General features: G+C 70.3%; 56 protein-coding genes and 8 pseudogenes (1 of these 64 running past the window's edge). 28 read left to right on the forward strand and 36 right to left on the reverse strand.

Annotation, left to right across the window (positions count from 1 at the left end; genetic code table 11):
* Positions 1–75 precede the first annotated feature (75 nt).
* A complete protein-coding gene (locus KUM40_RS22060; protein WP_254395494.1) occupies positions 76–366 on the reverse strand; it encodes an SDR family NAD(P)-dependent oxidoreductase in 291 nt (96 codons plus the stop codon).
* Positions 367–634: 268 nt separating this feature from the next.
* Between KUM40_RS22060 and KUM40_RS22065 the strand changes: the two genes are divergently transcribed.
* Entirely contained in the window at positions 635–1,018 is a 384-nt protein-coding gene (locus KUM40_RS22065; RefSeq protein ID WP_217167757.1) for a MerR family transcriptional regulator, read from the forward strand.
* A gap of 36 nt (positions 1,019–1,054) precedes the next feature.
* Here KUM40_RS22065 and KUM40_RS22070 read toward each other — a convergent pair.
* A pseudogene (locus KUM40_RS22070) lies at positions 1,055–1,719 on the reverse strand (transposase family protein).
* A gap of 267 nt (positions 1,720–1,986) precedes the next feature.
* Between KUM40_RS22070 and KUM40_RS22075 the strand changes: the two are divergent.
* The 6 genes and pseudogenes from KUM40_RS22075 (at position 1,987) to KUM40_RS41560 (ending at position 7,790) form a co-directional block, all read left to right on the forward strand.
* A complete protein-coding gene (locus tag KUM40_RS22075; protein ID WP_217167758.1) occupies positions 1,987–2,568 on the forward strand; it encodes a phosphoesterase in 582 nt (193 codons plus the stop codon).
* Positions 2,565–4,130: an alkaline phosphatase gene (locus KUM40_RS22080; protein ID WP_217167759.1), complete on the forward strand. Its 1,566-nt coding sequence runs from the start codon at positions 2,565–2,567 to the stop codon at positions 4,128–4,130. Before KUM40_RS22075 ends, KUM40_RS22080 begins: the two co-directional genes overlap by 4 nt.
* A gap of 109 nt (positions 4,131–4,239) precedes the next feature.
* A complete protein-coding gene (locus KUM40_RS22085; RefSeq protein WP_217167760.1) occupies positions 4,240–4,995 on the forward strand; it encodes a molybdopterin-dependent oxidoreductase in 756 nt (251 codons plus the stop codon).
* Positions 4,979–5,692: a cytochrome b/b6 domain-containing protein gene (locus KUM40_RS22090; RefSeq protein WP_217167761.1), complete on the forward strand. Its 714-nt coding sequence runs from the start codon at positions 4,979–4,981 to the stop codon at positions 5,690–5,692. Before KUM40_RS22085 ends, KUM40_RS22090 begins: the two co-directional genes overlap by 17 nt.
* 52 nt (positions 5,693–5,744) lie before the next feature.
* Positions 5,745–6,614, forward strand: a pseudogene (locus KUM40_RS22095) (FAD-dependent oxidoreductase); the annotation flags it as partial.
* Positions 6,615–6,692: 78 nt separating this feature from the next.
* Complete coding sequence (locus KUM40_RS41560) at positions 6,693–7,790, forward strand: alpha/beta hydrolase (RefSeq protein WP_254395681.1); 1,098 nt, start codon at positions 6,693–6,695, stop codon at positions 7,788–7,790.
* Between the two features lie 360 nt (positions 7,791–8,150).
* Here the strand turns inward: KUM40_RS41560 and KUM40_RS41565 are convergent.
* The 5 genes and pseudogenes from KUM40_RS41565 to KUM40_RS22120 form a co-directional block, all read right to left on the reverse strand.
* Positions 8,151–8,746 (reverse strand): annotated as a pseudogene (locus KUM40_RS41565) (trimeric intracellular cation channel family protein); the annotation flags it as partial.
* 1,309 nt (positions 8,747–10,055) lie between these two features.
* Positions 10,056–10,847, reverse strand: coding sequence for an ABC transporter ATP-binding protein (locus tag KUM40_RS22105; RefSeq protein ID WP_217167762.1), 792 nt, complete (start codon positions 10,845–10,847; stop codon positions 10,056–10,058).
* Positions 10,847–11,947 (reverse strand): iron ABC transporter permease, encoded by a 1,101-nt coding sequence (locus KUM40_RS22110; RefSeq protein WP_254395495.1) that lies wholly within the window; start codon positions 11,945–11,947, stop codon positions 10,847–10,849. Before KUM40_RS22110 ends, KUM40_RS22105 begins: the two co-directional genes overlap by 1 nt.
* Positions 11,948–13,000 carry an ABC transporter substrate-binding protein gene (locus tag KUM40_RS22115; RefSeq protein ID WP_217167763.1) on the reverse strand — a complete coding sequence of 351 codons (1,053 nt, stop codon included), beginning with the start codon at positions 12,998–13,000 and terminating at the stop codon, positions 11,948–11,950.
* A 134-nt stretch (positions 13,001–13,134) separates the two neighbouring features.
* Entirely contained in the window at positions 13,135–13,881 is a 747-nt protein-coding gene (locus KUM40_RS22120) for a sigma-70 family RNA polymerase sigma factor (protein ID WP_254395496.1), read from the reverse strand.
* 483 nt (positions 13,882–14,364) lie between these two features.
* Here KUM40_RS22120 and KUM40_RS22130 point away from each other — a divergent pair, with 483 nt between their 5' ends.
* The 3 genes and pseudogenes from KUM40_RS22130 to KUM40_RS22140 all read left to right on the forward strand — a co-directional run.
* Positions 14,365–15,426, forward strand: coding sequence for an aminotransferase class V-fold PLP-dependent enzyme (locus KUM40_RS22130; RefSeq protein WP_308401232.1), 1,062 nt, complete (start codon positions 14,365–14,367; stop codon positions 15,424–15,426).
* Between the two features lie 200 nt (positions 15,427–15,626).
* Entirely contained in the window at positions 15,627–15,875 is a 249-nt protein-coding gene (locus tag KUM40_RS22135; RefSeq protein WP_217167765.1) for a hypothetical protein, read from the forward strand.
* Between the two features lie 380 nt (positions 15,876–16,255).
* Positions 16,256–16,432 (forward strand): annotated as a pseudogene (locus tag KUM40_RS22140) (site-specific integrase); the annotation flags it as partial.
* 26 nt (positions 16,433–16,458) lie between these two features.
* On the opposite strand, the gene KUM40_RS22145 reads toward KUM40_RS22140, so the two are convergent.
* The 5 genes and pseudogenes from KUM40_RS22145 to KUM40_RS22165 form a co-directional block, all read right to left on the reverse strand.
* Positions 16,459–17,313: an SDR family oxidoreductase gene (locus KUM40_RS22145; RefSeq protein WP_217167766.1), complete on the reverse strand. Its 855-nt coding sequence runs from the start codon at positions 17,311–17,313 to the stop codon at positions 16,459–16,461.
* Positions 17,314–17,424: 111 nt separating this feature from the next.
* The gene (locus tag KUM40_RS22150; protein ID WP_217167767.1) at positions 17,425–18,837 is read right to left on the reverse strand and encodes an MFS transporter; all 1,413 of its coding nucleotides are present in this window, start codon (positions 18,835–18,837) and stop codon (positions 17,425–17,427) included.
* A gap of 3 nt (positions 18,838–18,840) precedes the next feature.
* Complete coding sequence (locus KUM40_RS22155) at positions 18,841–19,404, reverse strand: cysteine hydrolase family protein (RefSeq protein WP_217167768.1); 564 nt, start codon at positions 19,402–19,404, stop codon at positions 18,841–18,843.
* Positions 19,401–19,868, reverse strand: a complete 468-nt coding sequence (locus KUM40_RS22160) for a MarR family winged helix-turn-helix transcriptional regulator (protein WP_217167769.1) — start codon at positions 19,866–19,868, stop codon at positions 19,401–19,403. Before KUM40_RS22160 ends, KUM40_RS22155 begins: the two co-directional genes overlap by 4 nt.
* Before the next feature lie 132 nt (positions 19,869–20,000).
* Positions 20,001–20,254: pseudogene (locus tag KUM40_RS22165) on the reverse strand (Tn3 family transposase); the annotation flags it as partial.
* A 430-nt stretch (positions 20,255–20,684) separates the two neighbouring features.
* Between KUM40_RS22165 and KUM40_RS41570 the strand changes: the two are divergent.
* From KUM40_RS41570 to KUM40_RS22195, 7 genes are all read left to right on the forward strand, one after another.
* A complete protein-coding gene (locus tag KUM40_RS41570) occupies positions 20,685–21,050 on the forward strand; it encodes a hypothetical protein (RefSeq protein ID WP_254395498.1) in 366 nt (121 codons plus the stop codon).
* A 51-nt stretch (positions 21,051–21,101) separates the two neighbouring features.
* Positions 21,102–22,238 (forward strand): sodium:solute symporter, encoded by a 1,137-nt coding sequence (locus tag KUM40_RS22170; protein WP_254395499.1) that lies wholly within the window; start codon positions 21,102–21,104, stop codon positions 22,236–22,238.
* 144 nt (positions 22,239–22,382) lie between these two features.
* Positions 22,383–22,853 carry a SigE family RNA polymerase sigma factor gene (locus KUM40_RS22175; RefSeq protein ID WP_217167770.1) on the forward strand — a complete coding sequence of 157 codons (471 nt, stop codon included), beginning with the start codon at positions 22,383–22,385 and terminating at the stop codon, positions 22,851–22,853.
* Positions 22,850–23,110 (forward strand): hypothetical protein, encoded by a 261-nt coding sequence (locus tag KUM40_RS22180; protein ID WP_254395500.1) that lies wholly within the window; start codon positions 22,850–22,852, stop codon positions 23,108–23,110. Before KUM40_RS22175 ends, KUM40_RS22180 begins: the two co-directional genes overlap by 4 nt.
* A 152-nt stretch (positions 23,111–23,262) precedes the next feature.
* Positions 23,263–23,511, forward strand: a complete 249-nt coding sequence (locus tag KUM40_RS22185) for a hypothetical protein (protein WP_217167771.1) — start codon at positions 23,263–23,265, stop codon at positions 23,509–23,511.
* 10 nt (positions 23,512–23,521) lie between these two features.
* Positions 23,522–25,825 (forward strand): cation-translocating P-type ATPase, encoded by a 2,304-nt coding sequence (locus KUM40_RS22190; protein ID WP_217167772.1) that lies wholly within the window; start codon positions 23,522–23,524, stop codon positions 25,823–25,825.
* Positions 25,822–26,337 (forward strand): copper chaperone PCu(A)C, encoded by a 516-nt coding sequence (locus KUM40_RS22195; RefSeq protein WP_217167773.1) that lies wholly within the window; start codon positions 25,822–25,824, stop codon positions 26,335–26,337. Before KUM40_RS22190 ends, KUM40_RS22195 begins: the two co-directional genes overlap by 4 nt.
* A 31-nt stretch (positions 26,338–26,368) precedes the next feature.
* Here the strand turns inward: KUM40_RS22195 and KUM40_RS22200 are convergent, their stop codons facing one another.
* On the reverse strand, positions 26,369–26,608 hold the full coding sequence (locus KUM40_RS22200) for a hypothetical protein (RefSeq protein ID WP_217167774.1): 240 nt from the start codon (positions 26,606–26,608) through the stop codon (positions 26,369–26,371).
* A gap of 225 nt (positions 26,609–26,833) precedes the next feature.
* Between KUM40_RS22200 and KUM40_RS22205 the strand changes: the two genes are divergently transcribed.
* Entirely contained in the window at positions 26,834–28,087 is a 1,254-nt protein-coding gene (locus tag KUM40_RS22205) for a sensor domain-containing protein (protein WP_308401233.1), read from the forward strand.
* The gene (locus KUM40_RS22210; RefSeq protein WP_217167776.1) at positions 28,075–28,731 is read left to right on the forward strand and encodes a response regulator transcription factor; all 657 of its coding nucleotides are present in this window, start codon (positions 28,075–28,077) and stop codon (positions 28,729–28,731) included. The genes KUM40_RS22205 and KUM40_RS22210 overlap by 13 nt, the downstream gene beginning before the upstream one ends.
* A gap of 22 nt (positions 28,732–28,753) precedes the next feature.
* On the opposite strand, the gene KUM40_RS22215 is transcribed toward KUM40_RS22210, so the two are convergent.
* From KUM40_RS22215 to KUM40_RS22240, 6 genes are all read right to left on the reverse strand, one after another.
* A complete protein-coding gene (locus KUM40_RS22215) occupies positions 28,754–29,218 on the reverse strand; it encodes an ATP-binding protein (RefSeq protein ID WP_217167777.1) in 465 nt (154 codons plus the stop codon).
* A gap of 65 nt (positions 29,219–29,283) precedes the next feature.
* Positions 29,284–30,015: a DUF1775 domain-containing protein gene (locus tag KUM40_RS22220; protein ID WP_217167778.1), complete on the reverse strand. Its 732-nt coding sequence runs from the start codon at positions 30,013–30,015 to the stop codon at positions 29,284–29,286.
* Between the two features lie 53 nt (positions 30,016–30,068).
* Positions 30,069–31,616 carry a YncE family protein gene (locus KUM40_RS22225; protein WP_217167779.1) on the reverse strand — a complete coding sequence of 516 codons (1,548 nt, stop codon included), beginning with the start codon at positions 31,614–31,616 and terminating at the stop codon, positions 30,069–30,071.
* Between the two features lie 128 nt (positions 31,617–31,744).
* A complete protein-coding gene (locus KUM40_RS22230) occupies positions 31,745–32,443 on the reverse strand; it encodes a hypothetical protein (protein WP_217167780.1) in 699 nt (232 codons plus the stop codon).
* Positions 32,428–33,009 carry a sigma-70 family RNA polymerase sigma factor gene (locus tag KUM40_RS22235; protein WP_308401207.1) on the reverse strand — a complete coding sequence of 194 codons (582 nt, stop codon included), beginning with the start codon at positions 33,007–33,009 and terminating at the stop codon, positions 32,428–32,430. The genes KUM40_RS22230 and KUM40_RS22235 overlap by 16 nt, the downstream gene beginning before the upstream one ends.
* 305 nt (positions 33,010–33,314) lie before the next feature.
* On the reverse strand, positions 33,315–34,616 hold the full coding sequence (locus KUM40_RS22240; RefSeq protein ID WP_217167782.1) for a dicarboxylate/amino acid:cation symporter: 1,302 nt from the start codon (positions 34,614–34,616) through the stop codon (positions 33,315–33,317).
* A gap of 186 nt (positions 34,617–34,802) precedes the next feature.
* Here KUM40_RS22240 and KUM40_RS22245 point away from each other — a divergent pair, with 186 nt between their 5' ends.
* Positions 34,803–35,810, forward strand: a complete 1,008-nt coding sequence (locus tag KUM40_RS22245) for a D-cysteine desulfhydrase (protein ID WP_217167783.1) — start codon at positions 34,803–34,805, stop codon at positions 35,808–35,810.
* Positions 35,807–36,544 (forward strand): aspartate/glutamate racemase family protein, encoded by a 738-nt coding sequence (locus tag KUM40_RS22250; RefSeq protein ID WP_217167784.1) that lies wholly within the window; start codon positions 35,807–35,809, stop codon positions 36,542–36,544. Before KUM40_RS22245 ends, KUM40_RS22250 begins: the two co-directional genes overlap by 4 nt.
* 81 nt (positions 36,545–36,625) lie before the next feature.
* Here KUM40_RS22250 and KUM40_RS22255 read toward each other — a convergent pair whose 3' ends face one another.
* Positions 36,626–37,531, reverse strand: coding sequence for a LysR family transcriptional regulator (locus KUM40_RS22255; RefSeq protein ID WP_217167785.1), 906 nt, complete (start codon positions 37,529–37,531; stop codon positions 36,626–36,628).
* Between the two features lie 435 nt (positions 37,532–37,966).
* Between KUM40_RS22255 and KUM40_RS41575 the strand changes: the two genes are divergently transcribed.
* Positions 37,967–38,203 carry a hypothetical protein gene (locus KUM40_RS41575; RefSeq protein WP_254395502.1) on the forward strand — a complete coding sequence of 79 codons (237 nt, stop codon included), beginning with the start codon at positions 37,967–37,969 and terminating at the stop codon, positions 38,201–38,203.
* A 215-nt stretch (positions 38,204–38,418) separates the two neighbouring features.
* Here the strand turns inward: KUM40_RS41575 and KUM40_RS22265 are convergent, their stop codons facing one another.
* Positions 38,419–39,543 carry a YeiH family protein gene (locus tag KUM40_RS22265; RefSeq protein ID WP_254395503.1) on the reverse strand — a complete coding sequence of 375 codons (1,125 nt, stop codon included), beginning with the start codon at positions 39,541–39,543 and terminating at the stop codon, positions 38,419–38,421.
* Between the two features lie 119 nt (positions 39,544–39,662).
* Between KUM40_RS22265 and KUM40_RS22270 the strand changes: the two genes are divergently transcribed.
* Positions 39,663–40,565 (forward strand): LysR family transcriptional regulator, encoded by a 903-nt coding sequence (locus tag KUM40_RS22270; protein WP_217167786.1) that lies wholly within the window; start codon positions 39,663–39,665, stop codon positions 40,563–40,565.
* 143 nt (positions 40,566–40,708) lie between these two features.
* On the opposite strand, the pseudogene KUM40_RS41580 reads toward KUM40_RS22270, so the two are convergent.
* Positions 40,709–41,079: pseudogene (locus KUM40_RS41580) on the reverse strand (DUF6009 family protein).
* A gap of 803 nt (positions 41,080–41,882) precedes the next feature.
* Between KUM40_RS41580 and KUM40_RS22275 the strand changes: the two are divergent.
* Together KUM40_RS22275 and KUM40_RS22280 are read left to right on the forward strand one after the other, a co-directional pair.
* The gene (locus tag KUM40_RS22275; RefSeq protein WP_217167787.1) at positions 41,883–43,763 is read left to right on the forward strand and encodes a dynamin family protein; all 1,881 of its coding nucleotides are present in this window, start codon (positions 41,883–41,885) and stop codon (positions 43,761–43,763) included.
* Between the two features lie 222 nt (positions 43,764–43,985).
* Positions 43,986–44,231, forward strand: coding sequence for a hypothetical protein (locus KUM40_RS22280; protein WP_217167788.1), 246 nt, complete (start codon positions 43,986–43,988; stop codon positions 44,229–44,231).
* Between the two features lie 205 nt (positions 44,232–44,436).
* Here the strand turns inward: KUM40_RS22280 and KUM40_RS22285 are convergent, their stop codons facing one another.
* The 4 genes from KUM40_RS22285 to KUM40_RS22300 form a co-directional block, all read right to left on the reverse strand.
* Entirely contained in the window at positions 44,437–44,892 is a 456-nt protein-coding gene (locus KUM40_RS22285) for a DUF4267 domain-containing protein (protein WP_217167789.1), read from the reverse strand.
* A 78-nt stretch (positions 44,893–44,970) separates the two neighbouring features.
* Positions 44,971–45,261, reverse strand: a complete 291-nt coding sequence (locus KUM40_RS22290) for a VOC family protein (RefSeq protein ID WP_217167790.1) — start codon at positions 45,259–45,261, stop codon at positions 44,971–44,973.
* A 145-nt stretch (positions 45,262–45,406) separates the two neighbouring features.
* Positions 45,407–45,757, reverse strand: a complete 351-nt coding sequence (locus tag KUM40_RS22295) for an antibiotic biosynthesis monooxygenase (RefSeq protein ID WP_217167791.1) — start codon at positions 45,755–45,757, stop codon at positions 45,407–45,409.
* Positions 45,758–45,810: 53 nt separating this feature from the next.
* Positions 45,811–46,257 carry a DUF1772 domain-containing protein gene (locus KUM40_RS22300; RefSeq protein ID WP_217167792.1) on the reverse strand — a complete coding sequence of 149 codons (447 nt, stop codon included), beginning with the start codon at positions 46,255–46,257 and terminating at the stop codon, positions 45,811–45,813.
* 91 nt (positions 46,258–46,348) lie between these two features.
* Here KUM40_RS22300 and KUM40_RS22305 point away from each other — a divergent pair, with 91 nt between their 5' ends.
* Positions 46,349–46,927 carry a TetR/AcrR family transcriptional regulator gene (locus KUM40_RS22305; protein WP_217167793.1) on the forward strand — a complete coding sequence of 193 codons (579 nt, stop codon included), beginning with the start codon at positions 46,349–46,351 and terminating at the stop codon, positions 46,925–46,927.
* A 159-nt stretch (positions 46,928–47,086) separates the two neighbouring features.
* On the opposite strand, the gene KUM40_RS22310 is transcribed toward KUM40_RS22305, so the two are convergent.
* Positions 47,087–47,710, reverse strand: a complete 624-nt coding sequence (locus KUM40_RS22310) for a hypothetical protein (RefSeq protein WP_217167794.1) — start codon at positions 47,708–47,710, stop codon at positions 47,087–47,089.
* Positions 47,711–47,998: 288 nt separating this feature from the next.
* A complete protein-coding gene (locus tag KUM40_RS22315) occupies positions 47,999–48,886 on the reverse strand; it encodes a GNAT family N-acetyltransferase (protein ID WP_217167795.1) in 888 nt (295 codons plus the stop codon).
* Positions 48,887–49,075: 189 nt separating this feature from the next.
* Between KUM40_RS22315 and KUM40_RS22320 the strand changes: the two genes are divergently transcribed.
* On the forward strand, positions 49,076–49,822 hold the full coding sequence (locus tag KUM40_RS22320; protein WP_217167796.1) for a phosphotransferase family protein: 747 nt from the start codon (positions 49,076–49,078) through the stop codon (positions 49,820–49,822).
* Positions 49,823–49,948: 126 nt separating this feature from the next.
* On the opposite strand, the gene KUM40_RS22325 is transcribed toward KUM40_RS22320, so the two are convergent.
* The 8 genes and pseudogenes from KUM40_RS22325 to KUM40_RS22360 all read right to left on the reverse strand — a co-directional run bounded on the left by KUM40_RS22325 (position 49,949) and on the right by KUM40_RS22360 (position 54,556).
* A complete protein-coding gene (locus tag KUM40_RS22325) occupies positions 49,949–50,137 on the reverse strand; it encodes a hypothetical protein (RefSeq protein ID WP_217167797.1) in 189 nt (62 codons plus the stop codon).
* Positions 50,138–50,141: 4 nt separating this feature from the next.
* Entirely contained in the window at positions 50,142–50,843 is a 702-nt protein-coding gene (locus tag KUM40_RS41585) for a hypothetical protein (protein ID WP_254395504.1), read from the reverse strand.
* Between the two features lie 68 nt (positions 50,844–50,911).
* Positions 50,912–51,634, reverse strand: a pseudogene (locus KUM40_RS22335) (beta-ketoacyl synthase N-terminal-like domain-containing protein); the annotation flags it as partial.
* A pseudogene (locus KUM40_RS22340) lies at positions 51,634–51,933 on the reverse strand (beta-ketoacyl synthase N-terminal-like domain-containing protein); the annotation flags it as partial. The pseudogenes KUM40_RS22335 and KUM40_RS22340, both read right to left, overlap by 1 nt.
* A gap of 47 nt (positions 51,934–51,980) precedes the next feature.
* Positions 51,981–52,421, reverse strand: coding sequence for an OsmC family protein (locus KUM40_RS22345; protein ID WP_217167798.1), 441 nt, complete (start codon positions 52,419–52,421; stop codon positions 51,981–51,983).
* Positions 52,422–52,770: 349 nt separating this feature from the next.
* Positions 52,771–53,562 carry a thioredoxin domain-containing protein gene (locus KUM40_RS42470; protein ID WP_308401208.1) on the reverse strand — a complete coding sequence of 264 codons (792 nt, stop codon included), beginning with the start codon at positions 53,560–53,562 and terminating at the stop codon, positions 52,771–52,773.
* A 6-nt stretch (positions 53,563–53,568) separates the two neighbouring features.
* Positions 53,569–53,862: a hypothetical protein gene (locus tag KUM40_RS22355; protein ID WP_217167799.1), complete on the reverse strand. Its 294-nt coding sequence runs from the start codon at positions 53,860–53,862 to the stop codon at positions 53,569–53,571.
* A 121-nt stretch (positions 53,863–53,983) separates the two neighbouring features.
* Positions 53,984–54,556, reverse strand: coding sequence for a TetR/AcrR family transcriptional regulator (locus KUM40_RS22360; protein ID WP_374227409.1), 573 nt, complete (start codon positions 54,554–54,556; stop codon positions 53,984–53,986).
* Between the two features lie 62 nt (positions 54,557–54,618).
* Here KUM40_RS22360 and KUM40_RS22365 point away from each other — a divergent pair, with 62 nt between their 5' ends.
* Positions 54,619–55,262 carry the 5' portion of an SDR family NAD(P)-dependent oxidoreductase gene (locus KUM40_RS22365; RefSeq protein ID WP_217167800.1) on the forward strand. It continues 328 nt past the right edge of the window, so only the first 644 of its 972 coding nucleotides appear in the window; it begins with the start codon at positions 54,619–54,621; the stop codon falls past the right edge of the window.

A 55,262-nucleotide genomic window follows, 5' to 3' on the forward strand; every position in this document is an offset into this window, starting at 1 on the left:
ATCGAGGCTAGCGCCCCGCGCAGCCACGACCACCGTCGACCTTCCCGACAGCAGAGGACAACAACACCACCATGATCAACTTAAGCTAAGTGGCATTGACCCCTGAGGCGTGGCCACCCACGACAGCACGGACAGCACGTTGACGATCGCGCCACCACCGTTGGAGGCGAGACGGGGAGCGAACGCGCGAATGACCCGCAGGGTGCCGAAGAGATGTGTCTCCAAGTCCTGCCTGACCTTGTCCAGGTCGTCTGCCAGAAGCCGCGCGTGCGTTGCGCTGCCGGCGTTGTTCACCAGCAAGGTGACGTCCTCTGCGGTCGCGGCCGCGTCTGCGATCGACTCCTCGTCCAGCAGATCCAGGCGCAAGGGCGTGATCCGCGGGTCGGAGGTGTCGATCAGCTCCGGACGGCGGGCAGCCGCGTAGACCTTGTCGGCCCCCTGGCCAGCAGCTCATCGACGAAGCGTCGACCGATCCCACGATTGGCGCCGGTCACCAGTGCGGTCGTACCGGAAATGTGCATGACCTATCCCTTTGGTAGCGCGGCGAAGCCCTCCCTCACCGACGTCCGTAGGCTAAAACTTCACGTCAGCGTCATAGGCAAATGCAGTCACAAAGAGGTCTGGAATGGTTACGATGCGTATAGGAGAGGTGGCGGCCGCAGCGGGGGTGAGCGCACGTGCTTTGCGTTACTACGAGGAACAGGGGCTACTCCGCCCGGAGCGCACCGCAGGGGGTCAGCGGACCTACCCGCAGTCGGCCGTGGACCGTGTGAAGATCATCCAACAGCTCTACGGAGCCGGCCTGAGCAGCCGTTTGATCGAAACCGTACTGCCCGCCGTCGATGCCCGCCGCATGGATCCCGACCTGCTGCGACGCTTGCTCGCCGAACGGGACCGCATCAAGGAGAAGACCGAAGAACTGCACGAAGCGGGACGCCGACTCGACATCCTGATCGGCCTCGCCACGCAATCAGACCCGTACGCGTGCCCAGCGACGCTCGACCGGACCATGACGTGAGCCCAGTACCGCTGCAGACGAGTCACTGGACCGTTTTCATCCTGAATATGCGCAGGTCATCGGGGTGTGGATGGCTTGGACGGCGGTACCGACGCGGCGGGTGGAGCAGCGGGCTCGCCGCAGCAGCCGCCACGTCTTGAGTCGGGCCGTTCGCCGGGGGTCCGGAGTCGGGCATGGTCGCGGTTGAACTGCTGGTAGTGCTCGGGTTGTTCACTGTGGTGGCAGTACGAGGTGCGGAAGGTCGCGCCGGCGCCCTGGTGGGCGCGGTCAGACGTGGGTGCGGCCCGGTGCCGCGCGGGAGAACCCCAGTGGGGTGCCGTCGGGTCGTGCGACAACGGGGACGAGCGTGCCGTCGACGATGACGAAGTCTCCCTCGTCCAGGCCGACGAGAGCCTCGTGCAGGCCGGGCGCCCAGGAGGCCAGGACCTCAGAGTCTCGTCCACGTACCGCCGGGCGGTCGCGGTGGAGACACCGCACCCCGCCGCGAGCTGAGGCAGCGTCTCGTTCTTGCGCGGATGCACCAGTGCGAGAAGGGCCTGGTGGAAGCAGCCCGGCTTGCGCCATCGCGTACCGCGTTCACACCTTCGGGCATGGATGAGCCACGAGACATGCTCGACCAGCTCACGAGGGACATCGAGCGTGGCACGACACGGGACCAGGCGAGGCTCCTCGGGCGAAGCGCCGTGCGTAGAGAACACCACCGCAACGACCAGGAGCCTCGTCTCGTCACCTCACCCCGCCGACCTGCACCATCACCCCAGCAGGACAGGATGAAGACGGTTCACTGCTCCTCCTGAGGATTCAGGACTGCGCCAATTTGCCGTCCTTTCGAGGAACGGTCCGAGCAGGAGGGCGCTTCATGGCCGCCGGCATGGCCGGATTGCGACGGCATTTGCGTCCGATACTCCCCCGGTTCACCTCCCGCTGTTGTGCTTGTCCAGCCGACTTCCCTAACTCAGGAGGCACTTGTGAATCTGGTCGTCAACGGCGACGCCGAAAGAGGGCCCGGCGGGAATGCCGAGCCCGTCGGCACCGTGGCGGGCTGGCGGATCGCCCAGGGCGCCCCCGCGCTCGTCGGGTACACCGTGGGCGGCGGATATCCGACCGCCGCGGATCCGGGGCCCGCGCGCCGCGGCAGCCGCTTCTTCAGCGGTGGCAACTCGCCGCGTACCGCGCTGGTGCAGGACATCCGGCTGCCGTTCTTCGGACCCGTGGGCAGGGCGGCGGTCGACGCGGGGCGGGTGCGCTACCGGCTGACCGCCTGGCTGGGCGGGTACGCCGGCCAGGAGGACGGCGCCCGGCTGTCGGCCGAGTTCCGCGACCGGGCGGGGACACCGGTGGCGCTGAGTGTGCTCGGCCCGGTCACCGCCGCCGAACGCGGTGCGCGCACCGGGCTCCTGGAGCGGACCGCGTCCGCCGCCGTGCCGCCCGGCGCCCGCACCGTCCGGGTGCTGCTCGTCTTCACCCGCAGCGGCGGCGGCACGTCCAACGACGGCTACGCCGACGGGATGTCGATGCACCTGACCGCCACGAGGGGACACGACAAGTGACCAGGATCGACCGACGCGGACTGCTCAAGGCCGCCGCTGCCGCCGGCGCCCTCAATCTGGCGTGGCCGCTCAGCGCCGGACTGACACCCGCTCAGGCACGGGAGGCCGCGGAGGCGCTCGGTGCCGATTACGACCCGGCGCCGTTCACCCTCGGTGTCGCCTCCGGCGACCCCCGGCCGACCGGTGTCCTGCTGTGGACGCGGCTGGCGCCGGAACCCCTGGCCGCCGAACAGCGGCTGCCCGAGGTGGTCGAGGTGGAGTGGACCGTCGCCCTGGACCGAGGGCTGCGGCGCGTCGTCGCCCACGGCACCGCACCGGCCTCCGCGACGCTCGGGCACAGCGTCCACGTGCCCGTGAACGGCCTGCGGCCCGGCACCCGTTACTGGTACGGATTCAAGGCGCTGGGCCGGACCTCCCGCGTCGGCCGCACCCGGACCGCGCCGGCCCACCACGTCGGCAAGGTCCGCTTCGCCGCCGCCAACTGCCAGGCGTTCCACGACGGCTTCTACGCCGCCCACCGCGCCATCGCCCGGGAGAACGTCGACTTCGTCCTCCACCTCGGCGACTACATCTACGAGCACGGGCAGGTCGGCGGTGTCCCCGCCGACCACGTCCGCGACCACGAGAGCCCCACCGTCTTCACCCTCGCCGACTACCGCCGCCGTCACGCTCTCTACAAGGGCGACGCGTCACTGCGCGAGGCGCACGCCGCTCACCCCTGGTTCCTGACCTGGGACGACCACGAGGCGGCGAACGACTACTCCGGCACCGGCGGCGGTGCCCCCTTCATGCAGCGCCGGGCCGCCGCGTACCAGGCCTGGTACGAGCACATGCCGCACCGCGACGACAGCGACGTCGCCCTGCCCGACCCGGAGATCCACCGGGTCCGCCGCTGGGGCGGGCTGCTGGAGCTGACCATTCTGGACCTGCGGTCCCACCGCTCGGCGCAGAACCTGGCCGACGGCACGATCCTCGGTGCCGGCCAGAAGGACTGGCTCAAGCGTGTCGTCGACCGCGCCCCGGACGCCTGGCATGTCTGGGCCAACTCCATCATGCTCAGCCAGCTCCGCGGCTCGCCCGGCGGCCCGTACATGTTCACCGACCAGTGGGACGGCTTCCTCGAGGAGCGCAAGGAAGTCCTCGGTCATGTGCACGGCAGCGGCCTGGAGGATCTGGTCGTCGTCACGGGCGACTGGCACTCCGCGTTCGTCGACGACATCAGGACCGACTTCGACGAGACGTCCTCACCCGTTGTGGGCACGGAGTTCACCGCCCACTCCGTCACGTCCGGGGCGTACCCGCCGGACTGGAACAAGGCGAACGGTCCGGTGATGGGCGCGGCCAACCCGCACCTGAAGTACTTCGAGGGCAACCGCTACGGCTACGACGTGTACGAGGTCACCCCCGAGCGGTTCAGCGCGCACATGCGAGTGATCGGCGACCGCCGCGACCCGGCCTCCCCCGTCACCACGCTGACCACGTTCCACGTGGACCGCGGGACGGTCGGCTCCTACGAGGACCGGGCGACGAAGGACTCCCCCGCGCAGTACCGCCGGGACTGACGCGTTCGCGCGCCGACCCGCCCCGTCGGCACCGGCCTGCCCGCCGGCCTCCGTCCGCACGTCCGCGGCGTCTGTTCAACACGACGCCGCGGGCGTACGTATACAAGGCATGAGCGACTCTCAATCCAAGGTGCCGTCCCCACTCCCGGACCCCGGAGCCGACCGCCGCGGTGCCCCGGTGGGCCGGCGCGTGCTGCTGGGCATGCTCGGGCTGGGCGCCGTGGGCGTCGCGGCCGGAGGCCCGATTCAGAACGTGGTCGCCAAGGGCATCGACACCGTGGCCCAGAAGGATCCGACGGGCCTGTCGGACCTGCTTCCCGGCAACCGTTTCCGCTACTACACGATCACCTCCTCCACACCCGAGCAGGACGAGACGACCTACCGTCTCAGGATCGGCGGCATGGTGGACAAGCCGATGACCTACCGGCTGTCCGACCTGGCCGCGCTGCCCCAGACCAGGACCGTCCGCGACGTGCAGTGCGTGACCGGCTGGCGGGTGCCGAAGACCCCCTTCGGCGGGGTGCGCCTGTCCACCCTCCTCGACGCCGCGGGCGTGTCGCCCGACGCCAAGGCCATCCGGTTCACCTGCTTCGACGGCGCGTACACCGAGAGCCTCACCCTCGACCAGGCCCGCCGGCCCGACGTGCTGGTCGCCACCAGCATGGAGGACAAGCCGGTCACCCATGCCCACGGCGGTCCGGTCCGGCTCTACGTGGCCCCGATGTACTTCTACAAGTCCGCGAAATGGCTGTCGGGCATCACCGTCACCGACGAGGTGATCCCCGGATACTGGGAGCGCCTGGGCTACGACGTGGACGCGTGGGTGGGGCGCTCGAACGGACGTGACGATGCCCCCACGGTCTGACTCCGCCGCACGCTCCGCCCTCCCCCGCACCGGCAGGCTGCTGCGCTTCACCGCCGCGGCGCGCTGGGCCCATCACACCACCGCGGTCCTGGCCGGGGTGTGCATCTTCACCGCCGCCTGCCTGTACATATCCCCCCTCGCCCAGCTCGTCGGCCGCCGCCCGCTGGTGACCACCGTGCACGAGTGGTCCGGGATCGCGCTTCCCGTGCCGGTGCTGCTGGGCATGGCCTCCCGGGCCCTGCGCTCGGACCTGGGACGGCTCAATCGCTTCGCGCCCCACGACCGCCGCTGGCTGAAGGCCGCGGTCAGGCGCAGCGGGACCTCGGGCATTCCCTCGGGCAAGTTCAACGCGGGCCAGAAGGTCTACGCCTCGTGGACGGCGGGCGCGGGTCTGGTCATGGTGGGGACGGGGCTGCTGCTCTGGTTCCCGGAACTCGTCTCCCTGTCCGTGCGCATGGGGGCGACGTTCGTGCACGACTGGCTCGCCCTGACGATCGGGGTGGTGCTGGCCGGGCACATCTGGAAGGCGGCCGGCGACCCCGGGGCCAGGGAGGGCATGTGGCGGAGGACGGTCTCACGGAGGTGGGCGGACCGGGAACACCGGTTGTGGCGGCAGGAGATGGACGGCCACTCCGATCCGGACACGCTGACGGACCTGCGGACGCTCCCGGAACCGGACCCGGAGTCGCATCTCTGATCTCTGGTGTCCGTTGTCTGGTGTCCGTTGTCTATCGGTTCGGTGATGGGTCGGGACCGTCCTGCGCGACTGGCGACCCGACCCGGACGACCGGGCCAATCCCGAGATCGACCGCGGGCAACTCCGTGACCTGCTGCTCGGCCCTCTCGACGTCCGGTGGGGTCGGGGCGTGACGCAGGTGGTGCCGGGGACCCGGGATGGCGTGCTGGTCCACTTCGCGGACGGGCGGCAGGAGGCGTTCGACCTCGTGGTCGGCGCGGACGGCGCCTGGTCCCGGATCCGCCCGGCGGTCTCCTCGGCGACACCGCAGTACACCGGCGTCACCCATGTCGAGACCTCCCTCGACGACGTCGACACCCGCCACCCCGACCTCGCCCGGCTGATCGGCGACGGTTCCATGGCCGTGTACGGCGTGAACCGGGGTCTCGTCGCCCAGCGCAACAGCGGCGGCCACGTCAAGGTGTACGCCAAGTTCCGCGCGCCGCTGGACTGGCACACGAACCTGGACCTGGCCGACGTCGAGGCCGTGCGCTCGAGCCTGCTGGCTCTGTTCGACGGCTGGGCCGCTCCCGTCCTCGACCTCCTCCGCCACGGCACCGCTTTCGTCCACCGCCCGCTCTACGTACTGCCCGTGTCCCACACCTGGACCCACGTCCCCGGGGTGACGCTACTGGGCGACGCCGCCCATCTGATGCCCCTCTTGGGGGCGGGCGCGAACCTCGCGATGCTGGAAGGCGCCGAACTCGCCGAGTCCATCGCCACCGGCCCCGAGGATCTGGACGAAACCGTCCGCGCCTTCGAGGAACAGATGTGGGCACGGGCCGGCAAGTGGGCGAAGATCACGACGGCCGGCCTGGAACGCCTCGTGAGCCCGGACCCCGCCGAAGCCCTCGCCCTCTTCGACCAGGTCCAGCCGTCCTGACCGCCGAGCTCGAGCGGCAGGCGGAGGCTGGTGCGGCCGTCGGGCAACGCCCGTGACGTCCGCCCACTCTTACCCGGCATGAGAACTCCCGCACGATCCGTGTTCCGTCTGCTGGCAGGACTGTTACTCCTCACCGGCGTCCTGACGGCAGGGGCTCAGGTTCCCGCCACCGCGCAGGAGAACCGGGGCCCGGTCGCCGTCGCCGAGTACGACCTGGGCGACACGGCCTTCCGAGATCCGCAGACCGGCACGGTGAGCGAAGTGCGCGCGGTGGTGCATTACCCGCGGCACCTCACCGGCCGGGCACCCCTGATCGTCATGGCGCACGGCTCGTGGTGGGCCTGCGACCGCATGGACGCCGCCACCTGGCCCTGTCCGTCCGGCTCCCGCCCGTTCCCGAGCTATCGCGGCTACGACTATCTCGGCGCCGCACTGGCCGCCCGCGGCTTCGTGGTCGCGTCGATCAGTGTCGACGGCATCAACCAGACGTCCTTCGACTACGGCGACCGCGCCCGGCTCGTCAACGAACACCTGCGTCTTTGGAAGCAGTTGGCCGCGGGCCGGGGCGGCCCCCTGACCGACCGGCTCGTCGACGGGCCCGGGCAACCGGTCGCACCGCGCTTCGCCGGCCACGTCGACATGACCCGCGTCGGCACCCTGGGCCACTCACGCGGCGGCAAGGGCGTGATGTGGCAGGCGTCCGACAAGCACCGCGCCGAATGGCCGACCGGAGTGCGCGTGCGTGCGGTCCTGGCGCTCGCCCCGGTCAAGTTCGACGACCCCGAGGGGGACAACAGCGACACACTCGTCACCCGGCTCCCGTTCGCCGTGGTCACCAGCGGCTGTGACGGAGCGGTCCGCGAAGCCGGCCAGGAGTACCTGGACGACGTCGCGGGGAAGAACCGGGCGACGGACTACTCCGTGTCGCTCCACAACGCGAACCACAACTTCTTCAACACGACCTGGACGCCGCCCTTCCTGTTCGGCGAGGACGACAGCACCTGCCCGGACCGGCAGGTGACTCCCGGCCGGCAGCAGGACGCGCTCACCGCCTACGCGACCGCGTTCTTCGGCAGCCAACTCCAGGGCGACCGAAGGGGGCTGGCGGTCCTGACCGGCGTACAGCCGCTGCCGGGCGGACCGTCGACGACGCGGGTGGTGCCGGCGGTTCGGTGACGCGCCCACGGGCGGTGCCGTGGCGTGCGGTGTCCCCGCACGCCACCGCACAGGCACACCGCCTCCGCGTCGGCCGGGACTACGCCGGCCGGTTTGGGAGTGCGCCCTTCCGCTCCTGCGATGACCGGGGTGCGGGGCGCCGCGGTACGAGCCGTGGATCCGGTGGCCGTGACGCGTCGCGCCGGGGCGCGGCAGCGGGGCGGCCGTGACGTGTACGCAGGGTGAGCGTCGGCGATTCCAGCAGGGGCAGGACGGCTGTCCTCGCCTCGTCGGTCGTGCCGGTTTCCGGCGGCGCGCGCTGTCGCGTGGCGCGTCCGGTGCCCACTGGAGCCGCAGTCCCGCGAAGGGATCGCGCCAGAAGTGCGACCGCGGCGTCCGCCATCGGCGCCGCAGGGCGAGGATGCGCAGACCGAAGCCGAGGAACGCCGTGGCGAAGGCGGTGAGGGCGTTCAGCAGCCCGGTGGCCTGCAACAGGGTGACCAGTGCACCGCCGGCCAGTGCGGGGACCGCGTAGAGGTCGGTGTTCCAGCGCAGCAGCGGCGGCAGTTCGAGGGCGAGCAGGCTGCTCAGTACGCCACCGCCGACGGCGCTGGCTGCGCCGAGGGCGACCGCGGCGGGAACGTTGAATCCGTGTGACAGCGCCTTGATGGTGCCGGTGACGCTGAAGAGGCCGAGCGCCGCCGCGTCGCCCAGGTCGAAGAGGCGGCCTTCACGGACCGCCCCGCCGTGGTGGAGCCGGTGGCCGAAGTAGACGATGGCCGCCGCCACGCAGGGTGTCAGGAAGTATCCGAGATCGGTGAAGGCGACGGGCCGGACTCCGATCACCAGGTCGCGGAAGAGCCCGCCGCCCAGGCCGGCCGCTTCGCTGAGGATCACGGTGCCGATGATGTCGAAGTCCTTGCGCACCGCGAGGATGCCCCCGGACAGGCGAAGGAGAAGATGCCGATCAGATCCATGGAGTACTGAGCCGCTTGGCTCACATCGTCGATCGGCAACGGAGGGCTCCGCCGGGCGACGGCGACGGACAGTGCGTCAAGGGGAGGGGCCGGTCAAGGGCAGAGGCCCGGCCGGTTCCGGGGCCGTGCCCAGCGGTCCCCTGCTCGGTCGTACGCGTGTCCTCTGCTGGTCTCATCAATCGTCGGCCTTCTTGGTAAGTGGCTGTTGGTAAGTGGCTGTCGACCCTCGGCTGCCGCCGGAGATCCGCACCGAACCCCCCTACCTCACAAGGGCGTTCACACCCTGGGTGCTCGTACGGCACAACGGCCGCAGCGGCTGGCCGGTTCATCAGCGGTCCTCGCCGTGGAGGCGTGGAACTGCTCGTCGATCAGTCATCAACCCAGGCGTCCTGCCGACCCGCCACGATGACGACAGCATGACGGTTGGCGGTACAGGCTGCGCCACCACGCGTGGCTCCTTCGCGTGACGCCCGGCGTCCCGATCCCGGACGTGGGAACGTCGCAGGTCCTCGGGGAGATCACGGCCGGGCACGGCACGAGGATCCGGCCGGCCGACCGACGCAGTGCTGCGGGCTTCGCAGGACGAGCACCTGACCCTGTACGGCCTGTGCACCGGTGTGGTCCTGCTGTAAGAGGCCGGTGATCGACGACCGGCCCGCTACCACGGCCGCCTCGTCCACGTGTACCTCAGGGGGCGAATTCCAGGGGCCGACGTGCGTGTCGAGGGGGGAGCGCTACCTGGAGTTCGAACGCCGGGCGACTGTCCTGGTGGCCTCGTCCAGCCGGCCGGGAGCATGACGTAAACGGCAGCGGCCGCAGGAGATGCTCCGGGGCGTTGCCACCCCCACGCCCTCCTCAACGATCTACGCGTCCACGACGTCGCCGACCGGGACGGTGTGACCTTGCCAGTGGTGCGGTTGCGGCGGATGAGGAAGTGGCGGTGACCGCCGGCGCCGGTGTGGATCCAGGCCCAGCCGTAGTGGCGCGGGCCCTTCGCGCCGTTGCCCGCGCGGACAGGGATGCGGCCGTTGTTGATCCGCACCCGCGTCAGGCACAGCCTGGGCCTCGGCCTTGCGCACCCAGAATCCATGGCCAGGGTGTCCACTCCAAGGGATCAGCCGCATGTTCCCCCCTCACCCACGCCCAACCCCAGCGGACGCAGGGCTCCCACACGGCCTTGACCGCCGTCGTCCGGCGGTCCCCCAGCACGTTCTCCTCGATCTCCCGGCGGGTCCGTTCCTCCAGGAAGGCCCACCAGCCGCTCATCGGACGTCCGGGCTCCATGTCGTGCTGTCGCCCGGGCTCCCGTCTACGGCGGCGGGCCGGAAGCCGCGGTGGCCGTGTGGTCGAACGCGATCAGCGGATCGCCCGTCAGAGGATGCTCGATGACCGCGGCCCGCACCCCGAAGACGTCCGCGATGAGTTGGGGGGTGAGCACTTCCAGTGGTGTGCCCGAGGCGACGACCTCACCGGCGCACAGCACATGAAGCCGGTCGCAGACCGAGGCGGCCGCGTTCAGGTCGTGCAACGACACGAGGGTCGTACGGTGCTGGGCCCGCAGCAGTGCCAGCAGTTCCACCTGGTGGCGTACGTCCAGGTGGTTGGTCGGTTCGTCCAGGACGAGCACGTCCGGGTCCTGGGCCAGGGTGCGGGCCAGCAGCACCCGCTGCCGTTCCCCTCCCGACAGGGCCGAGAACCTGCGCCTGCCGTAGGGCGCCATGTCCACCCGGTCCAGGGCGTCGGCGACGATCGTCCGGTCCCCGTGGTCCTCACCTGCGAAGGCCCGCTTGTACGGGATGCGCCCCATCGCCACCACTTCGCGCACGGTCAGCTCGAAGTCGCCGCCCCGTTCCTGGGGCAGCGCGGCGACATGCCGCGCTGCCCGTGCCGGCGGCAGGCTCGCCAGGTCCGTACCGTCGAGCAGGACCCGGCCGGCCGCGGGACGCAGATGCCGGTAGACGGTGCGCAGCACGGTCGACTTGCCGCTGCCGTTCGGTCCGATCAGCCCGGTGATCTGTCCGGGGGCGGCGGACAGGCGCACCCCGGACACCACTGTGCGGCCGTCGTAGGCGACCCGGAGGCCGTCCACCTCGATCCTCATCAGGTTCGCTCCAGCCGGCGGTCCAGCAGGAAAAGCAGTACGGGAGCACCGATGAAGGCGGTGACGACGCCCACCGGCAGCTCCATCGACGGCAGCGCCGTACGGCAGACGATGTCGACCACGACCAGCAGTACGGCACCGGTCAGCGCGGAGACCGGCAGCAGCCTGCGATGGTCGCCGCCGATGACGAGCCGGCACAGGTGCGGCACCATCAGCCCCACGAAGCCGATGGCCCCGGAGACGGACACCAGTACACCCGTCAGCACACTGGTCACGACGAACAGTTCCCTGCGCAGCGCCGCCACGTCCACGCCGAGTCCGGCCGCCGTCTCATCGCCCAGGAGCAGGGCGTTCAGTGCCCTGGCCCGCGCCTGGAGGGCGAGCAGGCCGAGGACCACCGCCGCGGCGGGGAGGGCGAGGGTGCTCCACTGGGCCCCGCCGAGACTGCCCAGCAGCCAGAACAGCACACCCTGGGTCTGCTGCTCGTCGCCGATCCTGAGGACCAGATAGCTGGTGAATCCGGACAGGAACTGCCCGACCGCCACACCGGCCAGCACGAGTCTCAGCGGGGAGAACCCGCCCCCGCGTCGGGCCACCGCCCAGACCAGGGCGAAGGACAGGAGCGCACCGAGAAAGGCGGCCGAGGAGACCCCGAGCCCGAGCAGTCCTCCGGTGCCGGCGCCGAGCACGATGGCGGCGACGGCCCCGAGCGAGGCTCCGTTGGAGATGCCCAGCAGATAGGGGTCCGCCAGCGGGTTGCGCACCAGCGCCTGGACGGCCGTGCCCACGACGCCGAGTCCGGCCCCGACGAGGGCGGCGAGCAGCGCGCGGGGAACCCGCAACTGCCAGACGATGAGGTCCTGGGTGCCGGGCCGCAGCTGCCCGCCGGTCAGCCGGTGCAGCACCGTGGACCACACGTCGCCGAACGGCACGTTGGAGGAGCCCCACGACACGGCCGCGGTGAGTGCCAGCACCAGAGCCACGGTGAGGCCGGCGAGCAGCAGGCCGACGGGTACGGTCCTGGGCCCCGAGTCGTCGGACTTCGGCACCCGCGACCCCGTCTCGCGTGCCGCGCCGGTGGATGACGACGCCTTCGCCATCTACCGCACGTCCTGGAACTTGTCCGGGTACAGGGTGCGGGCGATCTGCTCGACCGCCTCCGCGTTGGCGACGCCCGGAGTCGTCATCCTCTCCGACCGGATCCGCAGGAACCTGTGCTCCTTGACTGCGGTCAGGCCCCGGGTGGCCGGGAAGGACTCGAGGAACCGCTCCGCCTCGTCGAACGCCTTTCCGTCCGCCTCGGCGCTGCCCCGGTTGCGTACGGTCAGCTGGATCCAGTCGGGGTTCTTGGCGACGATGTCCTCCCAGCCGGTCTTCTCGAAGGCGCCGTCGCAGTCACGGAAGATGTTGCGGGCCCCGGCGAGGGTGATCACGGCGTTGGCCACCTGCTTGCCGCACACCGCGCTGGGCTGCTTGGTGCCCGCGTCGAAGTCGAAGACGAAGTAGGTGGGCCGCTCCGCGTCGGGCACGGCCGCCACCCGCTCCCCCACCGCGTCCGTCTTCTGGCGCATCCCGGCGACGATCTCACCGGCCCGGCCGGACGTACCGGTGAGAGTCCCGAGCCGTTCGATGTCGTCCATGACCGCGGACAGGTCCTTCTGCGGCCCGGGGCCTTCGGCGGCGCACGCGGTGGAGAGCAGCTGAACCACCTTGATGCCGGCCGCGTCGAACTCCTCGGGGCGGGGGAAGGCGGCGGTGCCGCTCGCCGGCCGGAACGTCTGCAGGTAGGCGTCCGCACCCGAACCGAGCAGCTTCTCCTTGGGGATGACCGTCCGGCCGAGGACCGGCACGTCGGACGCCTGGTCGGCCAGGCCCGCGGGCAACGCGCCCTTGCCCGGGGGGAATCCGGTGCCGATCACCTTCGGGCCCGCCCCGAGCCGCAGCAGGATCTCCAGTCCCGACGCGTTGCTCGTGACGATCTCGTCGGGGGGCGACTCGAACATGACTTTCTCACCGTCGCAGTTCTCCACCGACACCGGGGATCCGCCCCGTGCGGCCGGCGATTCGTCCGCGCCGCCGCCCCCGCCGCATGCGGTGGCGAGCAGCCCCGCGGTAAGGACGGCGCCGCTGACCGGGCGCCACAGTCTGAACACGTTCTTCCTCCACAACCCACTGCCGTGTGTATCCGGAGAACCCCGTTCGCCGGGCTCTGCACAACTGGTCGCGGTGGCGGGGTGCCGGGTTCCCGGGCCGTTCCGTATTTCTGGCACCCGGCGAGGGCCGGCCCTCAGCCGCTCTCGGAGTGGGCCGCGTCCGCCTCCCTGACCAGGTCGGCCAGCGCGTAGCGGGCTCGCGCGACGCGGGAACGGACCGTACCGACGGGGCAGCCCAGGACGGTGGCGGCCTCGGCGTAGGGGAAGCCCAGGAGCTGGGTGATCACGAAGGCCTCGCGGCGTTCCGCGTGGATCGTCGTCAGCAGCTCCATGAGGGCCACGCCTTCCTCGAAGCCGGGCAGGTGACGGGGCTGGGCGCCTTCGGCGGCACTGCGCCAGTCGTCCTGGTCGGCGTGCCGGGGCCGGGCGGCGGCGTGGCGGAAGCTGTCGATCACGGTGTGCCGGGCGATGGACAGCAGCCAGGTACGGGCGGACGAACGCCCCTCGAACCGGGGCAGGCTGATCAGCGCCCGCAGAAAGACCTCCTGAGTGAGGTCGTCGGCCTCCTGCGGATCGGCGCTGAGATACGACACGTAGGTCCACACGTCGCGGTGCAGCGCGCGGACGAAGAGGTCGGTGTTGCGGGCGTCACCGTCCCGGGCCGCCAGCGCGAGCCGTGTCGCCGCCGCCTCGGATGCCGCCGTGCGCCGCTTCCGGGTGCGCTCGGCGCAGGGACGCCGGGCAGGGGGTTGCCGGTCCGGATCAGCGCCCCCCGAAACTCCGACGCCGCCCACTCCTCCTCCGCTTCGCCGCGCCGTTCGGCTCCGGCGCCGTCCCCGTTCCTCGGCGGTCATGGCGCTGCGGATGCGTGCCACGGCCATGGCTGGTCCTCCTGCCGTCCAAAAGCCCGACGCCAGTGCGTCATGGGAGGTACGCGAAGCGGCGGGGGAACGTTGAAAGGCTGATCCTCGCCGCACCCCCAAAAGCCGCGCGGTCACCTTCTCGTCGGTTCCCGTAGACCTTTCCGCTCCCGACGCAACCAACATGCACCACGCCGTGCAGGCGTACGTATTGACGAGCGAAGGGAAATCCGTGACGACCCCGCACCACTCCGTTCGCCCCGCCCTGCTCAACAGGGGGGCCGCGCTCTCAGATCCCGGCGGGCGTTGTTCGCCCGGGGCGCGTCCGTAGTCCTTCTCACCGGTGTCGGCGCGACATCCGCCGTCGCGGATCACAGCGGGCGGCACCGGGCCATCACCACGCCGGACGCGCCGGCGGCCATCGGGCCCTATTCGCAAGGCGTCTAGGCCGCGAACCTGGCCTTCGTCTCCGGACAGCTGCCGCTCGATCCGAAGACCGGGGCCATTCCCCCCGGCGCTTCCGTGGCGGAGCAGACGCGCCGGGCACTGCGCAGCGTCGAGGCCGTCCTGAAGGCCGACGGCATGACGCTCGAGCAGGTCGTGAGCACGACGGTCTACCTCGCCGACCTGGACGATTTCACCCGCTTCAACGCCGCGTACGCCGAGTTCCTGCGTTCCTCCGTTCCTCCGCCCCTCCCGCCCGGGCCACCGTCGAGGTGGCGCGTGTGCCGCGGAACGCCAAGATCGAGATCTCCGCAAGCGCTGTGCGTTGAGACACGAGACAGAAATGACATGATCATGGACAAGAAGGCGTCCCCTGACGATGCCGGTGTCTCACGGCGGGGGTTCGTCGGCCTGCTGGGCGCCGGTGCCGCGTCCGTCGGCATCGGAGCGGTCGGCGTCTCCCAGGCTGCGGGCGCGCCCTTGGCCGGCACGACGTCCGCCACGCTGCCGCCCGCCATGTCGCCACGGTACCGGGACGCCGTGGAAAGACTGTTCGTCCTGGACAAGGACGTACTGTTCATGAACGTCGACACGGTCGGGTCGCCCCCGCGCGAGGTGCTCGACACGGTCGCCCGGACCCGGCGGGAAGTGGCCGTCGGGGCGCTCGCCGGCTACAGCGCCTTCGACGACATACGAGCCCTCGTGGCGAGGGGTTACGGATGCGACCCCGACGAAGTCGCCCTCACGCACAACACCAGCGACGCCATGTCGAAGATCATCGCTGGTCTCGCCCTGAAGGAGGGTGACAAGGTCCTCATCACCAACCACGAACACCCCTCCTCGACCACGTCGTTGACCCAGGCGCGGGACCGGCACGGGATCGTCGTCAAGCAGGTGGGCCTCCCGGTCGGCAACGACCAGCGGGCCGAGGACTACGTCGAACTGTGCCGCCGTGGCATCACCTGGCGGACCAAGGCGATGCTGGCGAAGCTCGCCCAGGACCACGGCCTGATCAGCATCGTCGACAGCGCCCACGTGCCGGGCATGATGGCGTACAGCTTCCATGAGCTGGGGATCGACTTCCTCGCCGGGTCGATGGCGAAGTGGCAGTGTGCTCCTTGAGCTACCCCACCCAGGCTTCTCCAGGACGTCGGCAACAGCGGCATCGCGATGATGGACGGTGTGCGCAGCGCCTGCGAGATCTGGGACCGCATCGGGCGCACCAGGATCACAGTCTCGGGCTCTCCGCGTATCTGAGGGAACTGATCGCCGAGCGCTGGAGCGTCGATTCCCTGTACTCACCGAAGGACGACCCGCGGCTGGTGTGCGCGCTCACCTCCTTCGCGCCGTTCCGCGACCCGGCCGACGTCCATGACGCGAAGAAGGCGTCGACGCTCGTGACCCGGCTCAAGGAGGAGCACGGCATCGTGATCCGCAGCAGCGAGTTCCCCGTGATCGGCTCGGCCAAGCAGCACCAGACGCTGCGCATCTCCACGCACCTCTTCCACCAGAAGAGGGACGTGGAGCGGCTCGTCGACGCGTTGTGGCGGCTGTCGCGCGAGATGAGCTGACCTCCTCCGGACGCCATCGCCACGGGCCGCGGACAAGGATGCGCGGCCCGTGGCGTCCACGCGTCGCGAGGTCAAGGCCCGCCCGACGGTCTCAGGCGCCTTCGAGTCCGGCCTCGAGGCGCTCAACCCTCATGCGCGGTGACCGCTGCACGCGAGTCGAGCGAGACCTCCGAGTTCGCGGGCCGCTTGTTCGTGGCGGCCTTGTGCGAGGTGGGGCATGAGCGTGCCTCACTTCCTGGCTGTCGATTCGGGCAACGGTAGGCACGGGGCTTCGCCGAAGCTACGCGAGAAGGCAGTGGCCCGGTAGGTACGTTCTCTGCATGACGTCATAGGCGGCGGGTATGGCCGACGAGGCGTTCTCCGCCCGTCGGGGCACGTGGCACAAGTACCGCCACTCCTCGCTCACGCACTTGGGCGAGCGGGGTGCATCGTTGCTGATGCTGATGGCCAAGTCCCGCCATAAGAAGCCGGAGAACGTCCGCCGCTATTTCAAACCGTCGCCGGAGGCGATCGCGGAGCTGACCGGCTTGCTTGCGCCGGGCGACGCGCGGCGCTGACGGCAAGGGCCACGAGCCGGGTCAGTTCACAAGGCCGCTCGCACCGCGATGCTGAGGGAGGTCACCGGGCGGGCGAGGAGATCGGTGAGGTTCGTCGAGTCGCCGTCGAGCAGGCCGGCGGCGACGTCGCTCTCCAGGCGTACGAGGAAACTGGCAGTGTTCTCGTCCATGCCGCTTTGGAGGAGGATCTGCCGGAACTCCTGCGGCGTGACGGTCCTGGGCTCGACCGCCGCGCCCGACACCTCGGAGATGGTGCGCGCCAGGTCGGCGTAGGTGAAGGGCTCACCGCCCATCTCGAGTGTCACGTTGCCCTCGTAGTCGGTCAGCAGGGCCTGGCCGTCGGCCTCCGCGAAGTCCGCCCGCGTCGCGGCCGCGATGCGTCCGTCGCCGCCGGCGTGCAGGAGTACTCCGCGAGCGATGTAGCGGGGCACCTCGGTCGTGTAGTTCTCGGTGTACCAGCCGTGCCGCAGAATCGTGTGGGTGACGCCGGATTCGGCCAGCATCTCCTCCGTGGCCTTGTGCTCGGGCGCGAGGACCATCGGGTTGTCGGTCGCGCGCAGGACCGATGTGTAGTAGACGCGGCCGACACCGGCTGCCTTCGCAGCTTCGATGACGTTGCGGTGCTGGGGTACCCGCTTGCCCACCTCGCTGCCGGAGATGAACAGCAGGCGGTCCACACCGTCGAAGGCGGCTTCGAGTGCTTCCCGGTCGTCGTAGTCCGCGGTGCGGACGACGACGCCGCGTACGGCGAACGGGGCGGCCCTGTCCGCGTCGCGTACGACGGCGGTGATCGAGGCGGGCTCGACGTTCTTGGCCAGCAGCTGGTCGATGACCAGGGTGCCGAGCTGTCCGGTCGCAGCGGTGACAGCGTATGTCGTCATGGTGCTGATCCTTCGAGAGGTTGTGGGGTTTCGAGTTCGAGGTCGGGGTGCATGGTCTGCTTGGACTGCTGGTGCGGTGATGTGTTCGCCGCACCGTGCGGGAGCGGTGCCTCAGTTCTGCACGGGCTCCGCGGGTGTTTCGGCCGTGAGTGAGGTCCTGGGGATGCGGGGGTCGGCGAGGCTGATCAGGAGGAGTGCCGCGCCCAGGGCGGCGAAGACGATCGCGAAGAGGATGATGCCGCCGTCGGTCGCGCCGTCGGGGAAGGTGGCGCCGATGAGGCCGGTGGCGATGAACCCTCCGATGTAGGAGGCGGTCCGGTAGAACCCGCTGTTCACGCCGATCTGGTCGGGTGTGCTCTTCAGGTAGAGCATGGCCTGGTTGCCGACGTTGCCCAGTCCCATCGCGACGCCCAGGAAGGCCATCGCGATCACGGGCCAGACGAGCCGGTCCTGGGCGCCGGACAGCCACAGGAATCCCCCGCCGGCCACGACGAAGACCGCCGTACCCACGAGCATCAGCCGGATCGAGTGGCTCTTGCCGAGCATCAGGGCGACCACGGCGCTCATGACCGACATCGGCAGCATCAGCAGGCCGATCCCGCCCGGATCGACGCCGCGGGCCTCCTCCAGCCACTGCCCCACGCCGTACAGCGCGCCGTACATGACGGTGAAGGTCATGATCAGGCGCACGTAGGTGCGCCGCAGGGCTCCGTTCCTCGCGAGCATCCGCACATCCACCAGGGGGGAACGCTGCCGCCGCTCCCAGTACGCCAGCGCGAGAGCGACTCCCGCGAAGACGGCGAGCAGCCACCAGCGGGGATCGGCCAGGTCGCTGAGAAACCCGAGCAGGGCGGTCATCAGGCCGGCGAACAGCAGGATTCCGACCGGATCCATGTGCTGGGTGAACGAGGCGCTGCGGTCCCGGCGGTCCAGAGCGCCCCGAGGTACGAACACCAGGGTGGCGATGAGACTCACCACGGCCAGCGGCACGTTGATGACGAACACCGACCGCCAGCCGAAGCCGGCGACCAGGGCGCCGCCGAGCGGCAGCCCGATGGCCGCTGTCACCTGGCCGGCGGCCGCGACCAGGCTGAGGATCCGGCTGGGGAGGGGAACCTCCGCAGCCTCGGCCTTGAGATTGATCATCATCATCGCCGTCGGATAGGCCGCGGAGGTCCCCAGACCGATGATCAGACGGGAGACCACCAGCCAGGAGATGTTCGGCGTCACCCAGCCGACCGCGCCGCCGATCCCGACCAGCACGATGCCGGACATGAACACCGACCGTGCCCCGTAGCGGGTGGCCAGCCTCCCCATCAGCGGCTGGCAGATAGCGCTGACCAGGTACAGCGCGGACACGAGCAGGGCTGTCTGGACCGCGGTCACGCCGAGGTCGTCCGCGATGCTCACCAGCGCGGTGGCGATGATGGACGAGTTGATCGGGTTGAGGGTGACTCCGAACAGGAGGGTCCAGGTGAACCCGCGGCTGAAGACGCGGCTTTCCGGGGTGGTGGTCCGCGCCACGGCTCAGTCCCGCGTCCGACGCAGGGCCGCGAGGACGTCCGCGGTGGTGCCGGTCTCGGCGATGGCCGGCAGCGCGAGCGTGAGGCTGAGCCGGCCCCGTTCGGCGCTCAAATCCGTGACCGCGTCCGTGGGGACGGTGACGGAGTACCCCGCGTCGTAGGCCGACCTGGCCGTGGACTCCACACCCATCCCGGTCGCGATGCCGGTGACCACGACGTTGGTCACCGCCCGGTCGGCGAGCAGCCCGGTGACGTCTGCGGAGGTGAAGGCGCTCAGTGCCTTCTTCGCCACCCGCAGGTCCGTCTCGGTAACCGGAAGCCGCTCGTCCAGGACGGCGAAGTCGGCCGGGGGCTCGCCGCCGGGCAGCGGCACCTCGGTGCGCCCTGCGGGACGCCCGAGGGCGGTCACCCAGATGACCGGCAGCCCGGCCGCATGGAAGGCGTCGGCCAGCTCCGCTGTCCGCTCGACGATCCGCCGGGCGTCCTCGGCCTCGGCCAGGGCGAGGATGCCGTTCTGGAGGTCGATCGCGATCAGCGCACTGACGGGGTCGATCCTGGTGATGCTCATGATGGTCCCTTCGATGACGGGGTGGTGTCGGGGTCGAGGAGGCGCCGCAGCAGGACGACCGCGTCGGCCAGCTGCCGCTGCTCGGCCGGGCTGAGCTGGCCGACGAGCCGACCCCGCAGCCAGTCCGCCTTGTGGGCGCGCAGCGCCTCGATGGCGGCGCTGCCCTCGTCCGTCAGATCCAGCCTGCGGCGACGGCCGTCGCGCGGATCGGGCGACACGGCGACCAGACCCGCGTCGACCAGTGCGGAGACCGTGCTGCTCATCGACTGAGGGCTCACGTACTCCGCCCGGGCCAGCTCGGCACTGGTCGCACCCGGTGCCTGATGCAGCCGGGCCAACACGGTCTGCTGCGACAGGGTGAGATCGCCGACAGCCTGCGACTCGCCGCTCAGACGACGCGTATATGCCCATATCAGGGCACGGATGTCCTCGGACAGCTCGGCAGGATTCACGGCATTTGACATACTTGCAATATACATATCTTCAGGGAAACTGACAAGTTTCATGGAGTATTCCCGCGTATCGGGAGGGACGGGAGGGAGCAGACGAGCATCGAACGGTGGTCTCCACCTGACCGGGAGGGAGGCCAGGACCCCTCACCCCTCGTTGGTGGCGTTCCTGTCCCGCAGAGGTCTCAGCCCCCAGGCAGACCGGGGAGCTGGAAGGAGTACCTGCCGAGCACGTTCACGTGGTGGCGGACGAACGGAGAGGGGCGGGCGATGTCCTCGTCGCGGACGTCGAAGCCGTCCGCACAGAGTTGGGCGACGGCAGCGTCCACGCACCTGGTGTCGAACAGCACGAGCGCGTTCAGGACCAGGCCAAGTGCGCCGATCCGGCCCTCCATGCCGTCCGCCTTGCACCTGCACACACCAGACCCCGCTCACCAGCGTTGAACGAGCGCCGTCGGTTTCCTGCGACTTGATCGACCGGACAGGTCGTAGTCGTCGAGGATGCTGTGCGTCTCAGGGAGTGCGGTCCTGTCCTGCCGCCGGGAGAGACAGCGGTCGGGCCGGTGACACCTCTGCGTCGATGGTCTGTTCATTGGCTGAAATCAGTGGTTCACTCGTGAGCGGTCAGGGTCGATCTCGCTCGATGCTGATGTCTTCCGGCCTGCCGACGGTCTCCTGGCACGGGGTTCGCGTCCGGTAGTTGCTCGGTGACCCGTGAGGGTTTACCACGACTCGGCGGTGTTTCCTCCTGGCGGCGCAGGTCGTCGCTCACGGGAACGGAACCGGCTGCGCTCCGGACTGACATCGCGTCACTTCGAGCGTGGAGGAGCCATGAACAACCCTGGCGCTGTCATCACCTGCTCGACCGTCGTGCTCGTCGGCTCAGCGGTCGCCCTGCGTGCCGCCCGCCCGGCATCGCGGAGCGCCGGCGCCGGGACGGAGCTCGAGGACTGGGCGCTGGCCGGCCGCGGGCAGGGCAGCGGTCTTCTCTGGTGTCTCCTCGGCGGCACCGTGTACACGGCGTACACGTTCACCGCCGTACCGGGCGCCGTCTCCACCTCCGGCGGCATCGGCTTCTACGCCCTGCCCTACACGGTGATCATCTGCGCGATCGGCTTCGTCCTGCTGCCCCGGCTGGCAGCGACGGCGCGAGCGCACGGGCACGTCACCGTCGCCGACTTCGTACGGGTGCGCTAAGGGTCGTCGCTGCTCGCGCTCGCCGTCGCGCTGACCGGCATCTTCGCGCTGATGCCGTACATAGCGCTTCAGCTCCTCGGCCTGCGTGCCGTGCTCAGCGTGCTGGGCATGCGGCAGGACGGACTCACGGGCGACGCGGCACTCACCGCCGTGTTCGCCGTGCCGGCCGTCTCCACCTACCGATACGGTCTGCGAGCATCCGGCCTCGTCTCGGTCGTCAAGGCGGTGCTGGTCGTCGGTGCGACCGTGGCCGTCGCCTGCCTCGTCGTGACCGGCCTCGGGTCACCGGCGGATCTCTTCGCCCGCGCCAATGCCGCGTTCTCGAGGGCCGAGGGCACTGCCGCACTCGTGCCGGACACCTCGCTGGCACCGGCGTACGCCTCCCTCGCCGTCGGCTCGGCTCTGGCATTGTTCGCCTTCCCGCACGTTCTCCAGGTCGGCTTCTCCGCCCGATCGGGTCATGTGCTGCGCAGAACGTCCGTCACCCTCTTCGGGTGGACGGCGATGCTCGGCCTGTTCGCGCTCTTCGGCATAGCGGCGCTCGCGGCGGGAGTGAGCCCCCCTCGGGGGCGCAGCGAACTCGCTGTTCCGCTGCTCGTCCTCGACCTCGCTCCGGGATGGGCGGCCGGGCTGATACTGGGCGCCATCGTCGTGGCGGCGCTTGTGCCGGCCGCGGTCATGTCCATCGGCGCGGCGACACTCTTCGCGAGGAACATCTACCTGGAGTTCGTCAACCCTACGGCCACCGTGGCACAGGTGACCCGGATGGCCCGGCTGATGTCCCTGGTCGTCAAGGTGGGGGCCCTGGCCTTCGCGCTGGGCGTGCGCGACCAGCAGGCCATCAACCTGCATCTGCTGGGGGCGGTGTGGGTCCTTCAGATCCTGCCCTCGATCGTGCTGGGACTTCCGCACCGCACACCGCACCGCGTCTCCCTGTTCTCCGGCTGGCTGCTCGGCATGGTGGTCGGCACCACGCTGGTGGGCCGGGGAAGTTTCTCCTCACTCGTGCGGCTCTCGTTCGGACCCTTCGACGTTCAGGTGTACGCGGGTGTCGTCGGCCTCGCCGTCAACCTCCTGGTGGTGGCACTGACCAGCCCCTTGCTGGACCGCCTCGGCGTGCCACGCGGACTGTCCGGGCTGCTGAGACCGTCTGACGCCGCCGTACGCGGGGACGGGGTGGCCAAGTGAGGGAGACGGACAAGCCCTGGTGTCGTACGGACGGCCCCACGACGGTGCTCGGGGATCACACCCCCCGGTCCCCCGGGCACCCCCGGGACCCCGGCCGTCACCGAACCGGGCGTCGACCTGCGCGACGTCGAGCGGGAGACCGCGATGATCCGCCTCTTCGACGGGCATCACGCCCAACTGGTGCGGCTGGCTGTGCTGCTGGGCGCCGACCAGGACGCCGAGGACGTCGTGGCGGAGGCCTTCTGCGTGCTGCACAGCCGTTGGTACAGACTGCGTGCGCCCCAGTCCGCAGCCGCGTACCTTCGTTCCGTGGTGTGCAACCTGGTCCGGATGCGGATACGGCGTCTGCAGATCTCACGCCGCCACGCGGCCGTGCGGCTCGACCCCATCGCCTCCGCAGAGTCGACGGCGATGCTGCACGAGGACCAGCGGCAGGTCGTCGACGCTCTGAAGAAGCTGCCCGTGCGGCAGAGGGAGGCTCTGGTGCTGCGGTACTGGATGGATCTGAAGGAACGGGAGATCGCCGACGCGATGGGCATCAGCAACGGCGCGGTGAAGTCGCACATCTCCCGTGGCATGCACGCGCTGTCGCGTGCCATGGGGACACGTCGATGAGTGTGGAAGACCCCGAGGCCCGATTGCGCGAGACCCTCGACTCGCTCGCCTCCACGGTGGTGCCGTCGCCGGACGCCTATGCCCGCGCGCGAAGGCAGTGGCAGCGCCGGGACCGTCGCCGGCGGCTGCTCATGCTGGTGCTCGCCCTGCTGATCGTGGCCGTCGCCGACATCGTGGGGCTCTGGGCACTGAACTCCCTCAGCGAACCGGCTCCGGCGCCGCTTCAGGAACGGATCGACGTCGTCGTCCAGCCCTGAGAGGCGATTCCGCTCGGCGGCCACCGCAGCACGGACTGGCTGTGATGTGCGCCACACCCCCGTCGAGGAACTCGCGACCCGGACCTCCCGACTCCTCAAGCGACACGGCTCAATCCGTTCGACGCCGTGCAACGCGACCTGGAGAACCTGCGATGGCCGAGTCCCGACAAAAGTCCCCGGAGACGGGCGCACCGGCACGAGCACTGGCGCCGCCACCGGTTCTGTACGGCTTTCTCCTGCTGCTGGCGCTGATGTTCACGGTGTCGTACGCCGTCGGGTCGGCCGCCGGCCCCGTCTCACCCGGCATGTCGGGCTCGTCGGACACCGGCGTCGAAGTGCCCCCCGGGAACAGCGGCGGAGGCGGCGGGGGCCAGGACACGGACATGGGCGGGATGGGCTGAGGAGGCACCGATGGACACCGAACCCGCACCCTCCGGCCCCGTGACCACGACTGTGACCACCGACCTGACCGTCGGCGGCATGACCTGCGCGGCCTGTGTGAATCGCGTCGAGAAGAAGCTGGGCAGGCTGGAAGGGGTCACGGCGAGCGTCAATCTGGCGACCGGCCGCGCCCGGGTCGAGCACCCGCCGGACATCGGCGCGCAGGAACTCGTCGCGGCCGTGGAGAAGGCCGGTTACACCGCCGCGCTCCCGCCACCGCCCCGCGAGGCGCGGCCCGCGGGCGACGCCGGCGGCCCCACGGGCACGGGCGAGGACGAAGGCGAGGGCGAGGTCGCCCGGCAGGAACGTCACAGGCTTGTGGTCACCGCGCTGCTCTCGGTGCCGGTGCTCGTGGTGTCGATGGTGCCCGCGTTGCAGTTCCTCAACTGGCAGTGGCTGTGCTTCGCGCTCACCGCTCCCGTCGTCGTCTGGAGCGCGTGGCCGTTCCATGTGCGGGCCCTGCGTGGGCTGCGGCACTCGGCCGCGACCATGGACACCCTGGTGTCGCTGGGTGTGGTGGCCTCCTTCACCTGGTCCACCTACGCGCTGTTCCTGGGCGGTGCCGGGGAGCCGGGCATGGAGATGGCCTTCTCCCTCGTACCCGGCGCCGCCACGGACACCCCGGCGATCTACCTCGAAGCGACCGTCAGTGTCCCGTTGTTCGTGCTCGCCGGCCGCTTCCTGGAGGCACGGGCACGACGCGGGACCGGCGAGGCGCTGCGCTCGCTGGCCCGGCTGACGGCCAAGGAGGTGTCGGTCCGCGAGAACGGCACCGAGCGGCTCGTCCCCGTGGAGGAGCTGACGGTCGGGCAGGTCTTCGTGGTGCGCCCCGGTGAGCGGGCGGCCACCGACGGAGAGGTCGTGAGCGGCAGTTCCGCCGTGGATCTGTCCCTGGTCACCGGCGAGAGCGAACCGGTCGAGGTGGGACCGGGCTCGGCCGTGGTCGGCGGCGCCGTCAACGCCGGCGGGCTGCTGCTCGTGCGGGCCACCGCCGTCGGCGCCGACACCCAGCTCGCCCGCATCGCACAGCTGGTGACCGACGCCCAGGCCGGCAAGGCGAAGGCCCAGCGGCTGGCGGACCGGGTCGCCGGGTTCTTCGTCCCGGTGGTGCTGGCCCTGGCCGTGACCACGCTGGGCTTCTGGCTGGGCGCCGGAGCCGACGCCCAGCCGGCCGTCACCGCGTGCGTCGCCGTCCTGGTCGTGGCCTGCCCCTGCGCCCTCGGTCTGGCCACGCCCACCGCGCTCATGGCGGCCACCGGACGCGGCGCCCAGATCGGCCTACTCGTGAAGGGGCCGCAGGCTCTGGAGGGCTTGCAGCACCTCGACGCGGTCGTGCTGGACAAGACCGGCACCCTCACCTCCGGACACATGAGCGTCGCCCGGGTGACGGCGGTTCCCGGCGGGCCGGACGGCAGCGCCGTACTGCGGCTGGCCGGTGCGGTGGAGCAGGGATCGGAGCATCCGCTGGGCCGCGCGATCGCCGGGCACGCCCGCCGGGAGGCTCCCGGTGCGGCCCTTCCCGAGGTGCGCGGCTTCCGGGCGCTGACCGGGCGCGGGGTGTCCGGGCGGGTGGAGGACCACCTGGTGGAGGTCCTCGCGCCCGGCGACGACCTGCCCGGCCCGCTGGCCGAGGCGCTGTCGGTGGCCGAGAGTGCCGCGCACACCCCGGTGCTGGTGCGCGTGGACGGCGTGGACCTGGCCCTGATCGAGGTCGGTGACGTCGTACGGGCCGGCAGCTACCGCGCCGTGGACCGGCTGCGGCGGCTGGGAGTGCGCCCCGTACTCGCCACCGGCGACCGGGAGGCACCCGCCCGCGCCGTCGCCGACGCCCTCGGCATCGACGACGTGTACGCCCGCCGCAGCCCCGAGGACAAGGCCGGTCTGGTCCGTGAGCTGCGGGAACAGGGGTATCGGGTCGCGGTCGTCGGCGACGGGGTGAACGACGCCGCGGCACTCGCGGGCGCCGACCTCGGCATCGCCATGGGCAGCGGCACGGACGTGGCCATCGGGGCCGCAGACGTGACACTGTCCCGTGGCGACATCGACGCCCTCGCCGACGCGGTCCAACTCTCGCGGCACACCCTGCACACCATTCGGACCAACCTGGTGTGGGCCTTCGGCTACAACGTGGTGACCGTGCCGCTCGCCATGGTCGGCCTGCTCAATCCCATGCTGGCCGCCGCGGCAATGTCGGTGAGCTCCCTGCTGGTGGTCGGCAACAGTCTGCGGCTGCGCGCCTGGCAGCCCGCACCCGCACGGAGGCGGATCCGATGACCCGACTTACCTGGCGGCTCTCCCGTCGCCGGCTGACCGACACCGCGCTGGCCGCAGCAGCCCCCGTCGTCGCGTGCGGCATCGCCCTCGGCGCTCTGACCGCCTGGGCCGGCGCGGGCGGGGCGGGCAGCCCGACCGTGCGGATCAACGTGTCCTACGGCCGGGTCTTCCTGCCGTTCGGCGAGACGACGGAGACGTCCGCCTACTTCGACATCACCAACACCGGTGACACCGACGACCGCCTGGTCGCGGTGACCCACTCGGGCGAGGAGGCCGGCCTCAGCCGGCACGTCATGACACCCAGCGGAGCCGCCTCCAAGAAGTCCCTGAACTCGGTCGACGTGTCGGCCGGCACCAGCCTGTCCATGTCTCCGCACGGCGTGGACGTGACACTGACGGCACGGCCCGACTGGCGCCCCGGCGACCTCGTCCGGTTCACCCTGCGCTTCGAACGCCGCGGCACCGTCGACGCCCTCGCGGTGGTGACGCCGCCTGGCGCCCCGAACGCGTGAGCCGCCCGCCGCCGGGGCACGCTCCGGCGGCTCAGGGACCGCTGCGCAGCCGGCGTACGGCCAGCACGGTGGCGCACAGCACGGTGACGGCACCCGCGACCAGGTGCACCCCGGTGCCGGCCCCGGTGTAGGAGGCCACCGTGTTGCCGACGACGCTGCCCACGAGGACCACCCAGAGCACGGCGCGGGCCACTCCCCCGTCGCCGTCGCTCTCCGGTGCCGTACCGCGGACGGAGACCGGCGGAAGATGTGCGGGGTCCGGGTGTCTCATGGCTGCTCCGTGATGTATGAGGAGAAACGGTGCGTTGCCTTGGACGTTACGGACCGACGTGCTCCGCGCCGATCCCTCAGGCGGCCGGATCGGTGGTAGAGCAGGCTGTACCTTTTCCCCCGTCCCTCCACATGTGCCGCCACGGTGCATAGGCTGACGACGTACTGGTGGGCCGGTGAAAGGCGAAACGTGACCGCCCGGCACAAACACATCCCGGCGGCCCGGATCCGGCCCGGCTCGGGTCAGTCCTGGAAAGAGGCCGTCGGCGGCGCCGTGTCCGCCGCGCTGGCCGCGCTCAGGCAGCTCGCGGGCGGCTTCGGCACGGCCCTGCTCGCCCTGGCGCTCCTCGCCCTTCTCGCGCTGACGGCCGTCGCCTGCCTGGCGGGTGTCGGTCTGCTGCTCGCGCCAGCCATGCTGCGCGCCCTGCACGCGCTCACCCGCCGCGAACGCGCCCGCCTGTCACGCCGCGGCGTCGAGATCGTCGCCCCGGATCCGGCGCCCACCCGGCTGCGGCTCGCTCTGGCCGACGACACCACCCGACGTGAGCTGCGCTGGCTGACGGTCCATGCCACGTTCGGCCTGCTCACCGGGCTGACCGGAGTGCTGCTGCCCGCCGTCGCCGTCCAGGACACCACCTACCCCCTGCTGTGGCTGATCTCCCCCTTGGGACCCACGAGCACGTCCTTGGGATTCGCAGCGGCGGACTCGTGGGCGCAGGCGTGTCTGGCGTCCCTGCTGGGTGTGGGGTGGATCGCCGTCGTCCTGGGTCTGGCGCCCGGTCTCGCGCGCCTGCAGTCCCGGCCGGCCGTGCGTCTCCTCGCGGCCGGTCCGGGCACCGATCTCTCCCTGCGGATCGCCGAGCTGACCGCGACGCGGGCCGCGGCGCTGGACGCCCACGCCGTCGAACTGCGCCGGATCGAGCGGTCCCTGCACGACGGCACGCAGAACCGCCTGGTCAGCGTCACTGTGCTGCTCGGCGCGGCCCGCCGCATGGTGGCCCGGGACCCGGCGGGCGCCGGGGAACTCCTCGAACGCGCCCAGTCCGCCGCCGAGCAGGCGCTGTCCGAGCTGCGGGCAGTCGCGCGCGGCATCCTGCCGCCCGTACTGGCCGACCGGGGACTGACCGGAGCACTCTCCGGCCTGGCCGCGAACAGCGCGGTGCCCTGCCGGACGGACGTCGACCTGCCGGAGCGGTGCCCCGCGTCGGTCGAGGCGAGCGCCTACTTCGTGGTGGCCGAGGCCCTCACCAACATCGCCAAGCACAGCGGTGCCACCCGCGCCGCCGTCGCCGTGCGCAGCCGGGGCGGCCGGCTCCTGCTGCGCGTGGAGGACGACGGCCGAGGCGGCGCCGACGAGGCGGGCGGATCCGGGCTGACCGGTGTCCGGCGCCGTATCGCGGCACACGACGGTGTGCTGCGCCTGACCAGTCCGCACGGCGGACCGACTGTTCTCGAGGTGGATTTCCCATGCGGATCGTGATGGCGGAGGACGACCCGCTGCTGCGCGAAGGACTGGCGCTGCTGCTGCGCGCGGAGTCGCTGGACGTGGTCGCCAAGGTGGGTACGGCCGACGCCGTACTCGACGCCATCGACGCCCACCGGCCCGATGTCGCCATCCTCGACGTGCGGATGCCGCCGACACACACCGACGAGGGCATCAGGGCGGCCGTCGAAGCGCGCCGTCGTCACCCGGGGCTCGCCGTCCTCGTGCTGTCCGCGTACGTGGAGCAGAGCTTCGCCACCGATCTACTCACCGGCGGCGTCGGCGGCATCGGCTACCTCCTCAAGGAGCGCGTCGGGCGGGTGGAGGAGTTCCTCGACGCCCTGCACAGGGTGGCCGACGGCGGTACCGCCATCGACCCCGAGGTCGTCTCGCAGCTGTTCACCCGCTCACGCCAGGACGTGCGCCTCGAACGCCTCACGCCGCGTGAGCGGGACGTACTGGCGCTGATGGCGGAGGGGTTGGGCAACATCGCGATCGCCGGGCGCCTGTTCGTCACGGACGGTGCCGTCCACAAGCACATCCGCAACATCTTCGCCAAGCTGGACCTGGCACCGAACCAGCAGGTGGACCGGCGGGTCGCCGCGATCCTGCACTACCTGGAGAACGCCCGCCGCCGCTGACACTCCCCTTTCACCGGACACGTCACCCCGGCCGGTGCTCGGGCCCGCGTCGGCCGGCGACCCCGACGACCGCGCTCACCCGCCGCCCCCAGGGCTGCAGGGACGTCTCGGTCCGGTCGGCAAGGCACCCGACGATGTCCAGGCCACGCCCGCACTCGTCCACGGGCGGTGCGGGGCGCGGCGACGGCTCACCGTGGTCCGTGACGTCGATGCGCAGCGTGTCACCGGCCAGGGCGAGTGTGACCGCCAGGTCCGACCGGCCGTGCCGCACCGCGTTGGTGGTGAGTTCGCTCACGATGAGCACGGCCGTCTCGACCTCCTCCCGCCGAACTCCCCAGTGGGCCAGCACGACGGAGGTGAAGTGGCGCGTCGCCCGGACGCATTGCTCGCGGGCCCGCATGACCACTCCGGCCCGCCTCGGGGCGAGGCCCGTGTCCGGGAGAGGACCGGTGTCACCGTTGTCGGGTACCAGTGCTGTGTGGGACATCGGGTTGCCTTTTCGGGAGTCGGGGCGAAACCGTGGCCGAGCGTCCTGGCAGTTCGAGCGGGGACCTACAGGTGCGAGCCGCTCTGCGCCGCCCTGCGCCGTCGCAGTACGGCGGTGGCGAGCGCGGCAGCCACGGCGACTCCCGCCCCGATCACCGCGACCAGACCCGCGGACGAGCCGGAGTCGGACTCCTCGGATGCGGCCTGTGCGGGTGACGCCGCGTCGACGGAGGGAGCGGGGACGGATTCGGAAGCGCCCGGCTGCGCGGCGCCGTCGGCGGACCCGGGGGGCGGGGAGGCCTCGGGGTCGACGACGAGGACCGGTGCGGGGAACTCCGGTTCCTCGGCGCCGGTCTGCTTCTCGTTCCAGGCGACGGAGGTGCCGTTGGAGTAGGTCTGTTCCGTGTTGAAGGTCAGGGAGTACCGGTCCGGTATCGGGCCGACGTTCGCCTGGAAGGTCTCGCTCTGGGCGGGCTTGATCTCGTGGCCCGCCTCCGCCGTCCAGACCAGCTGGGTGCCCTTGTCGCCGGTCCCGGGGAGCGTCTCCTGGTTCCATCCGTCGAGGGCCGGCACGGAGGTGATCATGAGGTCCTTGGGGACATCGACCGTGACGCGGACGGTGGTGGCTTCGGCCAGTTCGCTGGGCACGCGGAACTGGAGCGTGGCGGGCTTGCCCGGGATGACCTCACCGATGACCCGGACGTGGGCCGTGGCGGCAGTCGCCGAGAGCAGGACCGCGCCCGCCGCGCCGGCGACAGTGATCAGTGGGGTGATGTGCCGTCGGGTGCGGCGGGACATGGCAACGTCCTCTCAGTCCGGGGTCGGTGTCGGTGTCGGCGTCAGGGCCGGGGTCAGCAGCAGTCGCAGTACAGGAGGTCGGCGGTCTTCACGCCGTGGCTGTGACCGCTGGCCTGGGAGGCGAAGGCCGCCTTCTGGACGGGGGTCACCGCGCCCTTGACCTCGACGGCGATGCTCTCGCCGTTGAAGTCGCCGAAGGAGAGGGCCATGGGCGTCTTGCCCTCCTTGTCGGTGGGGAACGTCCGCAGGAGGGTCTTCTTGCCGTTCTCGGCCACGGAGTAGGCCTTGTAGACGGTGTCCGCCTTGAGCCCCCGCGCCTGGAGCTGGATCATGTCCAGTCCGCTCACCGGGCGGATGGTGGCCTCCAGGACCCGGCCCTTGACCGGGTCCAGGATGTCGCCGCGCTTGCCGTTCGGCAGCGTGGTCGGCACGTCGTGGGCCTGCTGGCCCAGTCCCTGGTGGCCGAGGTTGGGTGCGCTGCCGGGTCGGTTGGTGGCGCGGGGGGCGTAGACGATGGCCTGGGGTTCCTGGCCGGACGCGATGGTGTGAACCACCTTGTTGGTGACCGTGTCGATGACGTCGACCGCGTCGGACTTCTCCAGGCCGACGTAGAGGCGGGAGCCGTCGCCGCTTGCCCAGGCGCCGTGCGGGGCGTGTCCACCGTTCTTGATCTTGGTGATGAGCTTGGGGACGCCGTGGGTCCGCTTGTAGACCCAGGTCTCGTCGAGCCCGCCCATGGTCAGGTAGACGAACTTCCCCTTGCGGTTGTCGACGAACTGCGGGTGGTTGGTGTCGGGGCCGGTGTTGAGCACCGTGACGACCTCGTTGCGCTTCAGGTCGACGACGCTGATCTTGCCGTCCCGCTTGTGCGAGACCCAGATCCGCTTGCCGTCCGGGGAGATGGCCTGGTCGGAGGAGAAGGTGGCACCGAGCCCGGTGATGCGGTCCGTGATCCGGTGGGAGCGCACGTCGATGACGTCGACTTCGGCCTTGCTGGTGAAGTTGACGTACGCGTGCTTGCCGTCGGGGCTCATGAGCACCTTGGAGGGGCCGTCGCCGACGCGCACGGTGCCCGTGACGCCGCCGTGCCTGGTGTCGACGATGGAGATCGTGTCCCGGCCGCGGTTGGCGACCCAGAACTCCTTGCCGTCGGCGGTGAAGCTGCCCTCGTGGGCGGCGCGGCCCACATCGGTGGTGTTGAGGACCTTGTTGGTCCTGGTGTCGACCATGTGGACGGTGTTGCTCGTGACGCTCACCACCGCCAGCAGCCGGCGGTCCGGCGAGAAGGCCAGGCCGTGCACCCCGGAGTCACCGCTGTACTGGGGGCTGAAGGTGCTGCCCACCCGCTGGTCGCCCAGGGCGATGGTACCCAGGGTCTTGTTGGTCGAGGGGTCGATGACCGACACCGTGTTGGACGACTGGTCGGCCGTGTAGAGCCGGTCCCGGCCCGAGATCGGGATGGGACGGTGCTTGTCCGTGGCGCCGGCCTTGGACACCGCCGGTTCGGGACTGGCCTGCGCCATGGAAGCGGCCGCGACACCGCCGCCCCCGACTCCCAGCGTGGCGATCAGCATCCATGTTGCACGACGCGCAGTAGACATTTCTCGTCTCCATTGTCTGTTGACTGACTTGCTTTCGGGCAGAGCGGAGCGCCGGGGTGTGTTTCGGGTACGGCGGACCGCCCGAGCGCCCCGGTGAATCCGGCGTCAGTTGGTACGGACTCCGGCTGTCAGGCCGGCCGGGAAGCGGACGGGGAAGGCGGCGGCACGATGATGTGGGTCACCACGTTCCCCGACTCGTCCTCGACCAGCAGGGCGGTGATGGTGTCCCTGCGCATGGCCGTCATCATGCGGGTGGACACGTCCGCGTCGGAATCGGCCCGAACGCTGCCGCCCGGCATGCGCGTGCCCTCGGCGTTGACGGTCATCATCCGGTAGGTCTGGCCCTTCTTGAGCCCCGACAGCACGACCGGCACCTCGGTTCCCCCGGGGCGCTCGACCATCCTTCCGTCACGGGCCAGCACCACCGCCGCCGTCGTGGCGGGCGGCTGGTCCTGGTCCAGCGTGAGCGGGACGACCACCGCGGCCGCCGTGACGAAGGCGGCGGACACGCCCAGGGCGATACGGCGCCGGTACCGGGGGGGCCTGGCGGCGGGCTTCGGGTCGGCCACGATCCGGCGGATACGGTCCCCGAGGTCGCTGGAGGGCCGTGTGCGCGTAGCCGGAGTCCGCGCCCCCGTCCAGTCGGCGAACGGGTCGACCCGTCGCATCGTACGGACCACGTCCTCGGCCTCGGCGGCCTCGCGGGCGCAGTCGGGGCACTGGTCGACGTGCTGGGAAAGTTCCTCCGGCAGGGGTGTCCCGAGCAGCAGGTGTTCGGTCAGGAGCGGCCGGAAGGGGACGCATGCCTTGTTCATGGTGCCAGCCACCCGTTCTCCTCGAGGATGAGCCGCAGCGACCGCACGCCGTAGTACAGCCGGCTGCGCATGGTGGACGCCGGGACCCCCAGCTCCTCACCCAGTTCGGCGCAGGTACGGCCGCCGAAGTACACCTCCACCACCGCCTCCCTGTGCTGCGCGCTCAGCCGCTCCAGCGCCTCCCCCAGCTGGATCCGCTCGAGGAGCTGATCGACGGGGTCGAACGCCGAGGACGACTCGGACACGGCGTCCCACGACGAGAAGCCGGTCCCTTCACGGACCTTGCGCCGCCTGATGGCGTCCACCACCGCGTTCCGGGCGATGGCGAACAGCCAGGTACGCATGGATCCCTGACTCGGGTCGTAACCGCGGGGCGACTTCCAGGCACGGACGAAGGTCTCCTGGACGACGTCCTCGGCGAGCTGCCGGTCGTCCAGTGCCTTGAACGCGAACCCGAAGAGTTCACCGCCGTAGAGATCGTAGGCGGCCTGTACCTCGCGGTCGGTGCGCAGTGCGGTCGGCTCGGCGTCCTTCGACGCGAACCGTCCGCGCAGCCACTTCACGGGGCTACCGCTCACCGACACGGCCATCCGTATCCGATCCGAGCCAGAAGGCCATGGTGCCGTCCATTTCCGCCAGACGATGTGGTCATCAGGGGATACGCAGGTCCCGACATCGGTGTTGAAGGGGCCGAAATATTTGTTGGTACGGCCGAAAACACGCAGGTCACATCCTTGCATTCACTGATCGTCGGTGTACTGGAAACGTGAACGGCCCGAGCACCGCGGTAGCGGTGGCACGGGCCCGGTCACGGTCACAGGATGGGTGCGGCGGTGCCGACGCGGCTGGATCACAGGCATCGGCGGCGGGTCGTGGGCCGCGGTCAGGCCTCCACCCGCTCGCCGACGGGCCCGGCCGTCTTCGCCCGGTCGGCGAAACGGCCCTCCGACTTCGCGATCACGAGAGCGGCGAGCGAGTTGCCGGTGACGTTCAGACCGGTCCGTGCCATGTCGACCACGAAGTCGACGGCCAGCAGGATGGCGATCCCCTCCGCGGGCAGGCCGATCGTCGAACCCGCGGAGAAGAGCACGACGATCGAGGCCGAGGGGACGCCCGCGATGCCCTTGGTCAGCAGCATCAGCACCAGCAAAGTGGTGAGCAGGCGAGGAACCGTCAGCTCCACGCCGTAGGCGTGGGCGAGGAAGACGACCGCCAGCCCCTCGTACATCGTGGCGCCGTCGGCGTTGAAGGAGTAGCCCAGGGGCAGGGTGAACGAGGAGACCTTGCGGTCCACGCCGAACTTGTCGAGCCGCTCGATCAGGGGGGCCAGGACCACCTCGGAGCTGCGCGTCACGAACGACAGGAACAGCAGGTCCCCGACCGCGCGCAGCATCCGGACGTAGGGCACCCGGAACACCATCGCGATGATGGGGAACAGCACGAGGAGCACCACGAGGACGGCGGCGTAGAAGACGAGGACGAACACCGCCAGCTTCACCACCAGGTCCCAGCCGTAGTGGGCGGTGTTGTACGCGACGAACGCGACGACGGCCAGCGGGGTCAGCTTGATGATCCAGGTGATCATCTGGAACATAGCGTCGGCGACGGCGTCGAACACGGCGACCACGGGCCGGGCCTTGTCGCCGATCTTGGTCAGTGCCATCCCGAGGAAGACCGCGAAGAAGAGGATCGACAGCAGTTCCCCCTCGCCGGCCGAAGCGAAGACGTTCTCGGGAATGATGTGGAGGAACAGGTTCTTCAGATCGACGCTGTGGCCTATGCCTTCCGTGTCGGCGGGATCGACCGATCCCAGGTTCGTGCCCTTTCCAATACCCGACACGAAGGCGACGAACAGAGTGAATGCCAGAATCACCGTCGTGACGATCTCGAAGTAGAGCAGCGCCTTGGTCGCCATACGGCCCACCGTCTTCGCCGACTCCATCCGCGCCACGGACACGACGATGAGCGGGAAGATCAGCGGGACGATGGTCATCTTGATCAGTCGGATGAAGCCGTCGCCGACGATCTTCAGCTCGTCGGCGACGGCCGGCGCGACCACCCCGAGCAGGGCTCCGACCACGAGCGCGATCAGAACCTGCACGCCGAGTGGCGGCAGCTTGAGCTTTCGTCTGCGGCTCTCGGCGGGCGCGTCATTCTCCGCGACGACTGTTCCTGTATGCGACACGAGCAATACTTCCTTTCCCTTGCCGGTGAGGAGACATTTGGCGGGATCCCGCCCCCCAGGTCAAGGAGAAGGAACTCCTCATGCGTTCTGTGCATAGCCCTTGCTGAAACCGACATTGGACAGCGGATCACTCGGCGGCTTAACTGTTGACACATTCGCCCGAGGAAACCTGAAGAGGAGCATTCCATGGTCCAGACGGCACGTTTCGCGCGGTTTCCGCTGGGACATTTCCCGACCGCCCTCGAACCGATGGAGCGGCTGACCGACCACCTGCGGGAGAGCCACGCCTCGGTGCCCAACCTGTGGATCAAGCGTGACGACTGCACGGGTCTCGCGACCGGCGGCAACAAGACGCGGAAGCTGGAGTTCCTGGTCGGTGAGGCGATCCAGCAGGGCGCCGACGTCGTCATCACCCAGGGCGCGACGCAGTCCAACCACGCCCGGCAGACCGCCGCGGCGGCCGTCCGCGCCGGCATGAAGTGCAAGCTGTTCCTCGAGAAGCGCCAGACACGGGACGCGGAGTACGAACTCTCCGGCAACGTGCTCCTGGACGAACTGCTCGGAGCGGAGGTCGTCGAGCGCGTACCGGCCGGCACCGACATGCAGGAGGCCATGGAGATGCTGGCCGACGAGCTGCGCGCCAACGGCAGGCGCCCGTACGTGATTCCCGGCGGCGGTTCCAACCCGCTGGGGGCGGTGGGCTACGTCCAGTGCGCGCAGGAGCTGGAGGCGGCTCCCGTCGCCGTCGACTGGGTGGTGCACGGCACCGGGAGCACGGGGACCCAGGCCGGCCTCGTCGCCGGTCTGCGGGCGATGCACAGCCCGGCGAAAGTGCTCGGGATCAGTGTGCGGCAGCCGGAGGAGGCCCAGATCTCCGCCGTACTGGGCCTGGCGGAACGCACGGCGGCCCTCATCGGGGCCGAGGGCGCGGTCACGCGGGACGACATCCTGGTCGACGACCGCTGGGTCGGCGGCGGCTACGGCGTACCGACGGACACCATGATCGAGGCGGTCCGCCTCGTCGCCTCCACCGAAGGTGTCCTGCTCGATCCCGTCTACTCGGGCAAGGGCTTCGCCGGCCTGCTGGGCAACATAGCCGAAGGCCGCTTCGCCACCGACGACAACGTCGTCTTCCTGCACACCGGCGGGAGCGCGGCGCTGTTCGGCTACCGGTCCACGTTCCAGACGCCATGAGCGGGCACGACCACCTGGTGGGCATCCTCGGCGGCATGGGGCCGGCCGCCACCGCCGAGTTCTACACCAAACTCGTCCGCCGCACGCCGGTCACCCGCGACCAGGACCACCTCCGGGTCGCGATCTGGGCCGACCCGACCGTCCCCGACCGCGTCGGGGCCGTACTCGGCGGCACCACCGACCCCTACCCCGCGATGCTGGCCGGTGCTCGGCGGCTGCGCGACCTCGGCGCGACCGTCGCCGTGATGCCGTGCCACACCGCGCACGTCTTCCTGCCCGCCCTCGTCAGGGACTCGGGTCTGCGGTTCCTGGACATGGTCGCCGAGACGGTGGCCGAACTGGAGCGGCGGCCCGGTGCGTCCGGCGGCGTCGGCCTGCTCGGCACCCGCGCGACGCTGGCCTCGGGCCTCTACCAGCGGCGGCTGCGGGAAGAACGGTTCGACGTCGTACTGCCCGAGGAACCGGCCCAGTTGCAGGTCGACCTCGCGATCCGGAAGGTCAAGCAGGGCAACCCCGAGGCGGCCGGCCGGCACCTCGACAACGCGGTGCGCGCGATGGCCCGAACCGACGCCCGCACGATCGTCCTGGCCTGCACCGAACTCCCCCTGGCGGCACGGCACCTGACCTCGACGGGCGGCACGGACCTCCTCGATCCCACCGACCTGCTGGCCGACGCGGTGATCCGGGAGTGCAGTGCCCCGCCGCCCGCGGCGAAGCACCGGAAGGCCGGCTAGAACCGAAGGCGGGAACCGAAGACCAGAACCGGAGGCGGGCCGGGGCCCGTCCGGCGACCTGATCCGCCGGGCAGGCCCCGGTCAGGAGCCGGTCATCGCCAGTTCGGCGGCTCGGTGCCAGATGGCGGCCGCACGCGAGGGCACCTTGTCGCTCGGCACGCGGTAGAGCCGGATCTCGAGTCTGGCGGTCAGCGACGGGTCACCGACCTGCCGCAGGGACCCGGCGGCCAGTTCGGCGCTCACCAGCCGGCCGGGCAGCCAGCCGACTCCCAGACCCGCGCCGATGAGCGCCGCGAGTCCGGAGGTGAAGTCGCTCTGCGCAACGGGCGTGAGGTGCAGGTCCCGCTCCGCCAGGACGCGTTCGGTCACGCGGCCGAGGAAGGCACCCTGGCTGTGCGTGACCACGGGGACGGGACGGGCGGCGGTACCGGGCAGCGAGAAGTCGGGGTGCCCGCCGCTCACCGAGGTGTACGGGGCCAGCACGTCCTCCGCCAGCACCATCCACTCGACGTCGGCGACCGGGATGCTCAGCGGCAGGGACGGATCCGCGTAGGCGAGCAGCAGGTCGCAGCCGCCGTGGAACAGCGCGTCGTAGGCGTCGAGCGTGTTGGACGGCAGCAGTACGCACGGCACGGGCCCCTGCTCGCCGCAACGCGCCCACCACTGGGCGAAGAACGTCGTGGCCAGCGTGTGGGTGACCGCGACCCGCACGGCGCCTCGCGGTGCCCGTTGCCGACCGCGGATCTCGTCACGGACCGCGCCGATGGCCGCCACGGTCTCGATCGCACCGGCCCGGACCTTGGCACCCGCCGGCGTCAGGCTCACGGGATAGGTCGAGCGGTCCACCAGCGGCTCACCGAACCAGATCTCCAGCGCGCGGATCCGGCGGCTGAAGGCGGGCTGGCTCACGTGCTGCGCCTCCGCGGCGCGCGTGAAGCTGCCGTGCTCGACGAGTGCGAGGAAACTTTCCAGCCAGCCGATGTCCACGCGCGGAGTCTAGCGAGACCGCGCGCGGACGGCCGCAGGCAAGCGGACGACAACGTTTGGCCAATGGCTCTCGGAGACTACGGGTTCCATCGCCCCGGCCCGGGACGGAGCGACGCCACACCACCGGCGGCACACGATTGGGCCCACCCATGCACGGGATCACGGATGCGGTCGGCGTCCGCCCCGCCCGGATCCCGCGTCGCGCACCGGACACCGACCGCGACAGGTGGTTGTTCACCGTGGTCCGGAACCTGGTCACCGACCACCACCGGGCCGTGCAGCTCAGGTCCCTGAAACTGATGCCGGCGGAAGAACTCGACGCCGTCCTGGAGAGCCCGGACCACGACCTCACGCTCCACGTGGTGCGCAGCGCGCTGCTGGACCTCAACGAGCAGCGGACCGTGATCGGGATCGTGTACTGCCTGGAAGTACACCGTGACCCAGGCCGCGGAACACCTCGGCATCCCGCCCGGCACCGTCAAGAGCCGCGCCTTCTACGCCGTACGGGCCCTGCGCAAGGCCTTGGAGGACCGGGGCGTTCCGGTCGGCTCAGCCAACACACACTTTCCCGGGTGGGCCGAGGCTCCCCCGGCTCAGCGAACACAGCGTGACCGCGGCGGTGAGCAGGAGGAGAAGCCCTGCACCGGCAACGCCCCTGACGCCGTGGCGTAACGCGCCGACAGCAGGCCCGCGCCGCCCGGAAGTTCCAGAGCGCCCATCCCCCGGCACGCCCCCCGGGGGAAAGCCGCACGCGGCACAGCCGTCAGCGCGATATTCACCGGGGTGTCTCCCTCTCCTTGCCACATGGCTCGGCCGACCGTGGCCCAAGGCACGAGCACTCGGCCAAGAGGGACACGTTGGGGCTTGAGGAGACGCGGCCGTGCGCGTCACAGGGAGGACGTCAGGTACTGCAACAGGAGGCTGGTGGCCGAGACCACGATCCACAGACAGGCTCCCAGCAGAAGCGGCCGGGGGCCGGCACGGCGCAGCCCGCGCAGGTCGGTCGTCAGGCCGATCGCGGAGAGCGCCGCGGTGATCAGGAAGACGCACAGCGTGGTGAGGCCCGAGTGGGCCCGGGACGGGATGAGCCCGAGGGTGTTGACCAGAGCGGTCAGCAGGAATCCGACGAGGAACCAGGGCACCAGCTTCAGGACGTTCAGGCGCGGGGCGTGACCCGGGCCGTCGGTGCCCAGAGTGTCGGTGCCCAGGGCGAGGGCGCGGCGCTTGGTCAGCGCGGCCAGCCACAGACAGATCGGGATGATCAGGAGGGTCCGCGTGAGCTTGACGACGACCGCGTACTGCCCGGCCTCGTCTCCGTAGGTGGCGGCGGCGGCCACGACCGACGACGTGTCGTTGACCGCGGTACCGGCGAAGAGTCCGAAGGCCTGCTGGCTCATGTCCAGCAGGTGGCCCAGGAGCGGGAAGACGAGCACCGCGACGATGTTGAACAGGAAGATCGTCGACACCGCGTAGGCGACCTCCGCGCTCGCGGCTCCGATGACCGGAGTGACCGCCGCGATCGCGGAAGCGCCGCAGATGCTGGTGCCGACGCCGATCAGGGTGCGCAGGTCACGTGCGATGCCCAGCCGGCGTCCGACGAAGTATGCGGCGGCCAGACAGGCCACCAGCGACCCCAGCATGACCGGCAGCGAACTTCCCCCGACCCGCACGACCTGAGTGAGCGAGAGCTGGCATCCGAGCAGCACGACCGACAGTTGCAGTACGAACGTGCTCGCCGTGGTGAGTCCCGGCCGAAGCCGCTTTCCCGGTCGCCGCGCCGCCGACAGGGCGACACCGATGACGATGCCGGCGACCGGGCCTCCGACCAGGGGGAACCAGCCGCCCACCACGGTGGCCACCGCGGCGATGGCCACGGCGACTGCCAGCCCCGGCAGCCGCTCCACGAGCCGCCGCGACCACGGGCCGCCGGATGCGGCGGCCTCCGCTCCGGTGGTCCGCTCCGTGGTCGCCCCGGTCCGGTCGGGGGCCGTACTGCCGCTGTCGTCGCTCATGGCCTCACTGTGGGCAGCCCTCTGACCAGGCCGGTAGCCCCCTCATGGTGAGGAGGTCATAAACAAGGGGAATGACTCCACCGGCTGACTGACCGCACGGCCGTTCATACGCTTGTGCCATGAGTGGTCTGCCGGATGTCGAAGCGCTGCGGCTGCTGGTTCTCGTCGGAGAACTGGGCAGCCTGGGCAAGGCGGCCGCCGAGCTCGGTATCGCCCAGCCCTCGGCGAGCAAGCGGGTGGCGACCCTGGAGCGCAGGCTGGGCCTGGCGCTCATCGAACGCACCCGGCGCGGGTCGACTCTGACGACGGACGGTCAGGCGGTGGCCGGCCGGTCGCAGCGCGTCCTGGACGAACTCACGGCGCTCATGGCGGACGTGGAGGCCCAGCGCGGCAGGCTCAACGGCACCCTGCGGGTGGCGGCCAGCATGACGGTGGCGGAGTACCTGGCCCCGTCCTGGATCGGCGAACTATGCCGAACCCACCCGCACCTGCATGTCGGTCTGCAGGTCACCAACAGTGAGCATGTCCCGGAGCTGCTCCGCAGCGGTGCGGTGGAAATCGGGTTCGTCGAGTCCCCTCACGTCCCCCGCGGCCTGACCTGCACAACAGTGGCCACCGACAGCCTGATCGTCGTGGTGGCGCCCGCCCACCCCTGGGCGCGGCGCCGCAGCCCCCTGGTGGCCGCTGAACTCGCCGCCACCGCCCTGGTCGTCCGCGAACGCGGCTCGGGCACCCGGGACGCCCTGGAGCGGGCCCTGCGCCGGGCCGGGGCGGGGGAAACCCGTCCGCTGCTGGAACTGGGCTCGGCGGCCGCCGTACGTGGGGCCGTGATCGCGGGAACCGCGCCGGCGGTGATCAGTGAACTCGCCGTGGGAACGGACATAGCCGACGGCCGGCTCGTGCAAGTGAGCATTGAGGGCGTCGAACTGCGCCGCGTTCTGCGGGCGGTGTGGCCTTCGGGACGGTCCCTGATCGGCCCTGCCGCCGACCTGCTCACCGTCGCCGCACGGCGGCGGGAGTAACCGGGTGCGGCCCGTCCGATCGGGACGGACCGTACCCGGGCGGCACAGTCTCCTGGGGGAGTAGAGGCGTGCCGCTGCGGGCGAACACGACGCCCTCGCAAACGGATACGCACGCCTCACGCAACCTGTTGAAGGAGGTCGCCTCACAACGGCAGGGTTATGCCCGGTTCCCGCATGACGGTCGAAGGAGGCCCGCCCTCCGAGCGTTCGGTCTTGTAGCCCCTGATACGGGCCTCGATGGTGCGGGGGTCGACGGCTTCGGCCGGCGCGCCATGGCGTAGAGGCCCTCGGGCTCGGCGTCACGGTCGTGGGGCAGCAGCCAGAAGACCCGTCGGCGGAACGTGCCGGACGAACGGGGCGCATTCGCCCTGGGACTCAACCGGGCGTAACCGACCATGCGGCCGTCACGGTGATGCGCCGGTTTGCCACCACGAGTGGGCAGCCGGTCCAGGCTCTGGCGAACGTTGTCGAGCGGCCCGACGTCGGGCGGCGCATGGTGCCCTGGGAGATGCAGTGGGCTGCCAGGTTGTCGGCCAGGGTCTCTTCGACATCAGGGTGCCGGTAGTCGTTGAGCAGTGTGCTGGCGATGGTCGGCGCGTGTTTACGTGCGGCCGCGGGAGCCTCGGCGACTGTAAAGACGGCTGAGGCGCAGGCAAGTGCCTTGGCGTCCGTGTCCTTGGGGTGGTTCGGTGTGGGGCGGGAACGCGCCTTGGGAACGGCGTCATTGCGGTAGGCAAGGGCCAGACAGTCTGCTGCGCGGCGTGGTGGTCGCCTACCGGGTCATCGGGGATGCTGCAGCCGCCGCTGTCGTTCGTCGAGGTGTGGGCACAACACCTGAACCTTCGCAGCGAGTTGACCACGAACCTCGCTGAAGACGCTCACACCACAACAACGAGCCGCATCCCGGGAAGCAACACCTTGATTCTCTGCGAGCCCTGAGGGCGCAGTCCAGGGCGGCGCACAGGGCGGACACCGATGCCGTAGGCAGTTCGAGGCCGGCCCGCTCGACGAGCAGGCGGCGCAGTTCGGTGCCGGTCCGGATACCGCGCTGTGCCGCGGTCGTCCGAAGTCTCCACTGGGGAATTCCGTGAACGCTCACTCCACCTCGCCGGCCTGGGTTATACCTGTGCCGTGACTGTGCCGAGGGACGTAGACGAAGTACGCAACGAGTTGCGCGTTGTTCTCGATCGGTGCGAGGTGTGGCTTCGCGCCGCGTCGGCCGCTCCTGAGACTCCGGCGGAATGGCCACAGGAGGTCCTCACCGACGCGGGCACCATGACACGGTTGAGGACACGTGCGGCCTCAACCCTTATCAACGTGGCGCTGCTGGGTGCTTTCTCGTCCGGCAAGAGCTTCCTTCTCAGTGGCCTGCAAGGCGGGCTTGAGCTGGTCGAGGTACCGACCGCCGACGGTCACACGGCGGACAAGTTCGTGGGCCTCCTGCCCTCATCCCCCGTCCCCACCACTGCGTGTCCCGCCAGTGTGGTTCCGGTGGACGACCAGTCCAGCATCGACGCTGGGGGCACCGGCTATCTGCGGGTGCGTTTCACGGATTCCGGCGAGGACGGGTGGGAGGAGGTGGGAAACTCCCCGGCCCCCTCTGTCGTCGCGGCGTATGCGATGCAGGAAGCGGACGTGACCGACCGGCTCAGGCCTCACCGCGGACGTGAGGTGGCCGAACTCGAGATCATGCTCGCCAGCGCCAAGCTTCCGGCGAAGCTCTACGACCTGCCCGGCTATGGTTCCCCGAATCCGGTCCACGACATGATCGTCCGGACCGCGATGGCCGACGCGGACTGCTTCATGTACGTGTCGCATGCCAGCCGCACCCTTTCGGAACGTGACCTTGATCTGATCCGATTCCTGTACGACCACTACTTGTTGTCGGGGAAGCGTGTGGTGTGGGTGGTCACCGCCATCGACGCCGCAGCCAATCTCGATCTCCGGAACATCCCGGAGTGGAAGGCGACGATCGCCCGCAACAACACATACCTGCGAGACAATTTCACGCTGCCGAACGGCCGGCCGGATCTCGGCTTCATCGGTGAAGGCTTTCTGCCTGTCTCCCCCGCTTTGGAAGCACGTGCGGACAAACTCAGCGCAGAGGGAGCCCAGGCCGCGGCACAGCGGCAGCGTGCCGAAAGCCGCATGGAGACACTGCGCCAGGCGATCGAGGACCTGATCAGTACCGGGACCGGCGCCCGGCACGTCGCAGCGGTGGCGGCGGAGGCCCGGATCCTCATGACCCCGCGGCGCCAGGCGCTTGCCGTGCGGCTGCGCGACGAACGCCTTGAGATCGACGAGCTCAAGGAGTTGCTGAAGAGCGAGCGACAACGACTGGAGCTCCTCGACACTGCATTGCCGCGCATGCGCGAGGACCTTGAGCGCAAGCTCCACAACCGCATCGCGCGGACCGTTCGTCCCTTCACCCGGCTGTCCGCCCATCTCCACGCCGAGCTGGACGATGTCATCAGGGCCACGGACCTCAACAGGCCCACCAAGGCGAACCAGATTCAGGTGTCGAAGGCCCAGACGCTCCGTACATGGATCGAAGGGCCCGCCGGTCCGGCGACGCTGTGGACCGAGGAGTTCGAGAACTTCAAGAAGGACCTGGTCCAAGCGGTGGACCAGGTCTTCGGCGACAAGGATCTCGCGGGACGGCTTCCGGACTTCACTCTTGACGTGAACAGCCTCTCGCTCCCCCAGCAAAGCCCGCGTTCGACCACCCGCCACGACGTGGTGCAGCGGGCAGCGGCGCTGGTCGGCATCGTCACACCCGTCGCAGCCAGCGGGGGCTGGCTGTACGGTCTGGCCGCGGCCGGCACGCTCTTCCCGCCGGCCGGCCTTGTCGCCGGGGTCGCCGCTCTTGTCTTCATCGGTGTTCAGCGCCGGAAAGGCCGGATCAGTTCCCTGCAAGTTCTCCAGGACGAGTGGATCGGCGCGATGGACACCGAAGTCGCCGCGATCAAGGAGCAGTTCACGCTGGCAACGGGTATTCAGGGGACCGATCTCGTCGATCATCTGATGGACAATCTGGCGCAGTACCGGGAGCAGCTCGAACAGTCCCGCGAGCGCATCAGCGAGCGCATCACAAACCCTGAAAACCAGGTCCGGCAGGGACTCATCGACCAGCTCGAACCCCTTTGCGCCGAAGCCCACATTCTCCTCGAGTCCCTGCGGGCTTCGGAGTCGCTCTGACGGGACTGCGCCATGCACGTCGCGACGACCCCGGCCCAGGCCGAATCCCGGGCAGGGCGTCGCGAGCGCGCCCCGGACTCCGCCCGTGATCCGTCATCTGTGGCATGGCCGGGCCATAAGAACAAAAACCGACGCGTACGAGCGCATTGCCCCGGGGGATCCCCGGGCGAAGAACGGCGCATCCCTGGGTTCGAGCTCCTGGAGCGGTTCGGGCCAAATCCGATGGTCTCCCTCAATCGCGCGGTCGCCGTCGCAATGGTCCACGGCCCGGCCGCCGGACTCGACCTGATCGCAACGCTGGAGACCGACGAGCGCATGGCCCGCCACCACCGCCCGCACGCCACCCGAGCCCACATGCTCGAACTCCTCGGCGAACACGAGGCCGCAGTAGCTCCCTCCCCCGAAGCCGCCCGCCGCACCACCAGCACCCCGAGTGTCGCCACCTCAGTGCCCGCGCCCACCGCCTGAAGGCGCGCACGTGACACACCGTTGCGGAGAAGGGCGAGGCGCGGGCGCTGTCCCTTCCCTAGACGACGTGGACCGGACCGGACCTGAGCGCCTTGCGGCGGACGAAGCACCATCGGCTCGGGTTCGCGCTCCAGATGTGCATGGCGGGGTACGCCTGGCTGTTCCTGGAGGACCCGCTCGCGGTGCCGGTGTTCGTATGCAACTGTCAGGCGGGCTGCGCGGCGGGCGCCGGCGCGGGGGCCTTGCGGGCTCTATGGCCCTTGTGGCCCTTGTGGGCCTTGCTGGCCTCGCGGAGGAACAGCAGGCCGGTGATCGCGATCAGCGCCGAGGTCAGGCCGTGGATACCGAACGCGGCGGCGACGGAACCGTGGTGGGCCAGGACGTTGATCATGTCGCCGAACGGGGCGACGGCCTCCGTCAACAGGACCAGGCCCAGGGCGCGGCGATGGCCCGTCACCAGCAGGATGACGATGACCAGACCCATCGCGAATTCGCGGATGCCCTTCATGATGAGGAAGCCGCCGCCGTCGCCCTCGGGCCAGTTCGGCAGGCCAACGCCTGGAGTGGACGTCTCGGGGGTCAGGATGAAGGACAGCCCGAGGTAGAGGACGAACAGGGCGACGGCGGTGGCCAGGACGGTGTTGACGTTCTTCAGCGACATGGTGCCTCTCCTTTGACGTTCGGCCCGGGGTGGGGCAGGGTGCGGCGGCGTATGCCGCTGGGGCGGCCGCCGTCGGTCTCACGAGTCGGCGCCGCCCGGGGTGGGGCATGCGGGATCGCCGTAGTGGGTGATTCCACCGTGCTGGATACGGGCGAGGGCGGCGTCGAACTCCTGTTCGCCGACCAGGAACGCGTAGTGGTGTGGCTCGAAGTCGTCCAGCCGGTCGTAGTCCAAGCTGACGTGGTTGGCGAGCGTGACCGGCGTGAAGTGCGCCAGCGGCGGACCGACACTCAGGCCGAGGATCCCGGCCAGGAACCGCGCCGAGGCCTGCGGGTCACGGGCGGGGACGATGGTGTGATTCAGTTCCACGGCCACAGGGACTCCTTGTCGGGGACGGGGCTACGCGTGGTGGGCCGGCCGCGGCGGTCCTGGCGGCCCGGCATGGTGCGGATGCGTGACGGCCCGGGAGGACGAGGCTTCTCCGGCTGCTCGCCCCCGGGCCGCGGCCGCCGTGTCATGCGTCGATCTGCTCGAAGATGTGCGGGTACGACACGATGTCGTCGGGGAACTCGGCGGCCATGCGCTGGAATTCCGGGCTGCCGAACGCCGCGGCGAGGGCCTCGGTCGACTCCCAGACCGCGACGTTCATCAGGAGCCGACTGTCCGCCGTTCCCCTGTGCATCTGCAGGGAGACGAATCCCGGCCGGGACTTCATGAACTCCGCCTGCCTGCCGAAGAGGGCCAGGAACGCTTCAGTCCTCTCCTTCGGGACGACGAAGGTGTTGGCCAGGACGATGGGGCCGGTCTTCTCCTTGAACTGCGCGAACATCGGCGTCTGCGGGTCGAGACTCTGCAGCTTGGCCATTTTCGGTATTTCCTCTCGCTGTCGGTCGGTGTGTGCCGCCGAGGCACGCGGGCTCAGGCGAGGGCGGCGACCAGCAGGGTGAAGGCGGCGATGATGACGGCGACGCGGACGCAGTGGTAGCGGTCCCAGCGGTTCATCTGCTCCTTCCAGTCCTCGGGCCGGTTCTCGGGGGTCCACGTCTTGCCCCGGTTGTTGATCGGGACGAGCAGCAGGACCGACATGATCACGCTGACGAGCAGCAGCGCTCCGGCGGTGACGACGAGGCCGGTGCCGGGGTCGTGCCATCCGGCGGCGGCCCATCCCGCGACGAGAACGAGCGAGCCGATGTACCAGACCGGCATCACGGCACCGAGCATCCGGCCCCCGTGGGCGTGGCCGAGTTGGCCGCTGTCCTCGGGCAGCGCGTTGAGGATCGGGTTCATGACGAAGGCCACGGAGAACTCCACCCCCACCATCAGGCCGACGGCCACGGTGGTGACTACCTGAAGTGCGTTGAGCATGACGGCCCTCCTTCAAATCTAGTGCTGCTAGCTGACGAGGCAACGCTAGACCTACTGCCGCTTGGTTGTCTAGCGATGCTAGGATCGAATCATGTCGGTACAGGAACGCAAGGAGCGCGAACGGGCGGGCCGCGAGCGCCTCATCGTGGCCACGGCCCGGGAACTCGCCGAGCAGCAGGGCTGGGGCGCGGTCACCACCCGCCGGCTCGCCGAGCGCATCGAATACAGCCAGCCCGTCCTCTACAGCCACTTCCGGGGCAAGCGCGAGATCATCGGCGCCGTCGCCCTGGAGGGCGCCGCCGAGATGGCCGCGGCGGTGCGGGCCGCGGCCGCCGCCGCGGACGGCCCCCGCGAGCGGGTCACCGCCCTCGCCCGCACCTACCTGGACTTCGCCGAGCGCAACCCGGCGGTCTACGACGCCCTGTTCCAGCTCGACGGCGGCCTGGCGTACGCGCAGGAGGACACCCCCGAACCGCTGAAGGACGCCTTCGCCGCGCTGCTGGAGACCCTCGGTGAAGTCGCCGGGGACGGCGTCGACCCGGGACTGTTCACCGAGACGTTCTGGGCGGCCCTGCACGGACTGGCCACCCTGACCCGGGCGCGACGGCTGCCGCCGGAGGAAACCGAGCAGAGGCTGGAACTGCTGGCGGACCGCCTCGCCGTGCTCTGACACACCATCCCGGCGGGCACGCAACCGGGCCCTCGGGCCCGCCGCTGCCTGCCCCGGTGCGCGTCCTGACGCCGCGTCGCGGGCCGGCGGACGGCAGACGGCGGGCGGGCTCCGATGGACGGCACGGACCGGTCCACGGCACGGCCTCACAGCGCTCCGTCAGGTTCTTACGCTGCTCCTGGCGAGTGGACGGCCGCAGGCGGTGCGGGTGCGCAAGGCTTGCCCGAACCACGTGAACACCGGTGCCGGGCCGGACGGGCCATCCATCGCGGGGGCGCCGGCGGCCTCCAGGCGTATCAGCAGCCAGTGCCGCAAGTCGGCGTCGTCGGCGCGGCCGGCGGTCTGCGCGTAACGGGCAGTGGGAGCGTCGATGCCGGCATCGAGCGCCCCGACGACGCTGTCCCGAAGGGCCTCGGTGAGTTCCACCCAGGCATCGGCCTGCCCGGGGTCGGGGTCGTCCGGCAGTTCGGGCACGGCCGAGCGCCTCGTGTCGACGAAGCCGGCGTTGGCGCCGAGCCCACCGGACGTGTCGTCGACGAAACCGGGAATCAGGCGTCGGCGTTCATCGCCGGAAAGCCTGGCGAGCTTGCGCATGAGGTCCATCTCCTCGGGGCCGGAGCCACGTTCGGCCACCGCTCGCAGCACAGCAGACCGCAGTCGCAGCGTGCGGATCTGCACCTCCAGGGCATCGGCATGTGCGGCGGCGGCCTCGAAAACCGAGACCTCCCGGTCCAGCACCTGCCCGATGACGGCAAGGTCGAGACGCGTTCCACGGGCCTCCACGACGAGGCGAGCATCGACACTGCGATGAAGGCGCCAGCCCCGGCTGCGCAGCCCTCGGCTCCTGCCCCGGTGACGGCGGTCGGTGGCGTGTGCTTCGTACCGCCGGCTGAACCCCCGCCCCCGCCTCCGTCCTCCCGGACGACGGACACGGCCAGGGCCACCGGACACGGAGCGACCCCGGGCAGCCAGGCCACCCGAAACCGTTCGGGATGTCCGCAGCGAACAGGAACGGGTCCAAGACCCACTCCTGCTCACTGAATCCTGAATCCTGAATAGGAACGGTGCCCCTCACCCGGGCTCCGGTGCGTCGTAGGAGAACTTGTGCCCGGCGAAGTCGGCGACATGGACGTACCCGATGCGCCGGTAGAGGGCATTGCTGGTGGGGTTGTCCGGGTCTGTGTACAGGACGACGTCCGTCGCTCCTGCGTCCAGCGCGGCCCTGCTCGCCTCAACCGTCACAGCTCCCGCGTAGCCGCGGCCGCGGAGGCGGGCCGGGGTGTAGACGGGGTCCACCCGGACCATGCCGCCGACGACCGAGGTCGAGGCCGCCATCGAGACGGGAGTGCCCTGCGGGGTCTCCCAGAACGTGAAGTGCCTGTCGCCGAAGCGCGAGTCCTCCCAGCCGCCGGCGTCGATCATGTCGATGGAGTGCTGCTCTCCGACCTCGACACAGAACTCACGGCACCAGCGCACGACTTGCCCGCGGTCCTTACCGTCCGTGACGCGCCCCTGGCCTTCCGGACTCGGCTGCGGTGGGGTGAGCGTACCGAGACGGTAGAGATGCGTCCGCCAGAAAGGTAGTGACGCCGCACCCGTGTGCTGCCGCCAGGACTCGGCGAAAGCACCAGCGGTGGCCCGGTCCGCGATGACGCCGGTCGGCGGATGGCCGAGGCCGGCCAGGTGTGCGGCGAGGCTGTCGGTCTGCCCGGCAGAGAGCGGTGTGAGGCCCAGGCGTCCGCGGGCAGTGAGACAGAAGATCGCACGGACCTCGCCCGCTGACTCCAGCCGGCCGAAAACGGCGGCGTCGTCGGCAGTGTCGGCTGCCCCGCGTACCCGCAGCTTCGCGATGTCCGTCAGCAGCGTGTTGTGCAGGGCGGCGCGCGAGCACAGGAAGTCCCCGGCCCGGGCGAGGAAATCGTCGACGTTCTGGGTGAGGTGCCAGCCATCCGAGAGCATGCTTCATGATCCCGCACGATCCCGGCTCCGGGACCGCTTTCCGGGACTCCTGCCAGAAGTGGCTGGCTCGCCCTGGTCAGAGGTCGGTGCCATGCACGAGGCCGTCGAGTGGAGGGACGCGGTCGACCGCGCAGTCACACGCGACAAACCTGGCGACCACGGCGACCACCTCGGGGATACTGGTCGCTCATGGATGAGGTCGAAGTCGTCGTCGCCCATTCGGAGCGCGCGACTCTGCGCGTCGGTGGCGTGTTCTTGAAGGTGGACGCCGATCAGGCGCGCATCGACGCCGAAGTCGAGGCGATGTCCCTCGCACCGGTCCCGACCCCCGAAGTCCTGTGGCGCAAGCCGCCCGTGCTCGCCATCGCCGCACTTGCGGGGACAACACTCGGGTGCCTCGGCGGTCCGTCGACCGGATCGCCGACGGCGTGGGCCGCAGCGGGCGCCGCCATCCGCAAACTGCACGATGCGCCGCTGCCGCCCCGACCCGGCCGGGCCGGGCGGAGCATCGTCGCGCTGGCGGCGGAACTCGACGACGAGTGCGAGCTGCTCGTGACGAACGGCGTCCTGCCCGCCGACCTGGTCACCCGCAACCGCCAGGTCGCCGAGGCCGCGCTCCGGCCGTGGACTGCGGCATTCACACACGGCGACCTGCAGATCGCGCACCTCTTCGCCGACGGCGACGAGGTCACCGGCATCATCGACTGGTCCGAGGCGGGCCAGGGCGATGCCCTGTACGACCTTGCCACCTTCACACTCGGACACGAGGAACACCTCGACGACGTCATCGCCGGCTACGACGCCGACATCGACATCGACGTGATCCACGCATGGTGGTCGCTGCGAAGCCTGCTGGCAGTCCGCTGGCTGATCGAGCACGGCTTCGACCCCTTCGCACCGGGCTGTGAGGTCGACGTGCTGAGATCACGGATGTGAGGCCCGATCGCCCGCCCCGACTCCCCACAAGCGCGGTAAGCAGCCGTCGCCGGCGGACGACGGCGCAGCCAAGGCGTGACGAATCGGTGGGATCGACCGAGCGGTAGCGGCCCATGCTCCAGGAGATCAGAACGGCTCCAAGGGGGCCATGCCATAGAGCACGGGGAAGTCCTTGCCGAACCTGGTGATGAGGAAGGCCAGCCCCGCAAGCGCGAGGATCAGGAGCGGGCGCCTGATGACGTGGCTGCACACGATCGCCAGTCGGCGCCGCATTCCGCGCGCCCTGGCGAGCCTCATCCAGCCCGGGGGTGACATGACGTCAGCGTAGACCGTGCTGCAGTTGGCAAGGGGACGTGTGAGGCCATCGACGGCCGCCGCAACACCGACGCCCAGCCGGCCGCCGACGGCCGAGAAGTACACCGCGCAGCAGGGTGCGGTCCCGCCGCCAACACATGTGTGCTGAAGGCCGTCTACCGGCTGAGGTCCAGGACCGGGACGCCGAGGCCTCGTAGAGGGCCGGGGCGACCGTGGCGACGAGGGCGCCGTCGGGGCGGTCCAGGGTGGGGCGGGTGGCGTGGACGGCCGCGCCCACGCCGAAGGGGAGCTTGCGGCGGTACAGGCCGGTGGCCGTACGCGCTGTCGCGCAGTCGGCGTCCGGGGTGTGCAGGACGTCGAGGATGCCGAGGCAGCCGACAATGCCGGACCGTTGGCGTTCGGCCTCCAGCACGCACACGACGGGGACCCACACCCGCACCGTCGGGTCCCCCGCGGCGATGTGGAGGAGACCCGCGATCTGCTTGCTGCCGTCCAGGGCGAGGAGGGTGGGGCTGTCCAGGACGTAGTGCTCGACGATCACAACGCCGTGCACGCGTCCGTGCGCCCGGTCCGCACGCAACCGCGCGGGAGTGAGCGCCGTCGCGGCGAACTCCTCGGTCAGCGCCCGCATGGACATGTTCCGCGCCTCGGTCAGGGCCGCCAGCCGGTCGCGGGTCTCCGCACCAATCTTGACCGTCGTATCCACACGGGAAGTACACCGCCACGAACACCTGGACGGGCGTGGGGCGGGACGGGACGGGGCGACCGGTCCGCTCAGAGGGCCCTCACGACGGCCACCGAGTTGAAGCCACCCCGGCCGCGGCCACGACCAGCGCGTGACGGACGCCGACCTCCCGGGCGCTGGTGACGAGGTCGACAGGACAGTCGGGGGCGGGCTCGGTGGTGCCGGCGGTCGGCGGGATCACCTGGTCGCGCAGAGACAGCAGGGCGGCCGCCACGTCGAGACCGGCGCCGCCGGCCAGCAGCCGTCCGGTCATCGGCTTCGGCGCGGCGACGGGCACACTCCCGCGGACCGAACAGAACGGCCAGCGCCTCCGCTTCGGCACGGTCCGCGGCGCGGGCACCGGCCCCGTCGGCCAACACCACGTCGACCTCGTCGGGACGCACCCCCGCATCCGCCAGGGCCAGCCGCGCCGCGTCGCCCAGACGCGAGGTGCCGGGGCCGTCGAAGGTGGCCGCGCACCCGGTGAACGCGCCGCCCTCACCGACCACATGACCGCCGGCCTGCGCGTCGAAGGGCAGGTAGGCGCGGGCGGGATCGGCGACACGGCTCAGTTCGCCGGAGGCGAGATGAGCGGCCCAGCCCCACGGACACAGCGCCGAGTCGACGCCACCGGTCACCATCAGCCGGGCACCCTTGCGGATCTGACGCCGAGCGTGGGCGATCGCGTCGAGGCCGCCCGTCTGCTCGGCGACGACGACACCGCTGGAGCCGCGCGGCCCGTGCCGGATAGAGATCTGACCGGTGTTCACGGCACGGCCGACCCCTCGTCCAGGACGAAGCCGTTACGAGGGCGGTCGAAGGGGCGCGAGGCAGTCTCCGCCTCGTCGTTGCGTGGGCTCGTCGCCTTGATCGCGTCGAAACACGCCACAGTGATCGGCGAGATCGGCGCCTCGGTCGCGCCGGTCACCATCACGTCGGCACTGCCCTCGCGGATCAGGTCGACAGCGTGACATACAGAATCGATGCCGGACGTGCAGCCGGTAGAGGCCAGCGAGACCGGGCCCCGAGCATCATCAAGTCCAGTAGTGCAGCCGACGGCACTACCGAGGGTGGAGCACGCCGCTTCAGGTGCCCCGCCGGGCGGACACGGCACGAGTCTCAGGCGTCGGTGACCGTCGTGGTCACCGGAGTGCCGATCTCGACGGTCCTGCTCACGGTGCAGAGACGGTCGTGGGAAGCCTTGACCGCGCGGGGCAGGATCGCACGTGCGCGCTCCGCTTCCTCGCCGTCCTGGAAAGCCACGGTGAACGCGACCTCGATGTTCGTCATACGGTTGCCCAGGTCGTCGCTCACCTTGTCTCCCCTGACTGTCACGGAGAACCGGGCGGGCTCTGCGTGACGGCCGGTGGCGACGTCGACGTCCACAGCCGTGCAGCCGCCGATCGCGGCCAGCAACAACTCGACCGGGGTGAATCCGGTGTCCTGGCCGTTGTCCGAGGACGTACCGAAACTGACTGATCCGCCGCGGGCGTTGGTCGCCACGAAATGCCCGCTGCTGGTGCGTTCGACGACGACGGAACGCTCCGAGTGTTCGCTCATACCCTTCACATTAGTCACATCGACGCTCGGGCCCACGACGCCGACCCGGCACCGTCGGATGAAGCGAATTTCTGAGGCCGGCCCCGGTCCGAGTCCGACACTCATTCCCTGGCGCGCAGATGTTCCTCAGCCCGTTGAATCGGGCGCCTGCAATAGGGCCAGACGGGCCTCGGCCTCGGGGCGTCGCGATGTACGAGAAACGGCGTTGCAGAGCGCTTGAAGGGCAACACGAGGGCAGGCGCACACAGATCGCGGAAGTCCCTCTCGTTCACATACTTCTTCGCACAGCAGAAGGCGGCGATGTCCAGAGCTGCCAGGGGTCGGTTCGCGAGTTCGTACTGCTCTGACGTCAGGCTGGCGACGTCCTGCATTTCGTGGAGCCTCTTCCTTCCGGACTGTGACCGACCGGTAGAGCGAGCACAGGCTGATCAGCAGGGCGACGCAAGAAGGCCGCGCCTGCGTGTGGCACACGACGGACCGTTGCGGCCACCGATCGCGATCGGGCTGCGCCTGCGCACACCTGGGGGCGTGCCGGACCAGGCCGGGGCCGACACCCGCACCGAGGAAGCGAGTCCGTCAGCCGCCCCCGCCCCCGCCGCGCTACAGGCGACCTGGACTCCGGAGAGCCGCCGGCGGTCTCGAACTCCTCGCACACCGGGCAGCGCGGATCCTCGTACAGCCGCACCCTCGTACTCGCCTCCGGATCACCCACCACAATGGTGACACCGTCCTTGCCGAGCTTCTCCGGCAGCTCCTGCACCCCCGCGAAGTCCGGCGCCGCCTCCACCGCCCGCTCCCCCCTGCCGCGCAACGAACAACGCCAGGACCCCACCGCTCGGACACTGCCGAACCCATCGACACCGACCACCACCGGGCCGGACGCCCGCGACACACCGCAACGCGAAGCCGACAAGCCGCTCCGCCACCGACGGCACACGGACCCACACACCCCCTCGCAGCCCCTGTCAGTGACCGTCGCACGGGTCGTCGTCCGCAGGCACCGGCCTGGTGTCGGCCGCCAGGCACGACGAGTACACCCGGGACGGCGCAGGCCGCGGCTCCGGTTCAGCCGTAGCCGCCGCCGCAATGATCGCCACCGCGCCGACAACGGTAAGCCCCGCCAACGCGGCCAGCCAGGCACCGCGGTTCATCGAGCGCCCCCGAAGTGGTTGCGGAGTTCCTCGCCACAATCGTTCTCGGTGCCGGCCCGGACCCGGGAGAAGGCAAGCACTTCGCCGCCCCGGCCTTCCTGCCCGGCCTCGGCCAGCCGCACTTCAACGTCTGCGATGTACTCGGCGCACTCGGTGCCCACCGGCTTCTCGAGCTGCTGGTCCGGAACCGAAGAAGCGTTCAGTGCGGCAGTGGCGGCGAGGCCGGCCGCGCACAGCACCGCCCACGCCGCAGCCCACATGCGGCGGCTCATCCTTATCGGCTTCGGCATCCAGGCATCCTACGAGCGCTTCGGCGGGCCGACGCCGGATCACGTCTTCTCCATCGACGAGCCCTCTTTGCCCGTCCGCCTGTCGGGTGAACGGGCAAAGAAGGAGAACGGGAGCGCACCCTCAGCGCACCAGGAGACCGACGGCGGCCTCCAGCCGTTCGAGGTAGACCTCCCGGGATACCGTCTGATACTTCAGGCCGATGGATGCGCTGATCACCGTCTGCGCCACCGGGCGGGCAGACTCTCGCCCCTTCTCTACGGCGATCGCATCGGTGACCAGTTCCTCGAAGCGTCGCGGCGCGGACTCGACGATCTCTCCCAGAAGTTCGGGACAGGCCTCGACAACCGCCGCGACATCGCAGGCCGGCGGGCCGATGTAGCGCCCAGCCCACTGGTCGAACGCTTCGACGAGGCGTTGCGGAAGGGGCCGGCGGCTGTCGGCCAGGACGCGTTCGACCGCGGCGATGTCGCGATCCAGGGTCTGGGTGACCGCGGCACGGAACAGAGTCTCCTTGGAGGAGAACAGGAAGTAGAGGCCGGGCCGGGAGATGCGGGCGGCTCGTGCCACCTCCTCCATCGAGGTCTTCCTGTAGCCGAAGCGCGCGAACGTGGCCATGGCCGAGTCCAGCACCGTGGTTCGACGGTTGGTGTCGGCGACTGCCGACGGCGGACGGCCGGCATCGGGGCTGCTCATGAAACGAGCATACGAGCCAGAACCGAGCTATACAATTATCGTCCAGTACGTATAGTCGCAGCATGAACACTCACGAACGCATCTCCACGCCCTTCACCGCGTCCAGCACCGCGGACGACGTGGTGCGCGGCCTCGACCTCGCCGGCGTCCGGGCGATCGTGACAGGAGCCTCCTCGGGGCTCGGGACCGAGACGGCTCGTGTGCTGACCGCTGCCGGGGCGGAAGTGACGCTCGCGGTCCGCAACACAGCCGCCGGTGCCGCCACCGCCGAGACGATCGCGAAGTCGACCGGACGGACCCGCCCCCGGGTCGTCCGGCTCGACCTCGCCGACCTGAGTTCCGTCGCCCGGTTCGTCGACGCGTGGACCGAGCCGCTGCACCTTCTGGTCAACAACGCGGGAGTGGTCACAGGCGGCCTCGAACGGACGCGTGAGGGCTGGGAACTTCAATTCGCGACGAACCATCTCGGTCACTTCGCCTTGGCCACCGGCCTTCACGACGCTCTGGCCCGGGGAGCCTGCGATCGCCACGGAGCACGGATCGTCCCGGTCAGTTCGACGGCGCACATGCGTTCCGGCATCGACTTCGACGACCTCCACTTCGAGCGTCGCGGCTACGACCCCCAGATCGCCTACGCCCAGTCGAAGACGGCGAACTCCCTCTTCGCCGTCGAGGCGACCCGCCGCTGGGCCCACGACAGCATCGT

The sequence above is a fragment of the Streptomyces sp. AC512_CC834 genome, assembly GCF_019049325.1.
Taxonomy (GTDB): domain Bacteria; phylum Actinomycetota; class Actinomycetes; order Streptomycetales; family Streptomycetaceae; genus Streptomyces.

Coding starts and splice junctions, on each gene's coding strand:
- KUM40_RS22185 (WP_217167771.1), top strand. CDS start 23,263: ATGGCCGAGTCCCGACAAAAGTCCCCGGAGACGGGCGCACCGGCACGA.
- KUM40_RS22210 (WP_217167776.1), top strand. CDS start 28,075: ATGCGGATCGTGATGGCGGAGGACGACCCGCTGCTGCGCGAAGGACTG.
- KUM40_RS22295 (WP_217167791.1), bottom strand. CDS start 45,757: ATGGCCAAGCTGCAGAGTCTCGACCCGCAGACGCCGATGTTCGCGCAG.
- KUM40_RS22105 (WP_217167762.1), bottom strand. CDS start 10,847: ATGAGGATCGAGGTGGACGGCCTCCGGGTCGCCTACGACGGCCGCACA.
- KUM40_RS22245 (WP_217167783.1), top strand. CDS start 34,803: ATGGTCCAGACGGCACGTTTCGCGCGGTTTCCGCTGGGACATTTCCCG.
- KUM40_RS22200 (WP_217167774.1), bottom strand. CDS start 26,608: ATGAGACACCCGGACCCCGCACATCTTCCGCCGGTCTCCGTCCGCGGT.
- KUM40_RS22160 (WP_217167769.1), bottom strand. CDS start 19,868: ATGTCAAATGCCGTGAATCCTGCCGAGCTGTCCGAGGACATCCGTGCC.
- KUM40_RS22120 (WP_254395496.1), bottom strand. CDS start 13,881: ATGGCCGTGGCACGCATCCGCAGCGCCATGACCGCCGAGGAACGGGGA.
- KUM40_RS22180 (WP_254395500.1), top strand. CDS start 22,850: ATGAGTGTGGAAGACCCCGAGGCCCGATTGCGCGAGACCCTCGACTCG.
- KUM40_RS22280 (WP_217167788.1), top strand. CDS start 43,986: ATGGTCTCCCTCAATCGCGCGGTCGCCGTCGCAATGGTCCACGGCCCG.
- KUM40_RS22175 (WP_217167770.1), top strand. CDS start 22,383: ATGATCCGCCTCTTCGACGGGCATCACGCCCAACTGGTGCGGCTGGCT.
- KUM40_RS22345 (WP_217167798.1), bottom strand. CDS start 52,421: ATGAGCGAACACTCGGAGCGTTCCGTCGTCGTCGAACGCACCAGCAGC.
- KUM40_RS22145 (WP_217167766.1), bottom strand. CDS start 17,313: ATGACGACATACGCTGTCACCGCTGCGACCGGACAGCTCGGCACCCTG.
- KUM40_RS22085 (WP_217167760.1), top strand. CDS start 4,240: ATGAGCGACTCTCAATCCAAGGTGCCGTCCCCACTCCCGGACCCCGGA.
- KUM40_RS22225 (WP_217167779.1), bottom strand. CDS start 31,616: ATGTCTACTGCGCGTCGTGCAACATGGATGCTGATCGCCACGCTGGGA.
- KUM40_RS22320 (WP_217167796.1), top strand. CDS start 49,076: ATGGATGAGGTCGAAGTCGTCGTCGCCCATTCGGAGCGCGCGACTCTG.
- KUM40_RS22325 (WP_217167797.1), bottom strand. CDS start 50,137: ATGTCACCCCCGGGCTGGATGAGGCTCGCCAGGGCGCGCGGAATGCGG.
- KUM40_RS22270 (WP_217167786.1), top strand. CDS start 39,663: ATGAGTGGTCTGCCGGATGTCGAAGCGCTGCGGCTGCTGGTTCTCGTC.
- KUM40_RS22170 (WP_254395499.1), top strand. CDS start 21,102: ATGCCGTACATAGCGCTTCAGCTCCTCGGCCTGCGTGCCGTGCTCAGC.
- KUM40_RS22250 (WP_217167784.1), top strand. CDS start 35,807: ATGAGCGGGCACGACCACCTGGTGGGCATCCTCGGCGGCATGGGGCCG.
- KUM40_RS41570 (WP_254395498.1), top strand. CDS start 20,685: ATGAACAACCCTGGCGCTGTCATCACCTGCTCGACCGTCGTGCTCGTC.
- KUM40_RS41560 (WP_254395681.1), top strand. CDS start 6,693: ATGAGAACTCCCGCACGATCCGTGTTCCGTCTGCTGGCAGGACTGTTA.
- KUM40_RS22065 (WP_217167757.1), top strand. CDS start 635: ATGCGTATAGGAGAGGTGGCGGCCGCAGCGGGGGTGAGCGCACGTGCT.
- KUM40_RS22300 (WP_217167792.1), bottom strand. CDS start 46,257: ATGCTCAACGCACTTCAGGTAGTCACCACCGTGGCCGTCGGCCTGATG.
- KUM40_RS22195 (WP_217167773.1), top strand. CDS start 25,822: ATGACCCGACTTACCTGGCGGCTCTCCCGTCGCCGGCTGACCGACACC.
- KUM40_RS22220 (WP_217167778.1), bottom strand. CDS start 30,015: ATGTCCCGCCGCACCCGACGGCACATCACCCCACTGATCACTGTCGCC.
- KUM40_RS22215 (WP_217167777.1), bottom strand. CDS start 29,218: ATGTCCCACACAGCACTGGTACCCGACAACGGTGACACCGGTCCTCTC.
- KUM40_RS22360 (WP_374227409.1), bottom strand. CDS start 54,556: ATGAGCAGCCCCGATGCCGGCCGTCCGCCGTCGGCAGTCGCCGACACC.
- KUM40_RS22090 (WP_217167761.1), top strand. CDS start 4,979: ATGCCCCCACGGTCTGACTCCGCCGCACGCTCCGCCCTCCCCCGCACC.
- KUM40_RS22315 (WP_217167795.1), bottom strand. CDS start 48,886: ATGCTCTCGGATGGCTGGCACCTCACCCAGAACGTCGACGATTTCCTC.
- KUM40_RS22285 (WP_217167789.1), bottom strand. CDS start 44,892: ATGTCGCTGAAGAACGTCAACACCGTCCTGGCCACCGCCGTCGCCCTG.
- KUM40_RS22305 (WP_217167793.1), top strand. CDS start 46,349: ATGTCGGTACAGGAACGCAAGGAGCGCGAACGGGCGGGCCGCGAGCGC.
- KUM40_RS22110 (WP_254395495.1), bottom strand. CDS start 11,947: ATGGCGAAGGCGTCGTCATCCACCGGCGCGGCACGCGAGACGGGGTCG.
- KUM40_RS22355 (WP_217167799.1), bottom strand. CDS start 53,862: ATGCCGAAGCCGATAAGGATGAGCCGCCGCATGTGGGCTGCGGCGTGG.
- KUM40_RS22155 (WP_217167768.1), bottom strand. CDS start 19,404: ATGAGCATCACCAGGATCGACCCCGTCAGTGCGCTGATCGCGATCGAC.
- KUM40_RS22265 (WP_254395503.1), bottom strand. CDS start 39,543: ATGAGCGACGACAGCGGCAGTACGGCCCCCGACCGGACCGGGGCGACC.
- KUM40_RS22190 (WP_217167772.1), top strand. CDS start 23,522: ATGGACACCGAACCCGCACCCTCCGGCCCCGTGACCACGACTGTGACC.